At 52.6% G+C, this 57,671-nt stretch carries 45 protein-coding genes, 2 tRNA genes and 3 rRNA genes (2 of these 50 cut by a window edge); 13 read left to right on the top strand and 37 right to left on the bottom strand.

All coding sequences use genetic code 11. The features are described from left to right. The 13 genes from phnM to N7268_RS07170 form a co-directional block, all read right to left on the bottom strand. On the bottom strand, positions 1-294 hold the 5' portion of the coding sequence (phnM, locus tag N7268_RS07110; protein WP_260862273.1) for an alpha-D-ribose 1-methylphosphonate 5-triphosphate diphosphatase. 843 nt of this gene lie to the left of the window's left edge; only the first 294 of its 1,137 coding nucleotides appear in the window; its start codon is at positions 292-294; the stop codon falls past the left edge of the window. Next, entirely contained in the window at positions 291-971 is a 681-nt protein-coding gene (gene phnL / locus N7268_RS07115; RefSeq protein ID WP_260862274.1) for a phosphonate C-P lyase system protein PhnL, read from the bottom strand. The genes phnM and phnL overlap by 4 nt, the downstream gene beginning before the upstream one ends. A gap of 9 nt (positions 972-980) precedes the next feature. Then, on the bottom strand, positions 981-1,739 hold the full coding sequence (gene phnK, locus N7268_RS07120) for a phosphonate C-P lyase system protein PhnK (RefSeq protein ID WP_260862276.1): 759 nt from the start codon (positions 1,737-1,739) through the stop codon (positions 981-983). After that, the gene (gene phnJ, locus N7268_RS07125; protein ID WP_260863531.1) at positions 1,736-2,527 is read right to left on the bottom strand and encodes an alpha-D-ribose 1-methylphosphonate 5-phosphate C-P-lyase PhnJ; all 792 of its coding nucleotides are present in this window, start codon (positions 2,525-2,527) and stop codon (positions 1,736-1,738) included. The genes phnK and phnJ overlap by 4 nt, the downstream gene beginning before the upstream one ends. A gap of 46 nt (positions 2,528-2,573) precedes the next feature. After that, positions 2,574-3,641: a carbon-phosphorus lyase complex subunit PhnI gene (locus N7268_RS07130; protein WP_260862277.1), complete on the bottom strand. Its 1,068-nt coding sequence runs from the start codon at positions 3,639-3,641 to the stop codon at positions 2,574-2,576. Further along, positions 3,641-4,225 (bottom strand): phosphonate C-P lyase system protein PhnH, encoded by a 585-nt coding sequence (phnH, locus tag N7268_RS07135; protein ID WP_198907232.1) that lies wholly within the window; start codon positions 4,223-4,225, stop codon positions 3,641-3,643. Before phnH ends, N7268_RS07130 begins: the two co-directional genes overlap by 1 nt. Next, positions 4,222-4,674: a phosphonate C-P lyase system protein PhnG gene (phnG, locus tag N7268_RS07140; RefSeq protein WP_198907233.1), complete on the bottom strand. Its 453-nt coding sequence runs from the start codon at positions 4,672-4,674 to the stop codon at positions 4,222-4,224. The genes phnH and phnG overlap by 4 nt, the downstream gene beginning before the upstream one ends. Continuing rightward, positions 4,664-5,404, bottom strand: a complete 741-nt coding sequence (gene phnF, locus N7268_RS07145; protein WP_260862278.1) for a phosphonate metabolism transcriptional regulator PhnF — start codon at positions 5,402-5,404, stop codon at positions 4,664-4,666. Before phnF ends, phnG begins: the two co-directional genes overlap by 11 nt. A 20-nt stretch (positions 5,405-5,424) precedes the next feature. Continuing rightward, positions 5,425-6,204, bottom strand: a complete 780-nt coding sequence (gene phnE, locus N7268_RS07150) for a phosphonate ABC transporter, permease protein PhnE (protein ID WP_038636402.1) — start codon at positions 6,202-6,204, stop codon at positions 5,425-5,427. A gap of 67 nt (positions 6,205-6,271) precedes the next feature. Further along, positions 6,272-7,288 (bottom strand): phosphonate ABC transporter substrate-binding protein, encoded by a 1,017-nt coding sequence (phnD, locus tag N7268_RS07155; protein ID WP_260862279.1) that lies wholly within the window; start codon positions 7,286-7,288, stop codon positions 6,272-6,274. A gap of 80 nt (positions 7,289-7,368) precedes the next feature. Continuing rightward, positions 7,369-8,157, bottom strand: coding sequence for a phosphonate ABC transporter ATP-binding protein (gene phnC / locus N7268_RS07160; protein WP_260862280.1), 789 nt, complete (start codon positions 8,155-8,157; stop codon positions 7,369-7,371). A gap of 132 nt (positions 8,158-8,289) precedes the next feature. Further along, complete coding sequence (gene yjdN, locus N7268_RS07165; protein WP_260862281.1) at positions 8,290-8,736, bottom strand: VOC family metalloprotein YjdN; 447 nt, start codon at positions 8,734-8,736, stop codon at positions 8,290-8,292. Positions 8,737-8,828: 92 nt separating this feature from the next. Then, positions 8,829-9,164: a zinc ribbon domain-containing protein YjdM gene (locus tag N7268_RS07170; protein ID WP_198907238.1), complete on the bottom strand. Its 336-nt coding sequence runs from the start codon at positions 9,162-9,164 to the stop codon at positions 8,829-8,831. A 656-nt stretch (positions 9,165-9,820) separates the two neighbouring features. Between N7268_RS07170 and crfC the strand changes: the two genes are divergently transcribed. Both crfC and N7268_RS07180 read left to right on the top strand, forming a co-directional pair. Further along, entirely contained in the window at positions 9,821-12,175 is a 2,355-nt protein-coding gene (gene crfC / locus N7268_RS07175; protein WP_260862283.1) for a clamp-binding protein CrfC, read from the top strand. Next, a complete protein-coding gene (locus N7268_RS07180; RefSeq protein ID WP_260862284.1) occupies positions 12,172-13,077 on the top strand; it encodes a YjcZ-like family protein in 906 nt (301 codons plus the stop codon). The genes crfC and N7268_RS07180 overlap by 4 nt, the downstream gene beginning before the upstream one ends. Positions 13,078-13,093: 16 nt before the next feature. Here the strand turns inward: N7268_RS07180 and kdgT are convergent, their stop codons facing one another. Then, positions 13,094-14,092, bottom strand: a complete 999-nt coding sequence (kdgT, locus tag N7268_RS07185) for a 2-keto-3-deoxygluconate transporter (protein ID WP_260862285.1) — start codon at positions 14,090-14,092, stop codon at positions 13,094-13,096. A gap of 698 nt (positions 14,093-14,790) precedes the next feature. Between kdgT and proP the strand changes: the two genes are divergently transcribed. After that, positions 14,791-16,293, top strand: a complete 1,503-nt coding sequence (gene proP / locus N7268_RS07190; protein WP_198907242.1) for a glycine betaine/L-proline transporter ProP — start codon at positions 14,791-14,793, stop codon at positions 16,291-16,293. An 84-nt stretch (positions 16,294-16,377) separates the two neighbouring features. Continuing rightward, positions 16,378-16,467 carry an LpxT activity modulator PmrR gene (pmrR, locus tag N7268_RS07195; protein ID WP_198907243.1) on the top strand — a complete coding sequence of 30 codons (90 nt, stop codon included), beginning with the start codon at positions 16,378-16,380 and terminating at the stop codon, positions 16,465-16,467. Here the strand turns inward: pmrR and pmrB are convergent. The 11 genes from pmrB to N7268_RS07250 all read right to left on the bottom strand — a co-directional run bounded on the left by pmrB (position 16,461) and on the right by N7268_RS07250 (position 32,164). Further along, entirely contained in the window at positions 16,461-17,543 is a 1,083-nt protein-coding gene (pmrB, locus tag N7268_RS07200) for a two-component system sensor histidine kinase PmrB (protein ID WP_260862286.1), read from the bottom strand. The genes pmrR and pmrB overlap by 7 nt on opposite strands. Beyond that, the gene (pmrA, locus tag N7268_RS07205; RefSeq protein WP_260862287.1) at positions 17,544-18,212 is read right to left on the bottom strand and encodes a two-component system response regulator PmrA; all 669 of its coding nucleotides are present in this window, start codon (positions 18,210-18,212) and stop codon (positions 17,544-17,546) included. A gap of 4 nt (positions 18,213-18,216) precedes the next feature. Continuing rightward, positions 18,217-19,854 carry a phosphoethanolamine transferase EptA gene (gene eptA / locus N7268_RS07210; protein WP_260862288.1) on the bottom strand — a complete coding sequence of 546 codons (1,638 nt, stop codon included), beginning with the start codon at positions 19,852-19,854 and terminating at the stop codon, positions 18,217-18,219. 147 nt (positions 19,855-20,001) lie between these two features. After that, positions 20,002-21,339: an arginine/agmatine antiporter gene (adiC, locus tag N7268_RS07215; protein ID WP_198907247.1), complete on the bottom strand. Its 1,338-nt coding sequence runs from the start codon at positions 21,337-21,339 to the stop codon at positions 20,002-20,004. Between the two features lie 127 nt (positions 21,340-21,466). After that, on the bottom strand, positions 21,467-22,228 hold the full coding sequence (locus N7268_RS07220; protein ID WP_260862289.1) for an AraC family transcriptional regulator: 762 nt from the start codon (positions 22,226-22,228) through the stop codon (positions 21,467-21,469). Positions 22,229-22,593: 365 nt separating this feature from the next. Further along, on the bottom strand, positions 22,594-24,861 hold the full coding sequence (gene adiA / locus N7268_RS07225) for an arginine decarboxylase (protein WP_260862290.1): 2,268 nt from the start codon (positions 24,859-24,861) through the stop codon (positions 22,594-22,596). Positions 24,862-25,202: 341 nt separating this feature from the next. Next, positions 25,203-25,835 carry a DUF2238 domain-containing protein gene (locus N7268_RS07230; RefSeq protein ID WP_260862291.1) on the bottom strand — a complete coding sequence of 211 codons (633 nt, stop codon included), beginning with the start codon at positions 25,833-25,835 and terminating at the stop codon, positions 25,203-25,205. A 148-nt stretch (positions 25,836-25,983) separates the two neighbouring features. Further along, positions 25,984-27,630, bottom strand: a complete 1,647-nt coding sequence (gene fumA, locus N7268_RS07235) for a class I fumarate hydratase FumA (protein WP_260862292.1) — start codon at positions 27,628-27,630, stop codon at positions 25,984-25,986. A 95-nt stretch (positions 27,631-27,725) separates the two neighbouring features. Beyond that, the gene (dcuB, locus tag N7268_RS07240; protein WP_198907252.1) at positions 27,726-29,066 is read right to left on the bottom strand and encodes an anaerobic C4-dicarboxylate transporter; all 1,341 of its coding nucleotides are present in this window, start codon (positions 29,064-29,066) and stop codon (positions 27,726-27,728) included. Between the two features lie 750 nt (positions 29,067-29,816). Beyond that, positions 29,817-30,536, bottom strand: a complete 720-nt coding sequence (gene dcuR / locus N7268_RS07245) for a two-component system response regulator DcuR (protein WP_260862293.1) — start codon at positions 30,534-30,536, stop codon at positions 29,817-29,819. After that, entirely contained in the window at positions 30,533-32,164 is a 1,632-nt protein-coding gene (locus tag N7268_RS07250) for a sensor histidine kinase (protein ID WP_260862294.1), read from the bottom strand. Before N7268_RS07250 ends, dcuR begins: the two co-directional genes overlap by 4 nt. A 597-nt stretch (positions 32,165-32,761) precedes the next feature. On the opposite strand from N7268_RS07250, the gene N7268_RS07255 reads away from it, so the two are divergent. The 5 genes from N7268_RS07255 (at position 32,762) to N7268_RS07275 (ending at position 39,731) form a co-directional block, all read left to right on the top strand. Next, positions 32,762-34,303: ribosomal RNA gene (locus tag N7268_RS07255) — 16S ribosomal RNA — on the top strand. A gap of 85 nt (positions 34,304-34,388) precedes the next feature. Then, a tRNA-Glu gene (locus N7268_RS07260) sits at positions 34,389-34,464 on the top strand. A gap of 222 nt (positions 34,465-34,686) precedes the next feature. Next, positions 34,687-37,592: ribosomal RNA gene (locus tag N7268_RS07265) — 23S ribosomal RNA — on the top strand. 95 nt (positions 37,593-37,687) lie between these two features. Next, a 5S ribosomal RNA gene (gene rrf / locus N7268_RS07270) occupies positions 37,688-37,803 on the top strand. Together the 16S, 23S and 5S rRNA genes with 1 tRNA gene alongside form the textbook arrangement of a ribosomal RNA operon. Positions 37,804-38,024: 221 nt before the next feature. Beyond that, positions 38,025-39,731: a SulP family inorganic anion transporter gene (locus N7268_RS07275; protein WP_260862296.1), complete on the top strand. Its 1,707-nt coding sequence runs from the start codon at positions 38,025-38,027 to the stop codon at positions 39,729-39,731. Positions 39,732-39,818: 87 nt separating this feature from the next. Here N7268_RS07275 and N7268_RS07280 read toward each other — a convergent pair whose 3' ends face one another. The 5 genes from N7268_RS07280 to N7268_RS07300 all read right to left on the bottom strand — a co-directional run bounded on the left by N7268_RS07280 (position 39,819) and on the right by N7268_RS07300 (position 45,559). Beyond that, entirely contained in the window at positions 39,819-40,955 is a 1,137-nt protein-coding gene (locus N7268_RS07280; protein WP_260862297.1) for a Gfo/Idh/MocA family protein, read from the bottom strand. Beyond that, positions 40,952-42,016: a sugar phosphate isomerase/epimerase family protein gene (locus tag N7268_RS07285; RefSeq protein ID WP_260862298.1), complete on the bottom strand. Its 1,065-nt coding sequence runs from the start codon at positions 42,014-42,016 to the stop codon at positions 40,952-40,954. The genes N7268_RS07280 and N7268_RS07285 overlap by 4 nt, the downstream gene beginning before the upstream one ends. 71 nt (positions 42,017-42,087) lie before the next feature. Beyond that, positions 42,088-43,041 carry a substrate-binding domain-containing protein gene (locus tag N7268_RS07290; protein ID WP_260862299.1) on the bottom strand — a complete coding sequence of 318 codons (954 nt, stop codon included), beginning with the start codon at positions 43,039-43,041 and terminating at the stop codon, positions 42,088-42,090. Between the two features lie 66 nt (positions 43,042-43,107). Further along, entirely contained in the window at positions 43,108-44,091 is a 984-nt protein-coding gene (locus N7268_RS07295) for an ABC transporter permease (RefSeq protein WP_260862300.1), read from the bottom strand. After that, positions 44,072-45,559 carry a sugar ABC transporter ATP-binding protein gene (locus tag N7268_RS07300; protein WP_260862303.1) on the bottom strand — a complete coding sequence of 496 codons (1,488 nt, stop codon included), beginning with the start codon at positions 45,557-45,559 and terminating at the stop codon, positions 44,072-44,074. The genes N7268_RS07295 and N7268_RS07300 overlap by 20 nt, the downstream gene beginning before the upstream one ends. Before the next feature lie 333 nt (positions 45,560-45,892). On the opposite strand from N7268_RS07300, the gene N7268_RS07305 reads away from it, so the two are divergent. Then, positions 45,893-47,479, top strand: a complete 1,587-nt coding sequence (locus N7268_RS07305; RefSeq protein WP_260862305.1) for a lytic transglycosylase F — start codon at positions 45,893-45,895, stop codon at positions 47,477-47,479. A gap of 95 nt (positions 47,480-47,574) precedes the next feature. On the opposite strand, the gene N7268_RS07310 is transcribed toward N7268_RS07305, so the two are convergent. The 6 genes from N7268_RS07310 to aspA all read right to left on the bottom strand — a co-directional run bounded on the left by N7268_RS07310 (position 47,575) and on the right by aspA (position 53,389). Next, positions 47,575-47,650: transfer RNA gene (locus N7268_RS07310), tRNA-Phe, on the bottom strand. A 116-nt stretch (positions 47,651-47,766) separates the two neighbouring features. After that, on the bottom strand, positions 47,767-48,342 hold the full coding sequence (locus N7268_RS07315; RefSeq protein WP_260862306.1) for a transcriptional regulator: 576 nt from the start codon (positions 48,340-48,342) through the stop codon (positions 47,767-47,769). A gap of 36 nt (positions 48,343-48,378) precedes the next feature. Then, a complete protein-coding gene (locus tag N7268_RS07320) occupies positions 48,379-50,082 on the bottom strand; it encodes a protein-disulfide reductase DsbD (RefSeq protein ID WP_260862307.1) in 1,704 nt (567 codons plus the stop codon). Further along, a complete protein-coding gene (gene cutA / locus N7268_RS07325) occupies positions 50,058-50,405 on the bottom strand; it encodes a divalent cation tolerance protein CutA (RefSeq protein ID WP_198906787.1) in 348 nt (115 codons plus the stop codon). Before cutA ends, N7268_RS07320 begins: the two co-directional genes overlap by 25 nt. Before the next feature lie 130 nt (positions 50,406-50,535). Continuing rightward, positions 50,536-51,837, bottom strand: coding sequence for an anaerobic C4-dicarboxylate transporter DcuA (dcuA, locus tag N7268_RS07330; RefSeq protein WP_260862308.1), 1,302 nt, complete (start codon positions 51,835-51,837; stop codon positions 50,536-50,538). Positions 51,838-51,952: 115 nt separating this feature from the next. Next, positions 51,953-53,389, bottom strand: coding sequence for an aspartate ammonia-lyase (aspA, locus tag N7268_RS07335; protein WP_260862310.1), 1,437 nt, complete (start codon positions 53,387-53,389; stop codon positions 51,953-51,955). Positions 53,390-53,725: 336 nt separating this feature from the next. Between aspA and N7268_RS07340 the strand changes: the two genes are divergently transcribed. After that, positions 53,726-54,205 (top strand): FxsA family protein, encoded by a 480-nt coding sequence (locus tag N7268_RS07340; RefSeq protein ID WP_005120978.1) that lies wholly within the window; start codon positions 53,726-53,728, stop codon positions 54,203-54,205. A gap of 63 nt (positions 54,206-54,268) precedes the next feature. On the opposite strand, the gene yjeH is transcribed toward N7268_RS07340, so the two are convergent. Then, a complete protein-coding gene (gene yjeH / locus N7268_RS07345) occupies positions 54,269-55,534 on the bottom strand; it encodes an L-methionine/branched-chain amino acid transporter (RefSeq protein ID WP_260862311.1) in 1,266 nt (421 codons plus the stop codon). A 275-nt stretch (positions 55,535-55,809) separates the two neighbouring features. Between yjeH and N7268_RS07350 the strand changes: the two genes are divergently transcribed. Together N7268_RS07350 and groL are read left to right on the top strand one after the other, a co-directional pair. Next, positions 55,810-56,103, top strand: a complete 294-nt coding sequence (locus N7268_RS07350) for a co-chaperone GroES (RefSeq protein ID WP_198906783.1) — start codon at positions 55,810-55,812, stop codon at positions 56,101-56,103. Between the two features lie 43 nt (positions 56,104-56,146). Continuing rightward, positions 56,147-57,671, top strand: partial view of a chaperonin GroEL gene (groL, locus tag N7268_RS07355; RefSeq protein ID WP_260862312.1) — the 5' portion only. 122 nt of this gene lie beyond the right edge of the window; only the first 1,525 of its 1,647 coding nucleotides appear in the window; the start codon lies at positions 56,147-56,149; its stop codon lies off the right edge, out of view.

A 57,671-nucleotide genomic window follows, 5' to 3' on the forward strand; every position in this document is an offset into this window, starting at 1 on the left:
AATGGCGACGGCATCCAGCACGGTGGTAATGCCGCTCGCCACCATTAAGGCATCGTGGCTGCTCATCGCCGAATGGGCGGGCCAGTCTACCTTTGGACGTGGGGTAAAGAATTTATCGAGATTATCGGTATGCAGTTCGATTAATCCCGGCAGCAGCCAGCCGCCTTCACCGTCCAGCGCCTCGGGAAGACGGCTCTGGGTTTCAGCAAAAGCGCGGATAATGCCGTCCTGAATTTCCAGCGATCCCTGCACCACGTCATCTTTCAGCACCAGTTTTACGTTGTTGATAATCATGCTGTTGTTCCCATCAGATGCAAACGATCCGCCACGCGGTCGCGTACGGATTGATCGTGAAAAATACCGACAATGGCCGCACCGCGGGCTTTTGCCTCTTCAATCAGCGCCACCACGGCCGCGCTGTTTTTGGCGTCCAGCGATGCGGTAGGCTCATCAAGCAGCAGAATCGGGTAATCGACGATAAACCCGCGGGCGATGTTGACGCGCTGCTGTTCACCACCGGAAAAGGTTGACGGCGCAAGGTGCCACAGACGCTCAGGGACGTTCAGACGCGTGAGCAGGTTTGCGGCTTTGGCGGCGCACTCCTCGCGGGAGACGCCCAGATCCAGCAGCGGCTGCATCACCACGTCCAGCGTGGAAATCCGTGGGATCACGCGCAGGAACTGGCTGACCCAGCCGATAGTGGCGCGACGCACGTCCAGCACTTTGCGCGCCGGAGCTTGCACCAGATCCACCCATTCATCGTTGTGGCGAATGTGGATGTGCCCTTCATCCGGCAGGTAGTTAGCGTACAACGAACGCAGCAGCGTGGATTTTCCGCTACCGGAGTGGCCATGCAACACCACACATTCCCCGTTTTTGACGTCCAGCGTGGCGTTTTGCAACACCGGCAGGCGCACACCGTTTTGCTGGTGTAACACAAAGGTTTTACTGACATTTTCTACGCGGATCATGATGGCCTCTTAGTTTTGCAATACCGATGACACCAGCAGTTGGGTATACGGGTGATGGGGATCGTCGAGCACTCGGTCGGTTAATCCACTTTCCACCACCTGACCCTGTTTCATGACCAGCAAACGGTCTGCCAACAGACGGGCAACGCCCAAATCATGGGTGACAATCACCACCGCCAGATCCAGTTCCACCACCAGGCCACGCAGCAGGTCCAACAGCCTGGCCTGCACCGAGACATCCAGCCCGCCGGTCGGCTCATCCATAAACACCAGTTTGGGATGGGTGACGAGGTTACGGGCGATCTGCAAACGCTGCTGCATGCCGCCGGAGAAGGTGGTCGGCAGGTCGTCGATACGCGAGGCCGGGATCTCAACTTCCTCCAGCCAACGCTGCGCGGTGGCGCGAATGTCACCATAGTGGCGCGCGCCGGTGGCCATCAGACGTTCGCCGATATTGCCCCCCGCCGACACCTGGCGACGCAGGCCGTCCATGGGATGCTGGTGCACCACACCCCATTCGGTGCGCAGCAGGCGGCGGCGGTCGGCCTCGCTCATGCCATACAGCGAATGGTTTTGATACAGAATCTCGCCGGACTGCGGTGTCAGGCGTGAGGAGATCGATTTCAGCAGGGTAGTTTTACCGGAACCGGACTCCCCGACGATACCCAGTACTTCGCCAGGCCACAGGTCAAAAGAGACATCGCTGAAGCCTTTGCCCGGCGCGTAGAGATGGGTCAGGTTGTTGACGGAAAGCAGCGGTTGCGTCATTTGCTCAGGGCCTCGCTCTGTTGGCGGCAGTAATCAGTGTCGGAGCAGACAAACATGCGTTTGCCCGTGTCATCGAGCACCACTTCGTCGAGATAACTGTGGGTTGAACCGCAGATGGCGCAGGGTTCATCCCAGCGCTGTACGGTGAACGGGTGATCGTCAAAATCGAGGCTTTCGACCCGGGTATAAGGTGGAACGGCGTAGATCCGTTTTTCACGGCCCGCGCCAAACAGTTGCAGGGCCGGCATCCTGTCCATCTTTGGGTTGTCGAATTTGGGGATGGGCGACGGGTCCATTACGTAGCGCCCGTTGACCTTCACCGGATAGGCGTAGGTGGTGGCGATATGGCCGAAGCGGGCGATATCTTCATACAGTTTCACCTGCATGATGCCGTACTCCTCCAGCGCGTGCATGGTGCGGGTTTCCGTTTCGCGCGGCTCGATAAAGCGCAGCGGTTCCGGGATTGGCACCTGGAAGATAATGATCTGATCTTCCGTCAGCGGTGTTTCCGGGATGCGGTGGCGGGTCTGGATCAGCGTGGCGTCTTCCGTCCGCTCTGTGGTATTTACCCCCGTCACGCGTTTGAAGAAGTTGCGGATCGACACGGCGTTGGTGGTGTCATCCGCCCCCTGGTCGATCACTTTCAGCACATCCGGCTCGCCAATCACGCTGGCAGTCAGCTGGATCCCGCCGGTACCCCAGCCGTAGGGCATCGGCATTTCGCGCCCGCCGAACGGCACCTGGTAACCGGGAATCGCCACCGCTTTTAAAATGGCGCGGCGGATCATGCGTTTGGTCTGCTCATCCAGGTATGCAAAGTTGTAGCCGGAGAGGTTAGTGGTCACGGGAAGCCTCCTGTTGCAGGCGTTTAAGCAGTTCCAGCTCGGCCTGGAAATCGACGTAATGGGGGAGTTTGAGGTGCGAAACAAAACCCGCCGCCTCGACGTTATCCGCATGCGCCAGCACGAACTCTTCGTCCTGCGCCGGTCCCGTAACCGTTTCATCGTAGTCAGGTGCCTGTAGGGCGCGGTCCACCAGTGCCATCGCCATGGCTTTACGTTCGCTCATACCGAACACCAGGCCGTAGCCGCGGGTAAAATGCGGCGCTTCGTTTTCCGGTGCGACAAAACCGTTCACCATTTCGCACTCCGTCATCAGCAGTTCGCCGACGTTCACCGCAAATCCCAGCTCTTCCGGTACGGTTTCCAGCGCCACATAGCCGCTGCGGATCTCTGCGGCAAACGGGTGATTACGCCCGTAGCCGCGCTGGGTTGAGTAGGCGAGTGCCAGCAGATAGCCTTCATCGCCGCGCATCAGTTGTTGCAGGCGCGAGGCGCGTGAACAGGGATAAACCGGCGGCGTGCGGGTGATATCGTCGGGCGCTGCGCCGTTATCCTCTTCACGCTTCGCCAGTCCCTGTTTTGCCAGCAGAGAGAAGACGTGTGGGGAAGATTCTTGCGAGTCATCCGCGGTAGACAACGAGGGCGATTCGCCATTTGCCAGCAGGGTAAAGTCGAGCAGACGATGGGTGTAGTCGTAGGTTGGACCTAACAACTGCCCGCCGGGGATATCCTTGTAGACGGCGGAGATGCGGCGTTCCAGGCGCATATCTGCGCTGTTTACGGGTTCGCTGACGGCCAGTTTTGCCAGCGTGGTGCGGTAGGCGCGCAGCAGAAAGATCGCTTCGACGTTATCGCCGCTGGCCTGTTTTAACGCCAGTGCCGCCAGTTCGCGGTCGGCAATGCCGCCTTCGGTCATGACCCTGTCGACGGCCAGATTCAACTGCTGTTCAATTTGCGCCACGCTCAGTTCGGCAATGGCGTCATCGCCCCGGCGTCGGTTTTCTTGCAGTGCGTGGGCGCTGGCTATCGCCTTCTCACCCCCTTTAACGGCGACGTACATCAGCACACCTCCACATGGGTGGTTCGCGGAATCGCCAGCAGTCGTTCGCCGCAGGTCAGGATCAGATCCACGCCTAGCGGGAACGGATGCGGGCGTTCGGTCAGTTCATGAATAAGGCATTCCGGCAGTTGCGGCGCGATCATCCGCTCTTCGGCGATACCGGCGCCAGTCAGGCGTAGCATGCGACCACCGCTTAAACCGGCGACCTGCACAATCAGCGTGGCGCTGGTCTCAGGTGCGACCGCAGAGCCGCAGGAGAGCGCGTTAAGCTGCGCGTTGCTGATCCGTTCGTCGGCAACCGCAAAAGCGGCTTGCTGCGGTTGATCCACCAGCGCCGCGTTGGTGTGAAAACGCAGGTTCTGGCGGGCAATATCGTTATCCATGCCAGGCGCCAGCCAGACCGGCGTATCGCCATCGACCAGCGTCAGTAGCACGCTGGTGGTGGCGAGATTCAGTGGCTGCCAGCCGTGTTTCAGTTGATGCAGGGCGACGATGACGCCCGGTTCGCTCATGGCCTTCAGCAGACGACGAAAGCTCTGTTGCGCATCCTGGACAGGTAAGTTAAAGGCGGTTTGTAAAGTCATGCGTTGTCTCCGCGTACCAGCGTGAAGAAATCGACCCGGCTGGCGTTCACTTCGGTGCGGCGAGCGCGAATCAGCGCATCGCGTTCCGCTTCCAGCGGGGTAATCAGGGTTTCCATCAAGTTTTGGAAATGTGTGTGTTCCTGCAGTAGCGCATCAATCACGGCGCACTGCTCGGCATGGTGTTTATTGCGTCCCAACAGATAGCTGTAGCCCAGCGTGCCGCTCTTGAGGCGCACCACGGCGCGAGTGAGCGTGGTGTCACCAGCAAAGAAGCGGTTACCGGTGCCGCCCATGCGTGCCTGAATCTGCATCAGCCCGATTTCAGGTGCGCGGATCAATTCATATTCCGGCGTCAGCTTCAGTGCCTGCAGACGGGCGTTCAGGGCATCGGCGTTGCTGTAAGCCAGCGCACGCATCCAGCGCTGGCGGGTGGCGGTATCAAAGTGCATTTGGTCGGTGCTCCATGGTGAATTCGATCATGTCGGCGCGGGTCAGACTGACGGAGTATTCCGCCGCGTGTTCTTCGCCTTCACGGTGGTTCAGGGTGCGCACGCACAGCAGCGGCGCCATATTGGGGATTTCCAGCACCTTGCTCTCTTTGGCCTGGGCGCGGCGGGCGCTGATACGCGTCTGTGTGCGCTGTAATATCAGACCCGACTGTTCGCGCAGGTAGTCGTGCAATGAGCCGCTCTTAAAGCCCTGCAGCAGTGGCCAGAGGGTGAGGTCGGAGAAGTAGTGGTCGATCTGGCACAGGGCGATACCGTTCACCCGACGCAGGGTGCGCAGGTGAATGACGTTGTCGCCCTCTTTGACGCTCAGCGCGTCGGCAATGTGACTGGACGCCGGGCGCAGCACCGCCAGCAGTTTTTCGCTGGTGGGATGGCTGCCCTGATCCAGCAGATTCTGACTAAAGCGCGCCTGGGCATTGAGCGGGTAATCGAACGGGCGCATCAGCACCAGCACGCCGACGCCCTGGCGACGCTGCACCCAACCGCGCTCAACCAACTGGTCGATGGCGCGGCGCAGCGTGTGGCGGTTTACCTCGTAGCGCGCGGCAAGCTGATGCTCGGCGGGCAGGTAGTCGCCGCAGCGATAATGTTGACGAAGCTCCTGCTCAAGTCTCGCGGCAATTTCCTGATAACGCGTGGGATAACTGGTCGGATGTGTAGACAAGTGCATAGCAATCAATGCCTCGCTGATCAGATAAAGTGCTTACGCAAACGCTGGGAGAGGAAATCCAGCAGGCTGACGGTGACGATGATTAACACCATCAGGGCGCAGGTTTGCTGGAACTGGAATCCGCGAATCGCCTCCCACAAGGTCACGCCAATGCCGCCTGCGCCGACCATACCAACCACCGTGGCCGAGCGGACATTGGACTCAAAGCGATACAGCGAGTAGGAGATGAGGAGTGGCATGACCTGCGGCAGAACGCCGTAGAGAATTTCTTCAATCTTGTTAGCGCCGGTCGCGCGAATCCCTTCAACCGGACCCGGCTCAATGGCTTCTACCGCTTCGGAAAGCAGCTTGGAGAGCACGCCGGTAGTATGGATAAACAGCGCCATCACGCCGGCAAACGGACCCAGACCGACGGCGACAACAAACAGCATGGCGAAGACCATTTCGTTGATGGCCCGACAGGCATCCATCGCCCGGCGCATCGGCTGGTAAATCCACCAGGGGACCAGGTTATCGGCGCACATCAGGCCGAAAGGAATCGACAAAACAACGGCGAGCGCTGTGCCCCAGACGGCAATTTGCAGAGTGACGGCCATTTCACCCAGATAGTCCTGCCACTGGCTGAAGTCCGGCGGGAAGAAATCGGCGGCGAAAGTCGCCATATTGCCGGAATCCTGGATCAGCGTGAGTGGCGCCATTTCGGCACCTTTCCACGAGACAACCAGCACGGCGAGAAGGATGGCCCAGCTCAGCAGCGAGAACCAGCTGCGCTTGGGCGGGGCGACGGTGATGGTTTGCATATTTGGCTCCGTTGGAACGTGTGTTTGCGTGGTAGGCCTGTTATCAGGCCTACCACTCTCAGACGCGTTACTGCACCGCTTTATTCACGCTGGTCATGGCGCCCAGCGCGGCGGTCAGGCGGTCGAGGTCATCCAGCTGCGCTTTAAGCGCGGAGGTTTTGCTGGTTTTCTCTTCTTCGTTCAGTCCCTTGTTGTCCTTCACGCCCTGCATCTCTTTAAACAGCGCCAGCTGGCGAATCGGCACCAGTTGCAGGTCGCTGGAGGCACGGAACGGCGCCCAACCCAGACGTTCCAGCGTCGCCTTCTCTTCCGGCGTTTTGCCGTAGTTCATAAAGAAGTCGTAAACCTTGTCCTTGGTGGTTTCAGAGAGATTTTTACGCCAGACGATGGGATCGCCCGGGATCAGCGGCGACTTCCAAATCACCTTCAGTGCTTTTAGCTTGTCCGGTGCGGAAGTTTTCAGCTTGTCGAGGTTTTCGGTGTTGTTGGTGGCAACATCCACCTGCTTGTTGGCGACGGCCAGCGCGTTGGTTTCATGTCCGGCGTTAACGGTGCGTTTGAAGTCAGTGGCGGCAATATTGTTTTTCGCGAAAACGTAATAGCCGGGGACCAGGTAGCCAGACGTGGAGTTCGGATCGCCGTTGCCGAAGGTGAGATCCTTACGTTTCGCGATCAGATCGTTCAGGTTGTTGATCGGGCTGTCTTTGTTAACGATCAACACGCTCCAGTAACCCGGCGATCCGTCGGCTGCAACGGTCTGGGCAAAGACTTGGCCGTTGGCGCGATCGACCGCTTCCATGGCGGAGAGGTTGCCGTACCAGGCGATATCGACTTTGTTAAAGCGCATACCCTGGATGATCCCGGCGTAGTCCGGGGCGAAGAAGGCGTTCACTTTCACGCCCAGCGACTTTTCCATGTCCTTCAGGAACGGTTCCCATTGCGGCTTCAGGTTTTGCTGTGATTCCGTCGAAATAATGCCAAAGTTCAGCGCTTTTTCTTGCTCTTCGGCATGCGCCGGGGTGAGCAGTGTGCTGAGACTGAACATGCTGGTGAAGGCCAGCGCGGCAACGGTCTTATAGCTCATGTTGTTTCCTTAATTAGTCATTGTTCCAGGCTATTTCACTTGCCAGCCTGTCTGCGCCAATAACGCCTGGCTTTTTAGAACTATGCAGCCTGCGCGTTCTGTTCGACGCGGTTCATGCTGCGGTAGAGATGGTCAAATCTATCGTTATCAAAATGCTGGCTGCTGCCATCAAAGAAGACGTTGCCCTGACGCAGCGCGACGATCCGTTCGCAGTAGCGCAGGGCGTAATCCACCTGATGCAGCGTGACGACCACGGTGATGCCGTCGGTCTGGTTAATGTCGCGCAGGGTATCCATCACGATGCGTGCGGATTCCGGGTCCAGTGAGGCAATCGGCTCATCGGCGAGGATCACTTTTGCCTGCTGCATCAGCGCGCGGGCGATGGCAACGCGCTGCTGCTGCCCGCCGGAGAGCGTGGAAACACGCTGATACGCAAAGTGCGCCATACCCACGCGGGTAAGCGCCTGCAAGGCCCGCTGTTTCTGCTCCTGACTGAACCAGCTAAAGCAGGTACGCCAGAATGGGGTGCTGCCGAGCGCGCCAATCAGCACGTTCTCGAGTACCGTCAGGCGGTTGACCAGATTGAACTGCTGGAAGATGTAGCCGGTGTGGGCACGACTTTTGCGGATATCGCGTGCCAGTCGGCCTTCACGCTGTACGGTGCGGCCTAATAGCTCGACGTGACTTCCCGGGGCTTTATCTCCGGTAATCAAGCCGCTTAAATGACGTAAAAGGGTGGATTTGCCGGAGCCAGATGGCCCAAGCAGAGCCACCATCTCACCGGCGCAGATGTTCAAATCAACCGCATTGAGCGCCTGATGCTGATGGAAGGATTTGGAGAGTTTCTCGACGCGAATAATCGTTTGCATGATGCGGGCTCCCTAAAAAAGTGGCCCCATCGTGGCGGATTAATGTGACGTTTTCGTTAAGAAATGGTTACTTGGCGATGAAGAGTTGAGCGACATTTGATGACAGTGCGGGAGGACGCGCCTCCCGTCAGGTTACTCACCAGGCTGTTGCTGTTTTACGACGTTGATCATCCAGGGGACGCCGTACTGATCGGTCACTTTACCGAAACCGTGCGCCCAGAAGGTTTCCTGCCAGTCCATTTCGATTTGGCCTCCTGCGGCGAGGTTATCAAACCAGCGCTTTCCTTCTTCAACGTTTTGCGTGTCGAGAACCAGCGTGAAGCCGGAGTAGTGGGCTTTTCCTGTGGCGACGCTGTCGCTCATCATGATGTCGCTGCCTGCGATGCGCAGATTCGCGTGGGCGATGGCAGTATCGGGGAATTTCATTCCGGAAGGGCAACCCTCTTCGCTGTCCTGGGCGGACTGGGGCATTTCACCGAAGTTAATTTTGTAGAGAAGCTCAGCGCCTAATGTTTTTTGGTAGTAGGCGATGGCGTCAGCGCAGTTGCCTGCAAAGGAGATATAAGGACTTAACGGCATAATTTTTACCTCAGGTAAAAGAAGCCAATTAAGTGTAGATGCCGTCTGCAAAAATAAACCAGGCGGGAAGCATGAGCTTCCCGCCTGACACATTAGTTCTTTTTCACAAACTCGGATTTCAGCTTCATTGGGCCAAATCCATCGATTTTGCAATCAATGTTGTGGTCACCTTCAACCAGACGGATGTTTTTCACTTTGGTGCCGATCTTCAGCATTGAAGAGCTGCCTTTCACTTTCAGATCTTTGATGACGGTAACGCTGTCGCCGTCAGCCAGCAGGTTGCCGTTGGCGTCTTTCACGATGAGTTCATCGCTGTCCTGAGCCGGTTCTGCGTCGTTCCATTCGTGGGCGCATTCCGGGCAGATGAACATGCCGTTATCTTCGTAAGTGTATTCGGAGTTGCATTGTGGGCAGTGTGGTAATGACATGTGGATTTCCTCAAAAGTCAGCAGGGGCAAAAGCGCCCAAAAATGGCAGATTGCCGAAAAAGGCCGCAATTATACATAAAATCCCTGCTTTTGTCGGGACTACTGTCTGATTAAGAAAAATGGCCGTCCCATGCTGCGGGTTGCTTTCCTGCGCCAGAAAACCGCGCTGAATATTTTTTAAGGGAAATTGCTACGTTTTCTTATTTAAGATAAGGTGCGGTGAACCACCTGATATTCATAGGGTATACGCGTCATACTGCACATTGCCTGTGCAGTGGCTCTGGCCGCGCAAACGCTATTCAAAGCACGACGCGCGTTACCCGTCTGGCCAAAATAATAAAGAGTATCCCTGGCTCTGAGTATGGCTTAATTAGGGTAAGTGGCAGTCTTATTACCCCTTAATTTTGGTAGGTAATAATAACCGGGATTAAGCTGGCATTTTTTAAAACTGAACTACTCTGTTTATCTTTCTTAATTATTACAGTAAGGGAGAGGTATCAGGCTAGCAGTTATACAACAAACATTATTCTAATAAATCAGCGGGTTGTTTTGATTTTTTAATTATTTCTATACGTAATTATAAAAGCCGAAAATTCATAAATAAAACGATTTGGCTAAATAAAAGTAATGTTATTTGCGTTAAGGAAAAATTTTCCATGTACACACAGACAATCTATGAATTAAGTCAGGAAGCGGAACGCTTGCTGATGCTTTCACTCGAACATCTCCGGCAAGTGCAAAAATTGCCGACGACATCGTTGGACGATGTCGCGCCAACGCAAGGGGAGCACAGCGGACAAGTGCAACCCCTGCATTTCAGCGCCCGTGGCATGGATATCCAGCAGGCGACCCTCAACAATGAGCTGCGAAAGATCACGCGGCTGGAGATGGTGCTGGCCATCGTGGGGACCATGAAAGCGGGAAAATCGACGACGATTAACGCCATTGTGGGAACGGAGGTGTTGCCTAACCGTAATCGCCCGATGACGGCGCTGCCGACGCTTATCCGCCATACACCGGGTCAGAAAGAGCCGGTGCTGCACTTTTCTCACGTCGCCCCGATTGATGCCTTAATGAATATATTGCAGCAGCGTGTGCGGGAGAGCGATCGCCAACATCTTACGCAGGTGCTGGAAATTGATAAGGATATGAATGTCCTGCTGCAGCATATTGAAAATGGCGTGGCATTTGAGCGGTATTATCTGGGGGCGCAGCCGATTTTCCATTGCCTGAAAAGCCTGAACGATCTGGTTCGCCTGTCAAAAGCACTGGACGTGGATTTTCCTTTTGCCGCTTACACGGCGATTGAACATATTCCGGTGATTGAGGTTGAGTTTGTTCACTTAGCCGGGCAGGCAAGTTATCCGGGGCAATTGACCTTGCTGGATACCCCCGGGCCGAATGAGGCGGGGCAGCCACACTTACAAAATATGCTGAATGAACAGCTGGCGCGGGCTTCTGCGGTACTGGCGGTGATGGATTACACCCAGCTGAAATCAATTTCGGATGAGGAAGTACGCCAGACGATTATGGCGGTAGGCAAGTCTGTACCGCTGTATGCCCTGGTGAATAAATTCGATCAAAAAGACCGCAACAGCGATGATGAAGAGCAGGTGCGGGCATTAATTTCCGGCACGCTGATGAAAGGCGGCATTACGCCTGAACGTATTTACCCGGTTTCCTCAATGTGGGGCTATCTGGCGAACAGGGCGCGCCATGAGCTGACCACTCACGGGCGGTTGCCGGACCATCAGGAACAGCGTTGGGTACAGGATTTTGCCGAAGCGGCGCTCGGCAGACGTTGGCGTACCACCGATCTTGATGATACGGAGCATATACGGCATGCCGCCGATTTGCTCTGGGAAGATTCGCTGTTTGAACAACCGATCCAGAATGTTATTCACGCCGCTTACGCGAATGCGTCGCTCTATGCGCTACGCTCTGCGTCGCATAAGTTATTGAACTATGCACAAAGCGCGCACGAATACCTGGAGTTTCGTTATCAAGGCTTAACGGTCGCGTATGAAACGCTACGGCTGAACATCGCGCATATTGAAGACGATATGCAGCAGCTTCAGATGAGCCAGGAACGGGTAAAAGATGAGGTGAACCACGAAGTGGAGCTGGCGCTGGCTTCGGCGACGGCGTATCTCAATCAGCAGCGGGCTGAGATTCTCAACGGTATCCATGCGTTCTTTGTCAAAGAAAATGTATTGATGATGTCACAGCACGGTATGGGGGCGTCCGTTGCGGCGGCGGAAATGGCCGGTGAAATGCTGGTGCTGCATGACGAAGGACAAGCAAAAATTGTTTTAGACAAAATTCGCTCATCCTGTGAAGGCGTTCTGCTGACGGCACAGGAGAGTATCAGTCGTGATTTAGCACTGCGTTTTGAGCAACTTGAATCGACGCTGTCCCGGGCATTAAATGACGCCATCCGACCCATTGAGTTACGGGTGAAGGAAGAACTGAGTCATGCAGGATTTCGAGCGCGAATTCGTTTCCCGGCGTTTCATGCGACGATGTTTAACTTCAATACCCGTCAGCTCTTTAATGAGGCCATTGAACAGGATATTCCGTCGGATGACGCCACCCCCCATGCGGGAGGTGTGCGGGATACGTTTTCGCGTTGGCTGAACCAGCCAAACTGGGGATGGAACGATTACGTAGAAACGAAAACGCGTTACCTCATCGACATGAGGGCGCTGCACAAGAGCCTTGTGCATTATGTCACCCAGTTTTGCCAACAAATCCGTAAAGCTTTAGTGGCTCAGGTCGATATTTCCGTTACGGCAGGCATGGCAACGTTTTTTGCCGATTTTTCCTTGTGCCTGACGCAATTGCAGGCGAGCCTGCGTGAGAGTCTGACGATACGCCAGCAGCATGAATCGGCGGTGAATGCATTGAGTGAACAATTGCAGCATCGCATTGCGACGGTGGCCTGGATTTATGAAGATTCCCGCTTGCTTCGTGACGATATCCATACCCTTTTTGCAGCTGAGCACACATGACAAACGCGTTACTGGAAGGCCCCGGGAGGACGCTGGAGTGTGTCTACCCGAAGTTTATGGTCGATCTGGTTCAGGGAGATGAAACCAAACGTTCCGGTGGATTTCTGCAACAGCAGCAGCGGTTGCGCGCGCGGCTGACGCAAGAAGTTTTATCCCAGACCCAGCTTCGTGCGTGGGTCGTGGCGGGTGTGTCCAGCGAACACCTTGTGATGCGCCTTAAGCTGGTGGAAAAACTGGCGGGCATGATTGACCCGGGGCATCTGGCGCTGGTGCGTATTGCCGGGGGGCTGAGGTTCCTGCAACAAACAGAGAACCTGCGTGGGCAATCCACGCCTGGCGTGGTGCAGCAGATTGATTCGCTCTCCGGTTGGTTTACACAACGCGGCGCTTACAAAGAGAAGGCGCTGACGCAGCGGGGGTTGACCGTCCAGGCGGGCGAGCACAGCGAACAAATTTTTACCCGCTGGCGCGCGGGCGCGTATGACGGCTGGTCGTTGCCGGGACGCTGCTTTGTGGCGCTGGAAGAGTTACGTTGGGGAGCCTTTGGCGATGCCTGTCGGTTGGGCAATGCCGACGTGGCGACGATGCTCAAGGACAATCTGCGCAAAATGGCCACGCAGGCGCTGGCCTACAGCGTGAATGCGGCGCCCACCACGCGTCACTACTACCATCATTGGCTTAATTCACCGGCTGTCGGCGGGTCGGGCGAGCATAACGATATGTTGAGCTGGCTGGGGGACTGGTGCGATGCCCAGCGTCACCCGGTGAGCTGGTCAGTCACACAGCGCTGGCAAAATGTGGCGTTGGGGATGCCGAGGCTATGTTCGGCAAAGCGCCTGGTGGATGCGATGGTGGAGGAGATTTTTGCACCGTCCCCGCGCCTGGGGGAGCGGGGACGGTGAACGGGCTGAGGCAGACTTAGTGGTGCAGAGAGTCTGCAGGTGTTGCTGCAGTCTCATTGACGACCAGATTCTTGTTAAAACGTTTGGCATACAGCGCGGTGATAATCGGCACCAGAATCGCCGTGACAATGACGCTGGCGGCAACCAGTGCGGTTGCGGAAGCAGCAACCGGTTCAAATGCCGGGTTAATCTGGGCGATAATCACCGGGTTTGCGACTGCAGCACCCGCCGCAGAAGAGGCGGCAACACCCGCAGTACCATTCCCGCCGCCAATGACGCGGTCAGCAATAATCAGTGGGATACCGGTAATCACGATAACCGCCACACCCAGCAGGATACCCAGCAGACCGGTGTCAACAATGACGCTCAGGTTGATCGTGTTACCCAGCGCAAAACCGAAGAACGGAATCAGCACCGGCGTTGCTTTGCTGAAGAAGGAACGCAGGTCGTGATCCAGGTTACCCAGCGTAAAGCCAATCAGGAACGGTAATACGGCGCCAATGAAATGGTGCGGTTCAAAGGAGGCAAGGCCTGCAGAGCCCAGGATGACCATGGTCATCAGCGGACCGGATTCCAGAGACATCAGCACGAATGCGCCAGACTCTTCTTTGGTGCCGTACTGGTTCATCAGGCTGGCGTACAGGCCACCGTTGGTCATGTCCATTGCGGAGACAATCGCCAGCACGGAAAGTCCCGCAAAGAAGCCAGTTTGAATACCGGTATCAGGAATAAATGATGCGGCAATCATTGCCACGACCCAGGCCACCGCAATTTTGGTTATTACCAGCGTACCGGACTTGCGTAATACCGTACCGGTTGCCCGTAAATCAATAGATGCGCCGATACAGAAAAACCAGACCGCCAGAATGGGAACGGTGCCGCTGATCATGCCCTTGGTAAACGAACCGAAATAAGCGCCGGTATTGGGTGCTAACGTATTTAACACGGCACCTAATAACAACGGGATCAGCATCATTCCGCCAGGGATGCGTTCAATCGTGGCTTTAATTTTCATAAACGTCCTCATATCTGTCGCAGGTAATTAACGCGAAAGAACTAAATAGTATTTAATTTCAAATGGTTACTTGCTGCTTCCAACAGGGATAATCAGCTATGTCTTTGTTTTTTAACATCTAACGCGGCATACATTGAGCATTCACTGCTCCCAGGGATATTGCGTCTGGAATTAGTGTGCATTCATGAGAACGATGATTCAATCAAAATAAAACGGCGTTTTAGTTATCTTCATCACATATTCCAGGTAAAACTTCCCAATCGCTCCAATTATTAAAAAACCTGTGAATTTTTTGTGAAGGGATTAGAGGTTTTTTCGCTGGCGGAGGAATAATAAACACAGTGATTGTTTGTGCTGACAAGTGATTTTTTCCAAGCATTAATCGTCAATAAATAACAATGACAGCATGTAAAAAAGTTGACTAAGAATGACCTTATTTACGCAGGTTGACGAAATGAAAAACTATGTGTGAAGTTGATCACAAATTTAAACACTGTTAGGGTAAAGAGGTCATTAACCGCCCAATCAGGCGTCAACAGGTTCGGTTGTACTGCACGTTTCCGGTCAGTGTAAGTAAACCTGCTACGCTTGTTACAGGGATTGCGCCAGTGCATTCCCCGCCAGAAAGATGACCCAGGCGCATGTTGTGCCAGGTGAGTCAAACTGTGCGTGACAGGGCAAAGTCTAAGAGGACTGGTATGCTAAAAAGGAAAAAAATAAAGCCAATTACGCTTCGCGACGTCACCATCATCGATGACGGTAAACTGCGAAAAGCCATTACCGCAGCGTCGCTCGGTAATGCGATGGAGTGGTTTGATTTTGGTGTTTATGGGTTTGTTGCTTACGCATTAGGTAAGGTGTTCTTCCCGGGGGCTGACCCCAGTGTGCAGATGGTTGCTGCACTTGCTACCTTCTCCGTTCCCTTTCTGATTCGACCGCTTGGCGGATTGTTCTTCGGTATGCTCGGCGATAAATATGGTCGCCAGAAGATCCTTGCTATCACGATTGTGATTATGTCGATAAGTACCTTCTGTATTGGGCTTATCCCCTCGTATGCTACCATTGGTATCTGGGCGCCGATTTTGCTGTTGCTGTGTAAGATGGCACAGGGCTTCTCGGTTGGCGGGGAGTATACCGGCGCATCGATTTTCGTCGCGGAATACTCGCCGGACCGTAAACGTGGATTTATGGGGAGCTGGCTGGATTTCGGCTCTATCGCGGGCTTTGTGCTCGGTGCGGGCGTGGTGGTGCTGATCTCGACCGTGGTCGGTGAAGAGAACTTCCTGGAATGGGGCTGGCGTATTCCGTTCTTCCTTGCGTTGCCGTTAGGATTGATTGGTCTGTATCTGCGTCATGCGCTGGAAGAGACCCCGGCGTTCCAGCAGCATGTCGATAAGCTGGAACAGGGCGACCGTCAGGGGTTGCAGGAAGGGCCGAAAGTCTCGTTTAAGGAAATTGCCACGAAGCACTGGCGTAGCCTTCTGGCGTGTATTGGTCTGGTGATTTCAACCAACGTCACCTATTACATGCTGCTTACCTATATGCCGAGCTACCTGTCGCATAACCTGCACTACTCGGAAGATCATGGCGTGCTGATTATTATCGCCATCATGATTGGTATGCTGTTCGTGCAGCCGATAATGGGACTGTTGAGTGACCGCTTCGGGCGTCGTCCATTTGTTATCATGGGCAGTATTGCGCTGTTTGCGCTGGCGATCCCGGCATTCATTCTGATTAACAGCAATATCATCGGCCTGATTTTCGCCGGTTTGCTGATGCTGGCGGTGATTCTCAACTGCTTTACCGGGGTGATGGCATCAACCTTACCGGCAATGTTCCCGACGCATATTCGCTATAGTGCGCTGGCTGCCGCGTTTAATATCTCGGTATTGATTGCTGGCCTGACGCCGACGCTGGCCGCCTGGCTGGTGGAAAGCTCGCAGAATCTGATGATGCCCGCGTATTATCTGATGGTGGTTGCGGTGGTCGGTTTGATTACCGGTGTGACCATGAAAGAGACGGCGAATCAGCCGTTGAAAGGGGCAACACCTGCGGCTTCGGATATTCAGGAAGCGAAAGAGATTCTCGGCGAGCACTACGATAACATCGAGCAGAAGATTGACGATATCGATCAGGAAATTGCTGAGTTGCAGGCTAAGCGTTCACGCCTGGTGCAGCAGCATCCGCGCATTGATGAGTAATCTTATCCCACCTGCGGGCTTGTCTTAAGGTTGACTTAATCTCGCTTTGGCAAACTCTCCTCCAGATTATCGGAGGAGAGTGCCATGAAAACCCGTATTTATGAAAGTTTGACTACCGTATTCAGTCTGCTGATCGTGAGCAGTTTTTTGTACGTGTGGGTCAGCTCTTACTGATCTTTTTCCAGCACCACCCAGGCGCGAGTGCCGGTAGCATCAGTGCGATTTTGCAAAAAGAATTGCCCGTGATGGAGCTGGGTTATACGGCTCACAATGCTTAGCCCCAGCCCGATTCCACCGAAACGGCTGTCCATGCGTACAAACGCTTTGCTTAACTCCCCGCATTTACTTTCGTCAATCCCTGGCCCTTCATCTTCGACGGCCATGATTGCATCGTTTTCAGTGTCCAGAACGATCCTAATCGCTGTGCCTTCCGGGCTGTAACGGTGTGCGTTTTCCACCAGATTTCGCAGCAGCATACGTAAGAGTGTGACATCGCCACGCACCACGACATCCGCCGTGCTCTCGGGCAGGAGGAGTGTTTGTTGCCGTGAGTCCAGCATGGTACTGAGTTCATCCCACGAGGGCAGTATGACGTCTTCCAGCAGTTTGACATGCTGATAATTACCAGCGGAAAACGACTGACCCACGCGGGCGAGTTGCAGCAGTTGGGACACGCTGTCCATCATTTGGTCGAGGCGGGCAATGAGCGGTGAAACGTCCAGGTTATGGGCTTTTGACAGGAGTTCCAGGTGCAGTCGGACGCCCGATAACGGTGTGCGCAACTCGTGCGCCACATCGGCGGTAAACAGACGTTCATTTTCGATGGTCGTGGTGAGTCGTGTGACCAGTTCATTAAGCGATGAGACCACCGCCTGTATCTCAACGGTGGAGCTGCGAACTTCGATGGGGGTCAGGTTATCGGCCGCTCGGGCTTCTAACTCTTTTTGCAGGTCGGCAAGCGGGCGGGTGATACGCCGCACCGCCTGATAGCAAATCAGCAGCGTCAGGCTGACCATGAAAATACCGGGCACGATCAGGCTGGCGATGGCCTCGCGGATCTCGTGCATGATATGGCGGTCGTTGTTACGGTTATCGCGTAACGCCTGCTCAAACAACTGGATTTGCTCGGTGCTTTCATGCCACAGCCAGAAGGAGCTAATAAGCTGAAAAACCACCAAAATAATGCCAATCGTGAGTATTAAACGATGACGAAGGGGGAGAGGTTTTTTGAAATACTGTAGCAGCTTCACTTAGCTTTCCTCGGTCGTCACCAGCATGTAACCAAATCCCCTGACCGTGCGGATACGCGATTTACCGACTTTGTCGCGCAGGTTGTGAATGTGCACTTCCAGCGTATTGGTTGACGGCTCGTTATCCCAGCTGTAGATGTCGTTATACAGAATCTCCCGGTGGACCGGGCTTCCGGCTTTGAGCATCAACCGCGACAGTAACGCATACTCTTTTGGCGTTAAGATGATCTCTTGCCCGTCCATCCACACCTGACGGCGACCAATATTCAGCGTCAGATTACTGACGATAAGCTCACTCTCACCCTGGTTGTTATGACGACGCAACAGCGCCCGAATACGGGCGTGGAGTTCTTCCAGTGCGAACGGTTTGACCAGATAGTCATCGGCACCGACATCCAGCCCGGTGATACGGTCTTTGATCGTATCGCGGGCGGTGAGGATCAGTACCGGAAGGGTATATTTTTTCTGTCTGATCCGGGTCAGAAAGTGCAGACCATCTTCATCAGGTAACCCCAGATCCAGAACCACCAGGCTGTAATGGCCGCTCTCCAGACACTGCTCTGCTGCACGGGCTGTCGACACGCCATCGCAGGCGTAACCTTCCGTTTGCGCGGCGAGAATCAGCCCCTGTAATAACAGCGTATCGTCTTCAACAATCAGAATTTTCATTCGGTTAGCCTCCCCGGCAGGGCTGCAGAATATCATCTGCGGCCTGATATTTCTGTGTTTGCACGCCCGTTAATCCCAGCAGGGTTGAGAAGAGATTATCCTGCGAGAAGTCTTCTGAGCGTGCCCGTTTTTGCAAACATGTCTGAGAGACCTGATAGCGTTGCTGATAATCCTCTGAGAGCCACAGCAGCATCGGGACATGCTTTTGCGTGTCTGGCGCAATCGAATAGGGCAGACCGTGCAAATAGACGCCATTTTCCCCTAAGGATTCACCGTGATCGGAGAGATAGACCAGGCTGGTGGTGAAATTATCCTGATGCTCTTTCAGTATATTGATTGCTTTATCAACAATATAGTCAACGTAGAGGATCGTGTTGTCGTAGGTATTCACCAGCTGCTGTTGTGAGCAGGTCTGGATTTCGTTGGTGTCGCAGGTCGGCGTAAATTTCTTAAACTGCGCAGGATAGCGGTTGTAATAGGTTGGGCCGTGGCTGCCGATGGTATGCAGCACAATCACGCCGTCGCCTTGCAGATTATTGATGTACTCCTCCAGCCCGTGAAACAGCACGTCATCGTAGCATTCGCCGTCGATGCACTGCCCTGGCAGGTTCAGCGCGGTCATATTTTGATGCGGTACGCGGTCGCAGGCACCTTTACAGCCGCCGTCGTTATCGTTCCACAGCACGTTAATTCCCGCCCGTTGGATGATGTCGAGCACGCCTTCCTGATGGTGCGCCAGTTCTTCATCGTAGTGCGCACGCGGCATGTCAGAGAACATACAGGGCACAGAAACCGCTGTCGCCGTACCGCAGGAAGTGGTGTGAGGGAAATAGACCACATCATCTTTTTCCAGCAGCGGGTTGGTCTGACGCGAATAACCGGATAATGAGAAATTATCGCCGCGCGACGTTTCACCGAGAACCACAATGGTGAGGTTTTTGCGTTTTTCTTGCAGCATCAAGGGATTGCGATGGGCATCTTCGCCAATACGCACCAGCGGCAGGTTAGCCAGTCTCTGATGTGAGTACCAGGATGAGGTGGCCACAATGCTGTTGGACGGGCTCAGGGATTTGACCAGCTCTTTATTGTTGCGAAACAGCGACGCGTAATCTTTGTAGAAAAAGGCGGCGACCAGCACGATCAACAGTGCTGATATGACGATATTCAAAGCCCGGTACAGTACGCTACGCGGCCATGGCGTAGCCGGTTTAATTTTGATCCAGCAGGCAATCACCGCGGCCAGAATGCCGCTCACGCCAAGCGTCACGATCATCTGCGGCGTCAGCAGCGCGAAGGTTTCTGCCGGCGTGGTGTCCATCATATTGGCGATCATCGAGCGGTCGATGATGATGCCGTAGGTCATGATAAAATACTGAGCGGATGCCCCCACCAGAATGAAAATACAGGCTAGCAGGCGGTTAAGCCACAGGAAAGAGGCCAGTGTTAGCACGATGTTCATGACGCTGAAGGCAACGACCGGCATGGATAAAAATACCAGCACGTTACGCAGAGAATCTCGCGGCAGGTCTTGTAGTACCTGTTTGTAAAACGCAATGTTCAGGAAAGTCGCAAGATAAAATGAGATCAGCAGAAGCCAGCTGATTTGCCCGAGAGTCGGTCTTTTAAACAGAAGCTTTAACATTAAGGGGGTTCCATCGACTAAGTGGGGCAGATCCTCTCAAAGTAAAATTAAGCCAACCTTAAGTTCTTAATGTTTGTCGTTGCGGGGAGTTGCGCGATGCGTAGGCCCGATAAGCGTGCGTTATCGGGCTACTGTGCGTGTCGAAAATTAGTTACGGTTGACCGGGGCATCCAATGGATACGGGTTTTTATGGATCCGGTTGTAATTGAGGGCATACATCGCGGTGATGATCATCAGCATCACGAATGACCACATGACCTCTTTGGCGCCAGAACCGACCACTGCCCAGATGCAGTAGACAAAAGCGACGAAGGTCACCATTAAATACAGCGGGCGCGCTTTACCAAAGTGTCCGTGACCCAACAGCAGCAGGGCGGCACAGGTATACAGGTAAGGCACCAGCGTGAAGATGACCGATACTGAAGAGACCAGACCGAACTCTTTTGCCGCGTTTGGCGACATGCTGCTGAACTGGAAGATAGTCATCAGAATACCGACGATTATCAACCCGGCAACCGGGGTACCGGCTTTGTTGACGCGGGCGAAAATCGGCGGGAACAGACCATCATCCGCTGCCGCTTTGGCGGTTTGCCCGGCAAGCAGCGTCCAGCCGCCCAGCGAACCAAGGCAACCTGCAGCCGCGCAGAAGGAGACAATCGCCCCGGCGGTGTTACCCAGCGCCATACGCGCGGCATCGCCGAACGGGGAAGCAGAAACGCGCAGCGCCGCGTTAGGGATCATGCCCATAATCGCCGTTGTGGAGAGCACGTAGCAGACTGCGGCAATCAGTACCCCGCCAATGGTGGCGATAGGCACATTACGTTTAGGGTTTTTCACCACGCCGGCGGCCACGGAGGCACTTTCTACCCCGATGAATGACCAGAGGGTGACATTTAAGGTGCTTTGAATGGCGCCAAAGGTGTTCATACCGCTGACATTCCAGGCCGCCATGTAGGTTTCACCCCGGAACCAGAACCAGCCGAAGACGGCAATCCCGACAATCGGTACCAGCGCCAGTACGGTCGCGACGGCCTGTACGCGGGTGATCATCTTCGGTCCGACGATATTCAGTAACACGAAGATCCACAGTACGACGACGCAGGTAAGGGTTAACACCAGCGGATCTTTTAAGATAGGGAAGAAGTAGCTCAGGTAACCCACGCCAATGACGACCATGGCGATGTTACCGATCCAGCAGGCTAGCCAGTACAGCACGTTAGTTTGGTAGCCTAAAAATGGACCGAAACAGCGGCGGGCATAAGCATAAGAACCACCGGGACTGGAGTCTAAGGACGACATTTTGGCATACACCATCGACAGTGCCAGGGCACCGATAATAGTGACCAACCATCCGTAGATTGCAATCCCGCCAGTTGACGCAAGGTTTGCGGGTAGCAGGAATACACCGGAACCCATAATATTCCCCGACACCATAAGGGTGACGGGGATTAAGCCCACTTTATGAGCATCAGCATCCGTCGACATATTTTTTAACTCCTGATAAGGATAAATGACGTCGTATCATACCTCTTCAGAAAGCTATTTTATGATGGCGGAGTAGGGGTATCGCTAATGCTGATATTATTATGGCTTATCGCTAAATGATGAAAAATCAGGCGGCCGATCGTTCCCGGTACTGACTGACATAATGCAGCGGTGTCATGCCGTAAAACTCTTTGAATACAGAGATAAAGTAGGACGTGCTGTTATATCCACACAGTTGCGATACCTGTGAAATGTTTTTTCCGTCCATCATTAATTGATTTACGGCATAACGCATTCGACAGGTGGTGATTATTTGACTGTAACTGGTATTTTCACTTTTGAGCTTTTTCTTTAACAGACTGGGACTCAGACATAAGCAACTGGCGACCATGCTTAAATTCCAGTCTTTATGAATGTCGCTCTCAATGATGTGGTAAACGCTATCGCTGATACGGTTGCGTAACATATGCATAAGCAGAGAGATGAATTTTTTGCTGCTGAGAAAACGTGATAATACGGTGAACAGCAGTGAACGCATGCGCTCATATTCACTTTCATCCGTTGTTTTCATCACGCTGTGCTGAGCGGCAACCCGAAAGACATCCGGCGTCAAGCAGGCGGCGGTCATCACCGGGCTGGTGCTACGTTGCCAGAGAGGGATCTGTGAAAGATCTTTATTTAAAAATCGTAAATAGTCTTTAATGATGTCGCGACTGATATGTACGACCAGTGCGTTATTAAGTGAAGAGAAGTCGATAATATTATTATCACAGGCCACCAGTGCCATGTGGTTAGCTTTTAAACTGATGGCTTCTTTACCGTTAATCCTTAACCAAACATCTTTCTCCGTTAATACAACAACACAAGCTTCTTTGCTGCAAACCCTCATACCCGAACTCCTGGAATATGAACATAAAATACCGTCGCTCGCCGAAGGGTGAGTAATACCGGTTAATAACAATTGTATGACAAATCAAGACCTGCGATAAAATAGCGTGATTTGAGATAATTACAATATCTGGCGAGATAATTCTCATGTAAATTATTTTTTACACGAGTGGAAACCTGCTTTTTATGTATAAAAAAAGCGCGGGGTGGTCCCGCGCAAAAAGGTATGACAATGTTATTGTTTTGCAGCAATACTCAGGAATTACTCAATCATCACATGCCAACCTTTTAAAAAAATAAAGCAGTCCAGGCCTTATGAATTTCAAATTGTCCAATAAGGGAAATCTGAAAAACGACGGGCTTAACTTATGCTTTCACACACATGACGTGATACACACCGTCAATAATCTCCGTTCCTTCGGTTTCATGTTCAAAGCCAGGGAAATGATGGTCCCAGGATTGCAACGAACGCAGGTAACTAATCTGTGGGCTATTGGCATCGCCAAAGTTTTCCCCGGACAGCAGCATCGGGATTCCTGGTGGGTAAGGAATAACGGAGTTTGCTGCTATACGGCCCGGCAGATTTTCAATGGCCACCATCTCAACGTTATCGCTCACAATCGCGTTATAGGCTTCACGCGGGGTGATTTCAGCGACAGGCAGGCCAGAATAGGCCGCGTTGAGTCGGGCGCCTGGGTTATTTTCTTTCAGCCAGGCGAACATGGTGTCGCCCAGATCGTGAATGCCCATGTTTGAGTAAGTGTCAGGATATTCCTCTACCAGTTCAGGCATGACCTGCGACAGCGGAGTATTGGCATCATAGTGGTGTTTGAAAGAGCACAGTGTATTGATCAGGGTGCCCCATTTACCACGAGTAATCCCCATTGAGAACAGGAACATAATCTGGAAATCGGTGGTGCGGGTCGGCACGATACCGTGACGGCCAAGCCAGGCGGTGACCAGAGCCGCCGGTACACCGGTCTCTTCCAGTTCGCCATCATCACCCATCCCCGGCGCCAGAATACTGACTTTAATCGGGTCCAGCATGCTCCAGTTATCCGGCAGGTCTTTAAAGCCGTGCCAGGATTCTCCCGGACGCATCACCCAGCAGTTCTGGTCGGTGGTCAGGAGTTGGGTTGGCGCATCCGCAAAGTCATAGGTTTTACCGGTCTGCGGATCGGTGACCACGTCTTTGTTCCAGGGTTTAAAGAACCAGTCGCCCTCGGTGGTGAATTCTTTGTACAACCGTGCCATGGCCTGGCGGAAATCGACCGCTTCGTCGATCACTTCCTGGGTGAGCGACAGACCGCTGTTACCGTCCATCATAGAGACCGCCACGTCGTTGGATGCGCAGATGGCATACAGCGGAGAGGTGGTGGCGTGCATCATATATGCCTGGTTAAAGCGGGAGAAATTCACGGCCCCACGCCCTTCACGGACATGAATATACGAGGCCTGCGACAGCGCATTCAGCAGTTTGTGAGTTGAGTGGGTGGCAAAAACGGTAGGACCGTTATGGTCGCCAGGCTCTCCACGCATTGCATAGTGATCGGTATAAATCGGGTTGAAGCGAGCATAACCGTACCAGGCCTCGTCGAAGTGGATGCGGTCGCTGGTTTGCGCTAACAGGTCCTGCGCCTCTTTCGCGTTATAGCAGACCCCATCGTAGGTGCAGTTGGTGACGACGCTGTATGACGGTTTCTGTCCGACTTTGCCTTTCGTCAGCGGGCTTTCGCTGATTTTTTTCTGCAGTGTTTCAGGCTGCATTTCCTGCGGGTAGATAGGCCCGATAATGCCGTAACGGTTACGGCTTGGCACCATATATACCGGTTTTGCCCCGGTGAGGATCAGCCCCTGCTCGATGGATTTATGGCAGTTACGATCCAACACCACGACATCGTTGTCGGTCATACAGGCTTGCATGATGGTGCGGTTGGAACCGGACGTACCGACCACAACCGACCAGGAGCGGTCTGCGCCAAAGACGCGGGCAGCATATTTTTCACTCTCACCAAATGCGCCAGTATGATCCAGCAAAGAGCCGAGGGACGCACGTTCGATCCCCATATCGCTACGGAACAGATTTTCACCGTAGTAGTCATGGTAGAAACGACCGGCGGGGGTTTTGGTGAACCCGACACCGCCCTGGTGGCCTGGTGCGGCCCAGGAATATTCATGAATATCGCCGTACTTCATCAGCGCACTGAATAGCGGTGGCAGGAGTTGCTGGCGATAGCGGGTCATTGCCGCGATGGCGCGCCCGGCGATAAAGTCAGCGGTGTCTTCCAGAATCCAGGCGAATTCATCGACAAGCTCCAACAGATCGCGGTCCAGCGATGCAGTGGCTTTTTCCCGATCGCCGAGCAGGAAAACGGGAACGTTTTGCTGGCGCTCGTGGAGCTTGCCGATCAATTGCCTGACGTTCAGGTGTTCATCCTGCTGCTCCATTTGATAGCTGAACATCAGGCAATCAATGGCTTCATTTGCCGCCAGGATGGCATAACCATCGTCAAATGATGTGGACTTAATGACGGTAACATTTTGCCGACTTAAGGCATCAGCCAGACGTTCGACAGCATTGCCGACCCAGGTGTCCTGATGCAGAAACTCACTTTCAACAATTAATACTTTCATCGTCTTTTACCCGGTAGTGGAATAATTGCAATTGGGTGAATTGCAGACACACCGTATGAATGTGGCACGGGCAAGTATTATCCTGACAAAATGGGCTGTAAAGCGTGCAAAAAACGAACTGTTTTATGTTTTATTCTTTTATAAACAATAAATTAGATTGAATTGGCGGCGGTTTTTCACCGCCGTTTATCGACAGGGGAATTATTTTTTTGGCTGATACTGTTATGGCGGTTCAGGACATGCTCGCTTGTTATCGTTGCTGAGGTGATTAATGTCCTGGTGGATGAGCTGATAAACCCTGTCAGGCCGGATGCGTCAGGGACATCCGGCAGCGGGTTGGATTAATTCGCAGCGATTAACCCATAGCGGCGCAACTGTTTACAGTGGATACCTGCCAGTAATATCACCGTGGTTAATGCGCCGAGCAGGGCACAAAACATATCTGACTGGGTATCCCATGGGTCACCCTGCGTTCCCAGGAAGTCATCTGCTCCCTGACCCATTGCCAGCGCGGCCCACCATTCAATCAGTTCATAGGTGGCACTGATTGCCAGCGCAACGCAGCAGACTAAAAAGGCCAGCATTTTACGCCCACGGACAATATTGCCCCGCACTAAAATCTCTCTTGCCGTCAGGGCAGGAACCAGCCCCTGGAAGAAGTGCCCCAGTTTGTCATAGGGGTTGCGGCTCAGATCCAGCCACGCCTGAACGTCGAAACCGATGGGCACTTTGGCGTAGGTGTACATACCGCCGACCATCAGAATGATGGCATGAAAGAAAATCAGCGTGTAGAGCAGCGGCGTTAGCGGGTAGCGCTTTGCCGTCGCAAGTAACAGCGGGACGACAATAATGACCGGCGTCACTTCCATCAGCCAGGTGATTTTCTCTGTGGCACAGAAGCCGGTGTAGATAAGGATCAGTGTCAGCAGCAGTGCGCCAACGTTACGTTGCGATGTGTTCAGTGTACGAATCATTATGATTTTTCAACGAATGGAAAAGACTACTATTTACCGGGAGCGATAAAAATTCAATGCCAGTCATTGAGGGGATAAAGTTGGCCCGGGGGGATCGCCGGGCTGACTCCCAATAATTTGGTGTCAGTCCGGTGCCGGGCCGAATGGGTTACTTCGCGCAGTTAGCGCACTGCTTGCTGACGATTTGCTGGAAGAAATCGTTGCCTTTGTCATCGACCAGGATGAAGGCCGGGAAATCTTCGACTTCGATTTTCCAGATGGCTTCCATACCCAGCTCCGGGTATTCCACACATTCCAGATGTTTGATGCTCTGTTGCGCCAGTACAGCAGCCGGACCACCGATGCTGCCCAGGTAGAAGCCGCCGTGTTTATGACAGGCCTCGGTCACCTGCTGGCTGCGGTTACCTTTCGCCAGCATGATCATGCTGCCGCCGTGGGACTGCAGCAGGTCAACATAAGAGTCCATACGACCCGCAGTGGTGGGGCCTAAAGAGCCTGATGGATAACCTGCAGGCGTTTTTGCCGGGCCCGCGTAGTAGATCGGGTGATCTTTCACGTACTGCGGCAGGCCTTCGCCGGACTCAATACGCTCTTTCAGCTTCGCGTGGGCAATGTCGCGACCCACAATGATGGTGCCGCTGAGCGACAGGCGGGTTGAAACCGGGTACTGCGAAAGCTGAGCGAGGATCTCTTTCATCGGGCGGTTAAGGTCAACCTTAACGACGTCGCCTTCACCTGCCTGACGCAGGGATTCTGGAATATACTGGCCTGGGTTGTGCTCCAGTTTTTCAATCCAGATGCCTTCGCGGTTAATCTTGGCTTTGATATTACGGTCAGCAGAACAAGAAACGCCCATACCGACCGGGCAGGAGGCACCGTGGCGAGGCAGGCGGATCACGCGAATATCATGCGCGAAATATTTCCCGCCAAACTGCGCGCCGAGGCCAAGTTTCTGGGCTTCTTCCAGCAGTTCTTGTTCCAGCTGAATGTCGCGGAATGCCTGACCATGGGCATTGCCTTCGGTTGGCAGCGCGTCATAGTAGTGCGTGCTGGCCAGTTTCACCGTTTTGAGGGTGCTTTCCGCAGATGTACCGCCAATGACAAAAGCGATGTGGTACGGCGGGCAGGCAGCAGTACCGAGCGTACGCATCTTGTCGACCAGGTAGTTTTTCAGCTTACCGGGAGTCAGCAGCGCTTTGGTTTCCTGATACAGATAGGTTTTGTTGGCAGAACCGCCGCCTTTGGCCACGCACAGGAATTTGTATTCGTCACCGTCCACGCTGTACAGATCAATTTGCGCAGGCAGGTTAGTGCCGGTGTTCACTTCTTTGTACATATCCAGCGCCGCGTTTTGCGAGTAGCGCAGGTTATCTTCAATATAGGTATTAAATACGCCTTTGGAGAGTGCCGCTTCGTCGCCGCCACCGGTCCAGACGCGTTGGCCTTTTTTACCCATGATAATTGCCGTGCCGGTATCCTGGCAGGTTGGCAACACGCCTTTGGCGGCGATTTCAGAGTTTCTCAGGAATTGCAGCGCAACGTACTTATCGTTTTCGCTGGCTTCTGGATCATGGAGAATGGAGGCGACTTGCTGTTGATGTTCTGGGCGGAGCATGAAGGAAGCATCGTGGAAGGCTTGCTGAGCCAGTAGCGTAAGGGCTTCGGGAGCGACTTTCAGGATTGATTCGCCTTCAAACTCGGCAACGCTGACGTGATCGGATGTCAGCAGATAGTACTCTGTTTTGTCTTCCCCCAGCGGGAAAGGCGCCTGGTAAGTGAATTCAACTTTTGACATTTGCTTCCAGCCTTTTCATTTTTATCAGGAATTTAAAAATTCTCTGTCTCTTAACGGTGGCGTGCCGTACAAACTGAACGGCACGCGAAGTGTGATTACAGGAAACCGTACATTGCGGCGAACACCCAGCCAAACACACAAGATACGCTTACGCCGATCAAACCAGGCAGAATGAAGCTGTGGTTAATGACGAAGCGGCCAATGTGAGTGGTGCCTGAGCGGTCAAACTGGATAGCGGCCAGATCGCTCGGGTAGGTCGGCAGAATGTAGTAACCGTAGCAAGCCGGAGCAGAAGCAACGATGTACGCTGGATCGACCCCGATAGCCAGCGCGACCGGAACGATAGCCGCCAGCGCTGCAGCCTGGGAGTTTACAAACTTGGAGACCAGCAGCAGGACGATTGCATAGGCCCACGGATGTTCTTTCACCATTTCGCCCAGTACGCCCTGAATTTCAGACATGTGCGCGCCGAACATGGTTTCCGCCATCCAGGCAATACCGTACACCGCTACAATCGCGATCATACCCGAACGGAAGACTTCATTTTTTGAGATAGATGCGGGATTGGTTTTAGTCAGGATGATAATCAGCGCGCCGGTTAACAGCATGAACATCTGAATAACCAGGACCATTGACAGCGGTTTGCCGCCAAAAGAAGGACGCAGTTCAGATACCGCACCAAGCACAGCAACGACAGCGATAGCGGCCAGGAAGATCCACATTGCCAGCCAGTTACTTTTCGGCAACTTCTTGTCTAACAGGGTCGCGGTGTCGCCATAGACATAGTGGTGGTTTTCCGGTACGGAGATAAACTTCTGGAACTCTTCGTCTTTATCCAGATCTTTACCACGGAACCAGCTGAAGATACCGATCGCCAGGATACCCAGCAGGGTAGACGGGATGGTGATGCCGAGCAGGTCGAGGAACTCGAGGTGTTTGCCTTCAAACGTGACGTTACCCAGCATTGCTACCAGGGATACAACAGCGACGGAAACCGGGCTGGCGATAATCCCCATTTGCGCACCAATGGAACTCGCCGCCATCGGACGTTCCGGGCGAATGTTGTTCTTAATGGCAACGTCATAAATGATAGGCAGAATGGTGTATACCACATGTCCTGTACCACAAAGAATGGTCAGAACACAGGTCACAAACGGTGCCACGATGGAAACGTATTTTGGGTTACGGCGCAGCAGCTTTTCAGCAATTTGCAGCATAACGTCAAGACCACCGGAGGCTTGCAGGGTTGCCGATGCGGCCACCACAGCAATGATGACCAGCATAACGTCTACAGGTGGTTTACCTGGCTGGAGATGGAAAACGAATACCAGAATGACCAGACCGATACCGCCTAACAGACCCAGCGCGATACCGCCCTTTCTGGCACCATAAAACAAACATATTAATATTATAAGAAGTTGTATACTAAATAACATTTTATCTACCCTCGCGAAAAACCCAGTCAATTTTTTGATAAATGGATCTATGCCACATTCTTTTCTGCCGGAATAAGCATCAAAAAATGGTCAATATTCGGTATATCCGTATTTGCGATTAATGTTCAAATGTCTGGCTAGAATGATTATTAAAATTATTAGAAATATTTAGCTTTTTAATGTGGTGTTGTTCAGAGGAATGAATCCTCAGGCGATGGGAAGCAGAGTTTTTCGAGAGGAGCAGTGGCTGACGTTGTAATTTATATTCGTTTCTCCGGTTATCCGGAAACTTATCGTCAGGGTGATGTTTTCTGCTATTACGTGAAGCACTGGCAATTGAGGTGAGTATCTTATTTGTGTGATCGCGGTCACGCCAATTCATGATGCTATGAGGTCGGCGGGCGGATACGTTTATTTGCTCACAAAAATGTTCAGTGTCCATAGTACGTAGCATGGTCTCCATTGCTACCAGTCTAGATTTTTATATCTGGTTAAATTCAGACTAATCCTTTAGGAGTAAAAATACACACTCTGTGAGTTAGATAATACTTAATTAACTTTTGTTAGCGATTTTGAAATTAAAAACAGCGTGATGTTTGTCACTAACAGAATAAAGCATTAACATGTCATATACAAATATATTTGATCTAACGCAAATTCGCTATTTTTGGTGCGGGGGAAATCAGAAAGGGATTTTTCATTATTTTAATAATTGTTACTTTTATATAACGAATAATCCCTTAAAGGCGCTTACTGGCAATATTGTTTAAGCAGTGAGTAATGCTCAGCCTGAACGCGGTAACGATAAACCGGCCGGCCAGTCACGCCATAGTGGATGCTGGTAAATAAGATATGACAATTCACTAACCAGATGAGGTATTTCCGGCAAGAGACGCGGGAGATATTGACCTCATTGGCCAGTTCATCCGTGGAGAACTCTTGATCCTGATGCTCATCAATCCACTGGCACAGCGTCCGTAGCGTCTGTGGTGTTAATCCCTTCGGTAAGCGCCGCGTTTCCTGCTCACTGGACGAGCTGCCGTGAATGAGTTGGTCAAGCTCAGACTGTTCATAGTACTGGTGCTTTTCCATCTCCGTTTTTTTGTGCAGCCAGTTAGTGAGTGCTTCTTCAAAGCGGGAAGCCTGGAAAGGTTTGATCAGGTAATCAACCACACCGTAATGAAGTGAATCTTTGATGGTGGTTGCGTCGGCAGCGGAGGAGATGACAATGACATCACACTTACAGCCTTCGCTATGCAGTACGGGCAGGAGATCCAGACCGTTTTCTTTTTGCATATAAATATCAAGCAAAATCAGATCAATATGATGCTCACCATGAAAGATAATCTCTTTGGCTTTTTCCAGTGTAGAGGCTGTTCCGCAGCAATGAAAACCTGAGAGTTGCGCCACATAACGGCGGTTTAATTCCGCTACCATTGCATCGTCATCGACAATTAAGACATTGATCATCTGCTGGCCCTCTCACCATTCCACGGTAACTGTACAAAAAATTGGGTGAAGATCCCAGGTTCAGACTCGACGGAAATATTGCCGCCAACGTTTTCAACCTGCTGTTTAACAAGCGCTAAACCTACTCCCCGTTCTGTTCCTTTTGACGAAACGCCCTTTTCAAAGATGCGATCAATGTGCTCGGGGGCGATCCCCGGGCCATCATCATTCACTTCGCAATGCAACCAGCCGTGTCGATAATGTAAGGATACGCTGATCTCACCACCCGGTTCTTGACCTAACGCCTCCAGAGCGTTTTCAATTAAATTACCTAAAACGGTAATCAGCACAGTCACTTGATCCTCATTGCTGTTTTCCGGCAATTGGCTTTCATTGCTAATGATCAGGGTATGACCTAAATCTGATGTGCGATTAATCTTACTGAGTAAAAAACCCGCAATCACCGGGGATTTTATTTTGCCTAACAATGAACCAATCTCTTCCTGATAATTGTTCGCTGTCTTAATGATGTAATTTTCCAACTGCTTATAACTTTTCAGATGCAATAATCCCAGAATCACGTGTAACTTATTCATAAATTCGTGGGATCGTTCACGAAGTGCATCGGCATAGTTGACCATACCATCCAGACGTTGCATGAGTTTACGGACTTCAGTTTTATCTCTGAATGTGGAAATGGCGCCGATGATCTTCCCATTGCTGAGTACAGGAACGGTGTTGATTAAGAGTAGCCGATCTTTCACGGTGATCTCTTCATCCCGGCGCGGTGTGCCGTCGCGTAACACATCTGAAAGATCGACCACCTGTGACCAGGCATGGCTGAGCGTGGAAAGCTGCGCATCATCTTGCAATTTATGGTAATCAAGCAGTTCCTGCGCTGCCTGGTTTATCAGTGTGACTTCACCGCACTCGTCAACGGCAATAACACCTTCCTTTATAGAGTGCAGCATCGCCTGGCGCTGTTCAAACAGGTTCGATATTTCATAAGGCTCGAGGCCAAACAAAATGCGCTTGAGAACTTTCACGAACACCCAGGTGCCCAATAGCCCAACCAGAACCCCAAATAAGACGGACCAGATGATGCTACCGCGGCTGTCATTAATCTGCTCAGTGACCCGGCTTAGCTCAAGACCAATCGCCACGACGCCAATCTGCCGGTGATGTTCATCATAAATAGGCGTAAAGACGCGCAGGGCTTTCGCCAGAAAGCCACGATTAATCGCGACATTCTCTTTCCCTTCCAGGGCCAGCAAAATATCGTCGCCTTTAAACGGCTGGCCGATGCGTTTTGCTTCGGGATGCGAATAACGAATGCTTTGCATATTCGTGACAACGATAAACAGAAAATCGTTGCTCTTATTGACTGCCTGGGCGATTGCCTGAATGCCGCTCTCTTCAGGCTTTTTCATCAGACCCTGACGGATCTCCGGAGAGTCTGCCAGCGTACGCGCTACCGCAAGCGCTTTGCCCGCTAACGCATCACGCGTCATATTGCTGATTTGCGAGAAGTAAATCAGATGAACGACAAGCAGTACGGAAAACAGTACGGCACTGACCATGAGTATTACGGTTGTGCCGAGCTTCATCGGACGTTTGCGTATAGCAGTGCGTTGCAGAGAGTGTCTCATCACGGTCCTGGAATCACGATTTGTATGGGCATTATCGCCTGAGGCGATATGTAATTCAAAGGCAGTAGGGGGATTATGGGGATGCAGCGAGCAGTGCTACTTATATATAGCATGCGTAAATCTGCATGTTATGGCATGGCTTTATGGAGTGTTTAGCCTGCCTTTTGCAGGATCCAGCCGGAAACATCAGAACGTTTGTGGATAACTCTGTGTGTAAATGGGTATAAGGCGGGGTTTTGCTGTGGAATGCAGCAGTCAGTCATTTTTCTGTCATTTAAGGGTTGCGGGCGCCGGAGAACTCCCTATAATGCGCCTCCATCGACACGGCGGATGTGAATCACTTCACACAAACAGCCGGTTCGGTTGAAGAGAAAAATCCTGAAATTCAGGGTTGACTCTGAAAGAGGAAAGCGTAATATACGCCACCTCGCGACAGAGCGCCAAAGCGCGTCGCAACTGCTCTTTAACAATTTATCAGACAATCTGTGTGGGCACTCAATGATACGGATTCTTAACGTCGCAAGACGAAAAATGAATACCAAGTCTCTGAGTGAACACGTAATTCATTACGAAGTTTAATTCACGAGCATCAAACTTAAATTGAAGAGTTTGATCATGGCTCAGATTGAACGCTGGCGGCAGGCCTAACACATGCAAGTCGAACGGTAGCACAGAGGAGCTTGCTCCTTGGGTGACGAGTGGCGGACGGGTGAGTAATGTCTGGGAAACTGCCCGATGGAGGGGGATAACTACTGGAAACGGTAGCTAATACCGCATAACGTCGCAAGACCAAAGAGGGGGACCTTCGGGCCTCTTGCCATCGGATGTGCCCAGATGGGATTAGCTAGTAGGTGGGGTAACGGCTCACCTAGGCGACGATCCCTAGCTGGTCTGAGAGGATGACCAGCCACACTGGAACTGAGACACGGTCCAGACTCCTACGGGAGGCAGCAGTGGGGAATATTGCACAATGGGCGCAAGCCTGATGCAGCCATGCCGCGTGTATGAAGAAGGCCTTCGGGTTGTAAAGTACTTTCAGCGAGGAGGAAGGTGTTGTGGTTAATAACCGCAGCAATTGACGTTACTCGCAGAAGAAGCACCGGCTAACTCCGTGCCAGCAGCCGCGGTAATACGGAGGGTGCAAGCGTTAATCGGAATTACTGGGCGTAAAGCGCACGCAGGCGGTCTGTCAAGTCGGATGTGAAATCCCCGGGCTCAACCTGGGAACTGCATTCGAAACTGGCAGGCTAGAGTCTTGTAGAGGGGGGTAGAATTCCAGGTGTAGCGGTGAAATGCGTAGAGATCTGGAGGAATACCGGTGGCGAAGGCGGCCCCCTGGACAGAGACTGACGCTCAGGTGCGAAAGCGTGGGGAGCAAACAGGATTAGATACCCTGGTAGTCCACGCTGTAAACGATGTCTATTTGGAGGTTGTGCCCTTGAGGCGTGGCTTCCGGAGCTAACGCGTTAAATAGACCGCCTGGGGAGTACGGCCGCAAGGTTAAAACTCAAATGAATTGACGGGGGCCCGCACAAGCGGTGGAGCATGTGGTTTAATTCGATGCAACGCGAAGAACCTTACCTACTCTTGACATCCAGAGAACTTAGCAGAGATGCTTTGGTGCCTTCGGGAACTCTGAGACAGGTGCTGCATGGCTGTCGTCAGCTCGTGTTGTGAAATGTTGGGTTAAGTCCCGCAACGAGCGCAACCCTTATCCTTTGTTGCCAGCGATTCGGTCGGGAACTCAAAGGAGACTGCCAGTGATAAACTGGAGGAAGGTGGGGATGACGTCAAGTCATCATGGCCCTTACGAGTAGGGCTACACACGTGCTACAATGGCATATACAAAGAGAAGCGACCTCGCGAGAGCAAGCGGACCTCATAAAGTATGTCGTAGTCCGGATTGGAGTCTGCAACTCGACTCCATGAAGTCGGAATCGCTAGTAATCGTGGATCAGAATGCCACGGTGAATACGTTCCCGGGCCTTGTACACACCGCCCGTCACACCATGGGAGTGGGTTGCAAAAGAAGTAGGTAGCTTAACCTTCGGGAGGGCGCTTACCACTTTGTGATTCATGACTGGGGTGAAGTCGTAACAAGGTAACCGTAGGGGAACCTGCGGTTGGATCACCTCCTTACCTTAAAGAACCGTTCCTTGTAGTGTCCACACAGATTGTCTGATGAAAAGTAAATAGCAAGGCGTCTTGCGATTGAGACTTCAGTGTCCCCTTCGTCTAGAGGCCCAGGACACCGCCCTTTCACGGCGGTAACAGGGGTTCGAATCCCCTAGGGGACGCCACTTGCTGGTTTGTGTGAGTGAAAGTCGCCGGCCGTTATATCTCAAAACAGACTTGCGAGTCTTGTTTGAGATATTTGCTCTTTAAAAATCTGGATCAAGCTGAAAATTGAAACGACACACTGTTTCATTTCTCCGTAAACAAGAAATGAAAAGCGGTGTGTTCGAGTCTCTCAAATTTTCGCAGCACGATGATGAATCGAATGAAACATCTTCGGGTTGTGAGGTTAAGCGACTAAGCGTACACGGTGGATGCCCTGGCAGTCAGAGGCGATGAAGGACGTGCTAATCTGCGATAAGCGTCGGTAAGGTGATATGAACCGTTATAACCGGCGATTTCCGAATGGGGAAACCCAGTGTGATTCGTCACACTATCATTACGTGAATACATAGCGTAATGAAGCGAACCGGGGGAACTGAAACATCTAAGTACCCCGAGGAAAAGAAATCAACCGAGATTCCCCCAGTAGCGGCGAGCGAACGGGGAGCAGCCCAGAGTCTGAATCAGCATGTGTGTTAGTGGAAGCGTCTGGAAAGTCGCACGATACAGGGTGAAAGTCCCGTACACAAAAGTGCATGTGTTGTGAACTCGAAGAGTAGGGCGGGACACGTGGTATCCTGTCTGAATATGGGGGGACCATCCTCCAAGGCTAAATACTCCTGACTGACCGATAGTGAACCAGTACCGTGAGGGAAAGGCGAAAAGAACCCCGGCGAGGGGAGTGAAAAAGAACCTGAAACCGTGTACGTACAAGCAGTGGGAGCCTCTTTATGGGGTGACTGCGTACCTTTTGTATAATGGGTCAGCGACTTATATTCTGTAGCAAGGTTAACCGAATAGGGGAGCCGAAGGGAAACCGAGTCTTAACTGGGCGTTAAGTTGCAGGGTATAGACCCGAAACCCGGTGATCTAGCCATGGGCAGGTTGAAGGTTGGGTAACACTAACTGGAGGACCGAACCGACTAATGTTGAAAAATTAGCGGATGACTTGTGGCTGGGGGTGAAAGGCCAATCAAACCGGGAGATAGCTGGTTCTCCCCGAAAGCTATTTAGGTAGCGCCTCGTGAACTCATCTTCGGGGGTAGAGCACTGTTTCGGCTAGGGGGTCATCCCGACTTACCAACCCGATGCAAACTGCGAATACCGAAGAATGTTATCACGGGAGACACACGGCGGGTGCTAACGTCCGTCGTGAAGAGGGAAACAACCCAGACCGCCAGCTAAGGTCCCAAAGTCATGGTTAAGTGGGAAACGATGTGGGAAGGCACAGACAGCCAGGATGTTGGCTTAGAAGCAGCCATCATTTAAAGAAAGCGTAATAGCTCACTGGTCGAGTCGGCCTGCGCGGAAGATGTAACGGGGCTAAACCATGCACCGAAGCTGCGGCAGCGACACTATGTGTTGTTGGGTAGGGGAGCGTTCTGTAAGCCGTTGAAGGTGGCCTGTGAGGGTTGCTGGAGGTATCAGAAGTGCGAATGCTGACATAAGTAACGATAATGCGGGTGAAAAACCCGCACGCCGGAAGACCAAGGGTTCCTGTCCAACGTTAATCGGGGCAGGGTGAGTCGACCCCTAAGGCGAGGCCGAAAGGCGTAGTCGATGGGAAACAGGTTAATATTCCTGTACTTGGTGTTACTGCGAAGGGGGGACGGAGAAGGCTATGTCGGCCGGGCGACGGTTGTCCCGGTTTAAGCGTGTAGGTGTGTGTTCCAGGTAAATCCGGTTCACTTTAACACTGAGGCGTGATGACGAGGCACTACGGTGCTGAAGTGACAAATGCCCTGCTTCCAGGAAAAGCCTCTAAGCATCAGGTAACACGAAATCGTACCCCAAACCGACACAGGTGGTCAGGTAGAGAATACCAAGGCGCTTGAGAGAACTCGGGTGAAGGAACTAGGCAAAATGGTGCCGTAACTTCGGGAGAAGGCACGCTGATAGGTAGGTGAAGCGACTTGCTCGTGGAGCTGAAATCAGTCGAAGATACCAGCTGGCTGCAACTGTTTATTAAAAACACAGCACTGTGCAAACACGAAAGTGGACGTATACGGTGTGACGCCTGCCCGGTGCCGGAAGGTTAATTGATGGGGTTATCCGTAAGGAGAAGCTCTTGATCGAAGCCCCGGTAAACGGCGGCCGTAACTATAACGGTCCTAAGGTAGCGAAATTCCTTGTCGGGTAAGTTCCGACCTGCACGAATGGCGTAATGATGGCCAGGCTGTCTCCACCCGAGACTCAGTGAAATTGAACTCGCTGTGAAGATGCAGTGTACCCGCGGCAAGACGGAAAGACCCCGTGAACCTTTACTATAGCTTGACACTGAACACTGGTCCTTGATGTGTAGGATAGGTGGGAGGCTTTGAAGTGTGGACGCCAGTCTGCATGGAGCCGACCTTGAAATACCACCCTTTAATGGCTGGTGTTCTAACGTGGACCCGTGATCCGGGTTGCGGACAGTGTCTGGTGGGTAGTTTGACTGGGGCGGTCTCCTCCTAAAGAGTAACGGAGGAGCACGAAGGTTAGCTAATCCTGGTCGGACATCAGGAGGTTAGTGCAAAGGCATAAGCTAGCTTGACTGCGAGAGTGACGGCTCGAGCAGGTGCGAAAGCAGGTCTTAGTGATCCGGTGGTTCTGAATGGAAGGGCCATCGCTCAACGGATAAAAGGTACTCCGGGGATAACAGGCTGATACCGCCCAAGAGTTCATATCGACGGCGGTGTTTGGCACCTCGATGTCGGCTCATCACATCCTGGGGCTGAAGTAGGTCCCAAGGGTATGGCTGTTCGCCATTTAAAGTGGTACGCGAGCTGGGTTTAGAACGTCGTGAGACAGTTCGGTCCCTATCTGCCGTGGGCGCTGGAGAATTGAGGGGGGCTGCTCCTAGTACGAGAGGACCGGAGTGGACGCATCACTGGTGTTCGGGTTGTCATGCCAATGGCACTGCCCGGTAGCTAAATGCGGAAGAGATAAGTGCTGAAAGCATCTAAGCACGAAACTTGCCCCGAGATGAGTTCTCCCTGAGACTTTAAGTCTCCTGAAGGAACGTTGAAGACGACGACGTTGATAGGTCGGGTGTGTAAGTGTAGCGATACATTGAGCTAACCGATACTAATGAACCGTGAGGCTTAACCTTACAACGCCGAAGCTGTTTTGGCGAAAGAGAAGACGATTTTCAGCCTGATACAGATTGAATTAACCGGCGAAAAGCGGGTTAATAAACAGAATTTGCCTGGCGGCTGTAGCGCGGTGGTCCCACCTGACCCCATGCCGAACTCAGAAGTGAAACGCCGTAGCGCCGATGGTAGTGTGGGGTCTCCCCATGCGAGAGTAGGGAACTGCCAGGCATCAAATCAAGCAAGAGGCCATCCGTAAGGATGGCCTTTTTGCGTTTGTGCGCATCTGAAAACCGCCGGAAAACGGCGTAAACACCTTTTACGGGCTGCAATGGCTGAGTCCCTATCTCCCGGACACTCTGAATTTCCAGTTGTACCACGAAAATATCAGAACCTATCGCGACGCTACCGTGTATCTTTATCTCTAAGCGAGGATATATCCGGAGAATAACGTGTTCGGAAAAGTTTTATTAAACTACATGCCAGGGCTAAAAAATTTATTAGCGTACGAAAAAAGCTGGCTAAAACAGGATGTTAAGGCCGGGTTGTCCGTTGCTGCTGTCGCCCTCCCGGTTGCGATTGCTTATGCTGAGTTGGCTGGAGTAGGGGCTATCGTAGGGTTGTATTCCTGCGTGTTACCGATGATCGCTTATGCATTGTTTGGCTCTTCTCGTCAGCTCATTGTTGGTCCTGATGCAACCACCTGCGCGGTTATCGCGGCTGTTGTAGTACCTCTGGCGGCAGGAAATCCCGAACTTCACTGGCAACTGACGATCGTCATGACATTGATGATGGGAGGATGGTGTCTGCTGGCCAGTAAATTTCGCCTGGGAGCACTTGCCGACCTACTATCCCATCCCATTCTCACCGGTTTGCTTAATGGCGTAGCCGTGACAATTATTGTTGGGCAATTAGGCAAGGTTTTGGGGATCCCGCTTAATGAAGCGCAAGTCATAGAGAAAATTATTGCCCTGCCAGGCCGAATTTCAGAGAGCCATTTATTAACCGTAGGGATCTCACTCTTAACGTTAGCTATTTTGATGGTTATCAGAACGTTTCGCAGGCATTGGCCTGCACCGTTGATTGCCATTGTCATCACAACGGCATTGGTATGGGGCACACCTCTGCAACAGTATGGTGTGGCGACTATTGGCGGTGATGGCTTCCAGTCTGGTTTACCGGTTGTACACTGGGGGGCGTTCCAGCCCGCTTTGATGCGTGATTTAGTGATCCCGGCGCTGAACCTTGCGCTGGTCAGTTTCGTTAGCCTGATGCTGACTGCGCGTAGTTTCGCAGCGAAGAATGGGTACGATATTAATGCAGATGCTGAGTTCAGAGCATTGGGTATCGCGAATCTGATGTCGGGTTTATCTCAGGGGTTTGCGATCAGTGGTGCCGATTCCCGAACTGCGGTTAATGATTCCAGTGGAGGAAAAAGCCAACTGGTTTCCATTGTCGCGGCCTTAATCATTGGCATCATCGTGGTGTTTTTCACACAGCCATTACAATATATTCCGGTTTCCGCATTAGGTGTCGTTTTAATGTATGCCTCATGGTCATTGATTGATCTGCGTGGGCTCTGGAGCCTGAGGCGAAGAAATAAACAGGCATTTCGCCTGGCCAGCTTCACTTTTGTTTGTATTTTAATTATCGGCGTTATTCAAGGAATCGGTCTTGCGGTATTGCTGGGACTGTTGCAGTTCCTGCGTACTGTTTTTCGTCCTTCTGAGCATTTGCTAGGGACGGATGAACATGGAATGATCCACTCATTAGGCAATTCGACGGATGTAAAAATGATCCCCGGCGTGCTGATGTATCGGTTTAACTCACCGCTGACCTATTTTAATGTGGCTTATTTTAAACGCCGTGTTCTGAATTTAGTCGATGGCGCAGCGCTTGAACCGAAATGGGTGGTTATTGATGCCGTTGCGTGCTTTACCTATTCAGATATCAGTGTGTTAGCCACAATTAATGAGCTAAAGCGAGATCTCAGAGGTCGGCAGATTAAGTTAATCCTTGCGGGCAGGAAAACGGAATTAACACGCTGGTTCAAGGAAAGTCGGCCAACGATGAAAGATGATGACATTATTCTGGTGCCGGACCTTTATCTGGCGCTTCGGTTCATTCAAAGCAAAGAAAGTATGAGCGAGGATGAATAAGAGCGGGGTAGTCTGATGTGGATTAGGGTGGGGTATGGCTACGGTTGGAACCTCCCGTTCAGGAGGTTCCATTTCTGGGAGGTATCTTCATAACGGTACCCAGGCACCCTCTGCATGGTGGCTGTCTAACACCGCATCAATAAAACGCATGCCGTTCACCCCCTCTTCTACAGTGGGAAGATCATCTGTCTCAGGTGGGGGCGAAACGCCAGCCTGCATGGCATGAATGCGCAGTGCCGCATCGGTATACAGTTGAGCAAAGGCTTCCAGATACCCTTCAGGATGACCCGCTGGCACACGGGTAGCATGTGTTGCCGCCGGGCTTGCGGTGCGTCCCCGGGTCAGCCGCTGCGCCTGACCCGCAAGAGGGGTAAACCAAAGCTGGTTCGGTTCCTCCTGACTAAAGACCAGGCTGGCGCGGGAGCCATAGAGGCGCAGTACCAGTCTGTTTTCCTCGCCACTGGCGACCTGACTTGCGATCAATGAACCACGGGCGCTATTGGCGTAACGCATCCAGACCTGAACATGATCATCCACCCGCCTGCCTGGTACAAAAGTGTGAAGCTCGGCGCTGATCGTCTCTGGTAATTGACCACTGATAAAGGCGGCGAGTTGCCAGGCATGGGTGCCGATGTCACCCAGACAACCTGCACGGCCAGTCCGCTCGGGATCGGTGCGCCAGGCCGCCTGCCGATTACCGCTGGCTTCCAGAGGTTCAGACAGCCAGTCCTGAAGATATTCCACCTGCACATAACGCAGTTCGCCAAGCTCACCCGCAGCCACCAGGGCGCGGGCATGGCGCACCATCGGATATCCGCTGTAGGTGTGCGTTACCGCAAACAACCGCTGCCGTTGTGTTGCCAGTGCGGCCAGTGTCTGACCTTCCTCGAGCGTCATCGCCAGCGGTTTATCGCAGATCACATGGATACCGGCCTCAAGAAAAGCAGTGGCTACTGGGGCATGCAGATGATTAGGGGTCACGATAGCGACGACTTCTATGCCGTCCGGGCGAGCAGACTCCTGCTGCGCCATCTCACGATAATCGCTGTAACTGCGTGGTAGCCTCAATTCAGTCGCACTTGCCGCAGCCCGCTCGGGATCGCTGGAGAGGGCCGCTGCGACCAGTTCATAGTGATCATCCATACGGGCAGCCAGTCGGTGTACGGCGCCGATAAAGGCCCCTTGTCCTCCCCCCACCATTCCAAGACGCAGACGACGAGTCATATTTTCGCTCCCAGCCCCAGCAAGGTGGCTATCTGAGCCTGATCGAGATGGCTATCGGCAAAGTCATCGAAGGCATGCTCTGCCACCCGAATGATGTGCTGGCGAATAAACTGCGCCCCTTCAGCAGCGCCGCTCTCCGGGTGCTTCAGAGCACATTCCCACTCCATGACGGCCCAGCCTGAATAATCATATTGGGTCAACTTCGAGAAAATAGCCGTAAAGTCTACCTGCCCGTCACCGAGAGAGCGGAAACGCCCTGCACGTTCAGGCCACGCCTGATATCCCCCATATACCCCCTGACGTCCGGTGGGGCGAAACTCGGCATCCTTTACATGAAAAGCTTTGATACGCTGATGGTATATGTCGATAAATTCCAGATAATCAAGTTGTTGTAGTAAGAAATGGCTGGGGTCATAGAGAATATTAGCTCGTGGATGCGCATCCAGTGCCGCCAGAAAACGTTCGAATGTCACTCCATCATGCAGATCTTCACCGGGGTGCAGCTCGTAACACACATCAACCCCTTGCTCATCAAACACATCCAGGACCGGCCGCCAACGGCGCGCCAGTTCGGCAAAAGCTTCGTCGATAAGCCCTACTGGTCGCTGGGGCCAGGGATAAAGATAAGGCCAGGCGAAGGCGCCGCTAAAAGTAGCATGCGCCGTTAATCCCAGCCGCTGAGAAGCCTTCGCCGCCGCTTTCAGTTGATTGACCGCCCACTCAGTACGTGCGGCCGGCTTCCCTCGCACTTCGGGGGCAGCGAAGGAATCAAACAGAGAATCGTAGGCCGGATGTACCGCCACCAGTTGCCCCTGCAGGTGAGTCGAAAGTTCGGTGATGACGAGCCCGTGTTCTGCCAGCTGTCCGGTAACCTCGTCACAATAGGTTTGACTGTCTGCTGCCTGGCTCAAATCGAACAGATGGGGATGATTCGTGGGGAGTTGCACACCGCTGAACCCCAGACCCGCAGCCCAGCCAGCCAGCCCCTGTAATGTATCGAAGGGAGGGTGGTCGCCGATAAATTGTGCAAGAAAGATCGCCGGTCCTTTGATGGTTTTCATGCGTCGCTCCTTCATCTTGCGGTGAGAGTGGGTGTAGCGGGGCGTTCAATACACCCCGCCTGGACACAAACTTAGAACGGTGATTCAGGGAAGTAGAAATCTTTGGCATTCTCTTTGGTGATCAACACCGACGGAATAATGGTTTTGGCAGGCAGTTCTTTGCCCTGCAGCCGTGCTTCTGCGGTCAGTTTGATCGCATCGTAGATAAACTTGGGTGAATAGGAGACATTGGCCTGGATGCGCGGATCGCTTCCATCCATTAACGTTTTGATTGCCCCTTTGGCGCCTGCGCCACCAAAGACAATTTTGATGTCATCACGTTTGGCTTGATTAATGGCCTTGAGCACGCCTACTGCCATATCATCATCGGCAGCCCAGACGGCATCAATATGCTTATAGCGAGTGAGGTAATCCTGCATCACTCTGAAGGCGTCATCCCGGTTCCAGTTGCCGTATTTGGCATCGAGAATTTTCATGTCAGGGTGTTGCTTGATCACGCCAGAGAAAGCGTCAAAACGCTCGTTATCCAGCGTGGTGGGAATGCCGCGCAGGACGACCAGATCGCCTTTTCCGCCCAGGGTCTTCGCCAGATATTCGGCCGGCAGTTTACCAAAAGCAGTGTTGTCGCCGGCGACGTAAGCATCCTGCGCCTTGGTGTCGGTTAGCCCTCTGTCAACGACCGTGACATACACGTCTTTATCTTTAACCTGCGCGACCGGCTTGGTCAGTGTTGCGGACTCAAACGGGAAAATCACCAGGGTATTCATTTTGTTAACCGTTAACAGATCCTGCAGTTGGTTCGCCTGTTCGGGGGCGTTAGCGGCTGTTTTGACGATGATCTTGAGGTCGGGATGCTCCTTCTCCAAATCCTTTTTGGCTTTGTTCGCCCACCAGACGATACCGGAGGTGAAGCTATGGGTTGCCGTGGGAATAGAGACGCCCATTGTGACATTCTCTGCTGCCCAGCTGGTGTTGAGCGAACAGGCAAGGATACTGGCACCAATAATGCGAAGCACGTTATTCATCGAGTAATCTCCAGTTGATCGAACGGTTTGCCCGCGTGCCCGCGGATTTCCTCTGTTTCCATTACCTCAGCGCCCGCGTTGCAGGAAAGCGACGATGATAATCACTACCCCCTGAACGGCGGCGTTAAGATAAACACTGATGATGCTGGTGAGATTAAGAATGTTACTGATCACGGAAAGCAGGATGGCGCCGATCACCGTACCGACGATGCGGCCTTCCCCACCCTTGAGAGTCGTACCGCCGACCACGACAGCAGCGATCGCTTCCAGTTCCCACAACAATCCCGTGCTCGGTGTGGCAGAACCCAGCCGTGGAACATACAGCAAGGTCGCGATACCCACACAGAAACCGAGCAGCGCATAGGTCAGAATCTTGATGCGATCGACGCGGATCGCGGCATAACGTGCAACCTGCTCGTTCGATCCAATGGCCTGCGCATAGCGACCGAAAGCCGTACGGTTGAGTAGCAGCCCACCCGCCAGCGCCACGATGGCAAACACCCAAACTGGAATAGGCACGCCGAGCAAACTGCCATAATAGACGGGGCTGTAGATGTCCGCCTGCGTGTCCGCGAGCGTGAGTGCGCCCCCGTCAGCCAGCCAGGTGAGACAGGCCCGAAAGATACCCAGGGTACCCAGGGTGACGACAAAGGCTTCAATCTGTCCTTTGGTAATCAACAAACCATGTAAAGTACCAAACAGTGCGCCCAGCAGCAGAGCAAATAGTGCACCCACTACCACGCCGGCCAGGGGATAATCGGAAAAGTGATTCATAAACAGGATCACACAGCCTGCGATCAACGCGGCCATGGAACCCACCGAAAGATCGATACCGCCGGACATAATGACAAAGGTCATACCCACCGCGATGATGCCGATAAAAGCAGTGCGGGTTAGCACGTTCATCAGGTTGTCGAGGGTGGCAAAATCCGGGTTAAGCAGGGTGCCGGTGACGCACAAAAGAATCAATCCTATCAGTGGACCAATCCCGGAAAGGTGTGACCAGGTGCGACGGAAGGCAACGAAAAGATTAGCGGGTGCCGGTTGCATAGGTGATCAACTCCTCTTCGTTCAGATTCTCAGCGCTAAGCTCCGCCTGCAACCGTCCCGCACGTAACACCAGTACGCGATGGCACAAGCCGATCAGTTCGATCAACTCGCTGGAGATGACGATCACTGCACGGCCTTCTGCGGCAAGTCGTTGGATTAAAAAATAGATGTCTCTTTTCGCCCCGACATCAACGCCACGGGTGGGTTCATCAAGCACGATGACGCGAGGATCGGGGTGCAGGTATTTGGCTAGCACCAGCTTTTGCTGATTTCCCCCGGAAAGCATGCGTGCCCTGGCGCTAAGATCGCCCGCTTTGAGCCCAAAGAGCGTGACCGTCTGCTCCAGCGCTTCCCGTTCAGCACGAGGATTAAGTAAAGGTGTGGTATAGCGCTCCAGAGCCATCAATGTCAGGTTTTCGCTCAGCCCCAGATTGATGTGCAGGCCTTTGCCTTTGCGATCTTCCGGTAAATAGGTGAGGCCATGATGCATGACATCGCGCGGGGTGTCGGAGCGAACGGTTTTCCCTCCCAGTGTCAGCGTACCGGCACTGCGCGGTCGCAGCCCGATGATGGCTTCAAATGCCTCCGTACGTCCGGCGCCCACCAGACCCGCAAAACCGAGGATCTCACCAGCGTGCACGTTAAAACTGAGTTCGTCGATCCAGTCGGGTACAGACAACCCCTCGACGGCCATGGCAATGGGAGCCTCTTTGGCAGGTATCAGTTTTGGGGGAAACATGTCGGACATATCACGTCCCACCATCAGATTCGCCATCTGCTGGCGTGAGAGATCGGCGGTGGCGGCACGGGTAACGAAGCGGCCATCGCGCATCACGATAACCTCATCGGTGATGCGTTTGACCTCATCAAGTTTATGGGAGATATAGATGATGGTGACCCCATCGTCCTTAAGTTTGCCTATCAGCGCGAATAATCGCTCTGTTTCCGCGGGGGTCAGCGTGGCGGTAGGCTCATCCATAATTAACAATCGTGCCTGGCGAGATAAGGCTTTGGCAATCTCGACCAACTGCTTTTCAGCGACGATCAACCGCCGTACCAGCGTATTCGGTGAAATCCTGAGACCGACTTCGCTAAGACAGTGCGCGCTTGCCTTTTCCATCGCGCGCTCATCCAACAACCAGCCCCGTTTGTATTCATGGCCGAGGAAAATATTCTGGGCAATCGTGAGATGTTCGGCGAGATTGAATTCTTGATGGATTAAGACCACACCGGCTTGCTCTGCCTCACGAGAAGAGCGGAAGTGATGGGGAGCGCCGTTAATACGGACTTCCCCTTCGCTGGCCTGTTCGTAACCGGCGAGAATTTTCATCAGGGTCGATTTACCGGCACCGTTTTCCCCCAACAGGCCGTAGATCTTTCCCGGAGCCAGAGTAAAACTCACCCCATGCAATACGCGCACGGGGCCAAATGCTTTGCAGATACCGACAAACTCGATGGCGAGGCTCACAAGGATGTTCCTTGTGTATTCAGGTGCATGCCATGATAACGGGTACCGTCTATGGTACCTGGCGCCAGGTATGCCCCTTCCCACGCTGCGTCGCTTATCCCCATCAACCTCACCCGGTTTTATTGATTCTTTCCTGAATTTGAGTGCAGTGCACAAGATATAAAAATGCAAGTCAGGACAATGATTTCTGCTGAGCGACGCAAGGTTTGGATTTTTAAACGCGTTTTGGCTGGCGTAACGCGCTTTTTTACCACCGTTCAAATACACCAAATTTGCACCAGAGGGTTCCGGCATTGGCTAAAATGAAAGGATGCGCCATGCGGAGTTCTCGCAATGAATGCCTCCTCTTTTCACCCTTTTTTTGTCGCCCTTATTGCCACCCTGGTGTTCGTGTTCCCTGTGCATGCGGTTTCGGATGAGCAAAACCAGCCTCAGCATGAAGAACGAGAGGTGCTCGAAGTCAACATGGACGAGCTGCTGCAACCCTGGGTGGGGGATCTGCCAGGGATGCTTGATCGCCGGGTGATCAGGGTACTGACGACCTACAGCAAGACGTTCTTCTTTATCAACAAGGGAACTCAGCGCGGTGTTACCCATGACATGTTTATGGCGTTTGAACACGAACTCAACGCCAGGCTGCTGAAGGAAGACAAGCTAAAACAACGTCATCTCAAAGTACGCATTCTCTTTGTACCTGTGGCGCGTGACCAACTGTTTGCGGCACTCAATGAAGGACGGGGAGATATCGCCGCCGCAAACCTGACCATTACGCCGGATCGTCAGAAACGTGTGGATTTCACGCTTCCCCTCTATCCCAATGTCAAAGAACTGCTGCTTTCAGGCCCCAACTCTCCAGAGGTAGAGACCCTGGCACAACTCTCGGGCAAGACAGTGTTTGTGCGTCCCTCATCCAGCTATTACGAGAGCCTTAAGGCGCTTAACTCCCGCTTCACAAAAGCATCACTTCCTCCGGTTGTTCTCGAGGAATCCCCGGAATCACTTGAGGATGAAGACCTGATTGAGATGCTCAACGCCGGTCTCATCCCGCTGATTGTCGTCGATCGCCATAAAGCTGAGTTTTGGAAGCAAGTGTTTCCAAAAATTCAGATACACGAAAATATTGTGTTGCGCGACGATGCCAATATCGCGTGGGCAGTACGCAAAAATAGCCCTGAACTTCTCGCGTTGTTGAATGCGTTCGTTAAGGAAAATAGCCAGGGCAGCAAGTTGGGTAACACGATTTTGTTTCGCTACCTGAAGAGCGCAGAGTATGTAAAAAGTGCAGCGGCAGAGAAGGAGCGTCGCAAACTGCTGAGTATGGTGGCGCTATTCAGAAAGTACGGTGAACGCTATGACGTGGACTGGTTGCTGATGGCCGCTCAGGGGTATCAGGAGTCGCGGCTCGACCAGTCAGCTCGCAGCCATGTAGGCGCTATTGGGGTGATGCAGGTGATGCCGCGTACGGGCAAGGAATTGAAAGTAGGTGACATCCGTAAGCTGGATCCCAACATCCATGCGGGGGTGAAATATATGCGCTGGATGATAGACAATTTCTATGGTGATGAACCGATGACCCGCCTTGATAAGGCGCTCTTCGCGTTTGCTTCTTACAACGCGGGGGCGGCCCGTATTGCCCGGTTACGCGCTGAAACGAAGATGCGAGGCTTTGACCCTGATGTCTGGTTTGGCAACGTGGAGTATCTGGCCGCTGAGCAGATCGGTGCGGAAACCGTTACGTATGTGAGTAACATTTATAAGTATTACATCGCTTATCGACTCATCATGGACGAAGTCGCGCGTAAAGAGAAAGACACCAGGGCATCACGCAGTGACGCCGCGATAGAACAGATCAACAAAGCGACTGAGGGGACGAATGAAATGACAGAGAAGGCCGGGAAGGAAGTCCCTGATAAATTGTGATGAAGTGGGGAGGTTGGTCGGAGAGTCAGTACGGTCAAATATTTTCGAAAGCACAAAAGCAAAAACCCGCCTTGTGGGCGGGTTCTTTAGAATAGTGGTGCCCGGACTCGGAATCGAACCAAGGACACGGGGATTTTCAATCCCCTGCTCTACCGACTGAGCTATCCGGGCAACGGGGCGCATTAAACCGTAATCCCCTCGCTTCGTCAACGGCTTTCCTTGAAAAACACCACAAAAGCCTGCTGACTGCGCGCTTTTCACTCAGTGCGCGGCAAATATACCCAAAATCAGGTCAGTGCGCCGCCCTGGCGACATTGGGCAAAACGCAGGATATCTTCGGCGAGGCGGTGAGCCGTTTCCACATCGGCCTGACTACGGTTGACCAGCATTCGGCTGAGGCAACCTTCCAGCACCAGTTCCATCTGCCTGGCGACCATCGCCGGGTCGTCAACTTCCAGTGTCGTCAGGAGTTCATGAGTGAAATCATGTGCTGCCTTTTTTTGTTTATCCGCTAACTGATGGATAGGGTGCGCGGGATCGGGGTAGAACGTACAGGCTGCAATAAACAGACAGCCGGGATAGCGATGATTGCTCACGCATTCGGACAATGCGTTATAGCGAGCCAGCAGTTTCTGCTCGGCGCTCAGTGTTTCATCCAACAGCAGCTGGCGCCGCCAGCTGTCCACCCGCTGGCTGAGGTAACGCAATGCATCGTACAAAATAGCCTCTTTATCGGGCCAGAATCGCTGTAGCTCATCAAGGGGATAATCAATGCGTTCAGCCACCATTTCCATCGTGGTATTGGCTATCCCTTGAACCTCCAGTAATTTCAGGGCTTCTCCCAGGACATCTTCACGTTGCACGGTATTCTCCTTCATCTTTGCTTTTGCAAGTGTCGCTCACGGTTGGCGATCGCGCAAATGTGCGCTAAAGGCCGCGGCATCCATAAAGCCCGTCACCCGTGCTTGCGGGTGCTCTTTACCCTGGGCATCGAAGAACAGGATGGTCGGCAATCCTAAAACCTGTAAATGCTTCAGAAGCGCGACATCTTGTGCATTGTTTGCCGTAACATCCGCCTGCAGAAGCACCGTGTTGCTGAGTGCTTGCTGCACTTGTGGATTGCTGAAGGTGTACTTCTCAAATTCCTTGCAGGCCACGCACCAGTCGGCATACAGATCCAACATTACGGGTCTGCCTTTAGCTTGCGCCAGCGCCTGATTGAGTTCATCCACCGATGCTACCTTCGCGAAATTGAGGTGCGCCTGCGTTTGCGCATGTGGAGAACCGAATGCCCAGTCCTGTAGTGGACGCACGCTCACCAGAGCTGCGGCTAACAGGGCAATCTGAATGATGCGCATCCAGGAACGCTTTGCCTGCAGACTCGTGATAAACGCCCAGCCAAAGAATGCGACGCCTAACAGCGACCACAGGCGAACTCCCCACTCGTCACCGATTATGCGCTCAAGCAAAAATACGGGGAGCGCAAGGATGACAAAACCAAACGCGGTTTTAACGTGTTCCATCCAGGGGCCGCTTTTAGGCAGCAGGCGATTCCCAAAGAGGGTAATCAATATCAGGGGTAATCCCATTCCCAGCGCATACAGATATAAAGTACCGCCGCCGAGCCACAGATTTCCGCTCTGGGCGATATACAACAAAATCGCGCTCAGTGGTGCGGTTGTGCAGGGAGAACAGATCAGACCGGCAATTGCGCCCATCGCAAATACGCTCCCGGGAGAGCCGCCTTGCTGACGGTTACTCATCAGGGTAAGGCGCGTTTGCAGTGATGACGGCAGTTGTAGCGTGAACAGGCCAAACATTGATAAGGCCAGTAACGTAAAGACGCCAGCAAGGCCTGCCAGTACATAAGGATGCTGTAGCGCGGCCTGAAACTGGAGACCGGCAGCCGCAACGACAAGACCCAGTGCCGTGTAGGTGAGCGCCATGCCCTGGACGTAGATAAACGTCAGTAGCAGCGCCCGCCCGGTCGATAAGCGTTGCTTTCCGCCCAGCACGATGCCGGAAATCAGCGGATACATCGGCAGTACGCAAGGCGTAAAGGCGATGCCAATACCGATAAGGAAAGCCCACAGCGCAGAGAATGGCAGCTCGGCGGGTGGTTGTTCTTGTTGTGGTACCGGTGCTACTGGCGTGGTAGGCAGTGATTCCTGACTCGCGACGACGGCACTTAGCGGTACGGTTTTCGTTTCCGGTGGATAGCAAAATCCGGCGTCGGCGCATCCCTGATAAGTGATGGTCAGCGTTGCGCCAGATGCAGCCTCATTTACCGTAATCGGGACGTTTAGCTCCTTACGGTAAATCTCACTCTTGCCGTAAAACTCATCTTCATGCCAGACACCTGGCGGTAGCTTTACTTCGGCAATACTGGCCTGAGAGGGCGTAACGCTTATCTGTTTACGATACAGATAGTAGCCCTCTTTTACCTGCCAGGAGAGGTTCAGGTCGTGCTGGTTTTGTTGAAAATCAAAAACAAACGCCCGATCCGCAGGGACAAACTGCGAGCGGCCAGGCGCGTCAAATAATCCGGCAAAGGTGGATGTGCTGCACAGTAGCAGGATCAGCGTAAGGATGCGTTGAGCCATGAGCGGTAATCAAAGTCTCCGTGAGTGACGGGTAAAACCAGAAGTTCAGGGGTTTGATACGGGTGATGAGACTTCAGGCAATCGAGAAGGGCTTGCTGGTGCGTGACAGCGGTTTTTAAAATCATCTGGACTTCATATTCCTGCTCCAGCTTGCCTTCCCAATAGTAGAGAGAGGTTGCGCCGGGCAGCAGTGTTACGCAGGCAGCCAGTTTTTCCGCCAGCACTTTAGCGGCCAGATCCTGGGCGGTTGCTTCGTCCGGGGCGGTACAGATCACCACAACGGTCTCGGGGATGGAGATATCCTGACTCTTTACATCAAGCATAAACACCTCGAAAGAACAGAGTAACCAGCAAGAGAGTGGTCACTATACAACGGACGCGGGAAGGATGTTAGTTAAAGCGAGGAGTAGGAGAGGAACAGCAGGGCGCATAAACGCCCTGCTGGTAAAACTTTTACAGCATGAAGCCGCCCAGCAAGAAGCCGAAGCAGACAGCCAGAACCACACCCAGAGTACCCGGGATGAAGAACGGATGGTTGAAGACGAATTTACCGATGCGAGTTGTACCGGTGTCATCCATCTGAACCGCCGCAACCAGAGTTGGGTAGGTTGGCAGAATAAACAGGCCAGAAACGGCAGCGAAAGAAGCAACAGCCGTCAGCGGAGAAACGTTCAGTGCCAGAGCCATCGGCATCAGCGCTTTAGCAGTAGCTGCCTGAGAGTAAAGCAGTGCAGAAGCAAAGAAGAAGATGACAGCCAGCAGCCATGGGTGACCCTGAATGACGCTACCTGCAGTATCTTTGATCCAATCAATATTGTGAGAAACGAAAGTATCACCCAGCCATGCAACACCCAGGATACAGATACAGGCGCTCATACCTGCTTTGAAGGTGCTGGAGTTCAGGATGGAGTCAGTTTCAACGCGGCAGATGATCGTGGTCAGCGTCGCGATGCTCAGCATGATGATCAGGATGGCGTTGGTGGTGTTCATCAGCGGTTTAGCGACCAGGCCGAGGCTTGGGCTGTTAATGATGGCGTAAGCCACCACGCAAACTACGCCCAGCAGGAACAGCCAAACGGAGGTTTTCGCGCCAGCTTTGATTTCAACCTGTTTTTCGCCACGCAGTTCAACCAAACCTTCTTCCAGACGTTTACGGTAAACCGGATCGTCAGACAGTTTAGAGTTGAACAGTGCAGTCACCAGGAAGGACATGACCAGTACTGCCAGCAGGGTGGACGGAATGACCACGGACAGCAGGTGAATATAGCTGATGCCATGACCTTCCATGACGGAAGACATGTAAACAACAGCTGCAGAGATTGGCGATGCAGTAATCGCAATCTGTGCTGAAACCACCGCAGTAGACAGAGGACGGCAAGGTTTGATGCCTTGTTCCTTCGCCACTTCAGCGATAACCGGCAGCGTAGCCAGAGAGATGTTACCTGTACCTGCAAAGATGGTCAGGAAATAGGTCACGATAGGAGCGAGGATCGTGATGTATTTCGGGTTTTTACGCAGCAGTTTTTCAGTTTGGTGAACCAGATAGTCCAGACCACCTGCAATCTGCATAGCGGAAATGGCAGCGATAACCGCCATGATAATGGAAATAACATCGAACGGAATATTACCCGGTTTTACACCGATAGCGGCGAGAACCAGAACACCCAGCCCACCTGCAAATCCAATGCCGATACCCCCAAGTCTGGCACCCAAAAAGATTGCCAGCAAAACGATGATAAGTTCTACAACTATCATATTAGCCTTCCTTGTTCTTTAACAAGTTGATATTAAATTGTTGTTTTAAAGTAACTTCGAGCAAGAAAAAAGGCACGTCATCATGACGTGCCTTCTCTGGTACTACCCTACACGATTACTGTTCGCTTTCATCAGTATAACGTTTTGCTTTATAAGCAGGGTGCATCAGGTTCTGTGCAGAGAAGATATCGTCCAGTTCAGACTCGGTCAACAGACCGCGCTCCAGGACAACTTCACGTACGCTCTTACCGGTTTCAGCACAAATCTTACCGACGATATCACCGTTGTGGTGACCAATGAACGGGTTCAGGTAAGTGACGATACCGATGGAGTTGAATACGAACGCTTCACACACTTCTTTGTTAGCAGTGATGCCGCTTACGCATTTTTCCAGCAGGTTGTAGCAAGCATTGCTCAGAATGTGGATAGATTCGAACATTGCCTGGCCGATTACCGGTTCCATTACGTTCAGCTGCAGCTGACCTGCTTCAGACGCCATGGTGACGGTGATGTCGTTACCGATGACTTTGAAGCACACCTGGTTTACGACTTCCGGGATAACCGGGTTAACTTTTGCTGGCATGATGGAAGAACCCGCCTGCAGTTCCGGCAGGTTGATCTCGTTCAGACCGGCACGTGGGCCAGAGGAGAGCAAACGCAGGTCGTTACAGATTTTGGACATTTTCACAGCCAGACGTTTCAGTGCACCGTGCACCATAACGTATGCGCCGCAGTCAGAGGTCGCTTCAATCAGGTCTTCAGCCGGTACACAGGCAAAACCGGTAACTTCAGCCAGTTTTTGCACTGCCAGCGGAGAGTATTCTTTTGGTGTGTTCAGACCGGTACCGATAGCTGTTGCGCCGAGGTTAACTTCCAGCAGCAGTTCAGCGGTACGGCCAATGTTTTTCACTTCTTCTTTCAACAGTACGCTGAAAGCACGGAATTCCTGACCGAGGGTCATCGGTACAGCATCCTGCAGCTGGGTACGACCCATTTTCAGGATGTCCTGGAATTCAACCGCTTTCTGCTCGAAGCCTTCGCGCAGCTGGTTCAGAGCATCAATCAGTTTAATGATAGATGCGTACACAGCGATACGGAAACCAGTCGGGTAAGCGTCGTTGGTGGACTGACATTTGTTGACGTGGTCGTTCGGGTTCAGGTACTGATATTCACCTTTCTGGTGACCCATCAGTTCCAGACCGATATTGGCCAGCACTTCGTTGGTATTCATGTTGACGGAGGTACCTGCACCGCCCTGGTATACGTCTACCGGGAACTGATCCATGCATTTTCCGTTATTCAGGACTTCATCACACGCCGCGATGATGGCATTTGCCACACTCTTAGGAATGGTTTGCAGCTCTTTGTTGGCCAGGGCCGCTGCCTTTTTCACCATTACCATACCGCGAACAAATTCAGGAATATCACTGATTTTGTTGTTGCTAATGTAGAAGTTTTCAATCGCTCTCAGAGTGTGAACACCGTAGTAGGCGTCCGCTGGAACTTCCCTGGTACCCAACAAATCTTCTTCGATACGAATGTTGTTTAACATGTGAACCTTCTTTTTCAAGCTGCCAATGATTTTACTTAACACACAGGATATATGTGATTTCGATTGTTTTCCGACCGACGATTATCCCCTGCATCGGTCTGATACCCGAGATCATATGCTGGTTCAGGATTTCTACCGTAATCTGGATCACTTAAAACGTGGAATTTACCCCTTATTTATTATTCTGTGAAATAGATCACTACTTTAGGATTAATACCAAATATCAGTGTACAACCAGCTTGAAATTTTGCTAATTGCCTCAACATCAGAGTGATGCAGGTCACACATTTTTTGAACAGGCGTTGCGAAAACGGCTGTTTTCAACAGGAGAGCCCTTTGCGCTGGATACCATTACTTGCCATTTTTCTCTATGTATACATTGAGATATCTATCTTTATCCAGGTTGCCCATGTGCTTGGCGTCCTGATGACTCTGATTCTGGTGATCTTTACGTCGGTCATCGGGATGTCTCTGGTACGCAACCAGGGATTTAAGAATTTTTTGTTGATGCAACAGAAAATGGCGGCAGGTGAAAGCCCTGCGGCTGAGATGATTAAGAGCGTGTCGCTGATCATCGCCGGTTTGTTGCTGGTGCTGCCCGGCTTCTTCACTGATTTCCTTGGCCTTCTTCTTTTATTACCTCCGGTGCAGAAGCACCTGACGATGAAACTGCTGCCGCATCTGCGTTTTTCGCGTATGCCGGGCGGTGGTTTTAGTGCCGGAACCGGTGGCGGCGATACGTTTGACGGTGAGTTCCAGCGTAAAGACGATGATCGTAACCGCCTCGATCATAAGGATGACGATCGCCGCGACTAATGACTTTGTCGATTTTAAGGCCCGGTAAGCCATCGCGTTACTGGGCACTTTCGCCACATAGCGCTAACGCTTACCGGCCGACATAGGGTTTTCAGCCATTTTTCGTTTCGGTAAAAACATCCATAACCCTGCCAGCATCATCAACGCATACAGGCTCTTCCAGCCAACCATCGCCAGCAACAACAGACACAGTACGCCGCCGACAACGGCTAGCGCGCGATAACGCCCTTTCAGCAGACGACACCCGGCCAGCATGCACAGCAGATAGATCATAATAAAGATGCCGTTGGCATAGACGATGAGCGCATCAAGATTGATTTCTAAAGCATAGATACACAGCGTGCTCACCACGCAGCAGCCCAACACAGCGTTTAACGCGTTACGCGGGATATGGCGTGAGGAGAGTTGAGCCAGGTAATGCCCCGGGTTGTGTTGCGCTTGAGACCACACCAGCCGCGCAAAACTCTGTATATAGATGTTGAGACTGGCAAAACAGGCCAGATAACCGATCACACAGGCCACCCACAGCGCCTGAACGCCGAACAGTTTCACCACAATCTCGGGCAGTGAGGCCGCCGCGGCCATCGTTTCGCCGTAGGCCTCAAAATGCAATACGACGACCGTACATGCCCAGTAGACGGACCCTGCCAGCAACAGGCCGATCATCAGCGCGCGCGGGAAATCGCGCTTCGGGTTTTTGAATTCGGACGCCAGGTGCGCAAACGCTTCAAGGCCGACGAAACACCAGAACATCACCGACAGTGCTGCGAACAAACCCGGAAGTTCAATATCGTGCACGGCAGGGAAAGGGATTTCGCCAGGCTTCAGCTTGCCCGCCCACCAGATGGCGACAATCAAGGCAACAATCAGCCCGGCAATCACTGTTTGCAGGTTAGCGCTGGAGCTGGCGCCGCGGGAGCCAATGTACCAAACCAATACCAGCGTACCGAATTCTGCCAGCAACAGTTGCCAGCCATGCCAGCCAAACATGGCCTGACCAAATCCTGCGGCAATGTGTAATGCTGCGGGCAGCCCCACGGGAATGACGGATAAAAATAGCCATCCGGTGACGCGCTCAAGACGTGAGCCAAAGGCCATCCCGACAAAATGTGCCACGCCTCCCGCACTGGGGAAATGGCGACCAAGCACAGCAAAAACAATCGCGACGGGGAAGACTAAAACAATCAGTGCCGGCCATGCCCACAGGCTATTATTGCCCGCGACAAGCGCGGCCAGTGCGGGGACGGCGAAAACACCTGTCCCGAGTAATGATGTCGATAACAGGCCAACGCCCTGAGCCAGCCCCAGTTCTTGTTTCAGTCCACTCATGAGTCGTTATCCGGTTACACCCGATAGTCAGGCAACTGCGCAGATTTTCGATGTTATCACAATCGGATTTGCTTATGACGACGTGACTGAAATCGTTATGAAATGTGAGGCGCGTCGGTGTTTTGGCGGGATTTTCTCCTGAGAAAAAATTTTTTTCGCTTGCCCCCTTGAAGGCACAAATCCCCATCCCCATCTCTCTGGTCACTAGCCGGGAAACCGTTTACGGGCCGGCGTCACCCATAACTGATAAAGACTTTCTCAAAGGAGAGCTATCAATGAGTATTCGTCCGTTACATGATCGCGTGATCGTTAAACGTAAAGAAGTTGAATCCAAATCTGCTGGCGGCATCGTACTGACCGGTTCTGCAGCGGGTAAATCAACTCGTGGCGAAATCATCGCTGTCGGTAAGGGTCGCATCCTGGACAACGGTACCGTACAGCCGCTGGACGTGAAAGTCGGCGATATCGTTATTTTCAACGATGGCTACGGTGTTAAATCTGAGAAGATCGACAATGAAGACGTGTTGATCATGTCTGAAAGCGACATTCTGGCGATTGTTGAAGCGTAATCCGCGAACGACACTGAACATACGAATTTAAGGGAAAGAGAAAATGGCAGCTAAAGACGTAAAATTCGGTAACGACGCTCGTGTGAAAATGCTGCGCGGCGTGAACGTACTGGCAGATGCAGTGAAAGTTACCCTCGGTCCGAAAGGCCGTAACGTAGTTCTGGATAAATCTTTCGGTGCACCGACCATCACCAAAGATGGTGTTTCCGTAGCACGTGAAATCGAACTGGAAGACAAGTTCGAAAACATGGGCGCACAGATGGTGAAAGAAGTTGCCTCTAAAGCGAACGACGCTGCAGGCGACGGTACCACCACCGCGACCGTTCTGGCTCAGTCCATCATCACTGAAGGTCTGAAAGCCGTTGCTGCGGGCATGAACCCGATGGATCTGAAACGTGGTATCGACAAAGCTGTTGCTGCTGCGGTTGAAGAACTGAAAGCACTGTCTGTACCTTGCTCCGACTCTAAAGCGATTGCTCAGGTTGGTACCATCTCTGCTAACTCCGACGAAACCGTAGGTAAACTGATCGCAGAAGCGATGGATAAAGTCGGTAAAGAAGGCGTGATCACCGTTGAAGACGGTACCGGTCTGCAGGACGAACTGGACGTGGTTGAAGGTATGCAGTTCGACCGTGGCTACCTGTCTCCTTACTTCATCAACAAGCCGGAAACTGGCGCAGTAGAACTGGAAAGCCCGTTCATCCTGCTGGCTGATAAGAAAATCTCCAACATCCGTGAAATGCTGCCGGTTCTGGAAGCCGTTGCTAAAGCAGGCAAACCGCTGCTGATCATCGCTGAAGATGTTGAAGGCGAAGCGCTGGCGACCCTGGTGGTTAACACCATGCGTGGCATCGTTAAAGTGGCTGCGGTGAAAGCTCCGGGCTTCGGCGACCGTCGTAAAGCTATGCTGCAGGACATCGCGACACTGACTGGCGGTACCGTTATCTCTGAAGAGATCGGTATGGAGCTGGAAAAAGCGACCCTGGAAGACCTGGGTCAGGCTAAACGCGTTGTGATCAACAAAGACACCACCACCATCATCGATGGCGTGGGTGAAGAAGCGGCAATTCAGGGTCGTGTGACTCAGATTCGTCAGCAGATCGAAGAAGCAACTTCCGACTACGACCGTGAAAAACTGCAGGAGCGCGTAGCGAAACTGGCAGGCGGTGTTGCGGTTATCAAAGTGGGTGCTGCGACTGAAGTTGAAATGAAAGAGAAGAAAGCACGCGTTGAAGATGCCCTGCACGCGACCCGTGCTGCGGTAGAAGAAGGCGTGGTTGCTGGTGGTGGTGTAGCGCTGATTCGCGTTGCGTCTAAACTGAGCGATCTGCGTGGTCAGAACGAAGACCAGAACGTGGGTATCAAAGTTGCACTGCGCGCAATGGAAGCTCCGCTGCGTCAGATCGTCCTGAACTGCGGTGAAGAGCCATCTGTTGTGGCTAACACTGTGAAAGCAGGTGACGGTAACTACGGTTACAACGCTGCAACTGAAGAATACGGCAACATGATCGACATGGGTATCCTGGATCCGACCAAAGTAACCCGTTCTGCTCTGCAGTACGCGGCTT

The organism is Citrobacter sp. Marseille-Q6884, assembly GCF_945906775.1.
Classification (GTDB): domain Bacteria; phylum Pseudomonadota; class Gammaproteobacteria; order Enterobacterales; family Enterobacteriaceae; genus Citrobacter.

Bases quoted from the DNA above. Each gene is read 5' to 3' on its own strand.
- N7268_RS07180 (WP_260862284.1), top strand. From the start codon at position 12,172: ATGACAAACGCGTTACTGGAAGGCCCCGGGAGGACGCTGGAGTGTGTC.
- N7268_RS07290 (WP_260862299.1), bottom strand. From the start codon at position 43,041: ATGAATAACGTGCTTCGCATTATTGGTGCCAGTATCCTTGCCTGTTCG.
- phnF (WP_260862278.1), bottom strand. From the start codon at position 5,404: ATGCACTTGTCTACACATCCGACCAGTTATCCCACGCGTTATCAGGAA.
- aspA (WP_260862310.1), bottom strand. From the start codon at position 53,389: ATGTTAAACAACATTCGTATCGAAGAAGATTTGTTGGGTACCAGGGAA.
- adiA (WP_260862290.1), bottom strand. From the start codon at position 24,861: ATGAAAGTATTAATTGTTGAAAGTGAGTTTCTGCATCAGGACACCTGG.
- fumA (WP_260862292.1), bottom strand. From the start codon at position 27,630: ATGTCAAAAGTTGAATTCACTTACCAGGCGCCTTTCCCGCTGGGGGAA.
- N7268_RS07295 (WP_260862300.1), bottom strand. From the start codon at position 44,091: ATGCAACCGGCACCCGCTAATCTTTTCGTTGCCTTCCGTCGCACCTGG.
- N7268_RS07350 (WP_198906783.1), top strand. From the start codon at position 55,810: ATGAGTATTCGTCCGTTACATGATCGCGTGATCGTTAAACGTAAAGAA.
- pmrA (WP_260862287.1), bottom strand. From the start codon at position 18,212: ATGAAAATTCTGATTGTTGAAGACGATACGCTGTTATTACAGGGGCTG.
- N7268_RS07230 (WP_260862291.1), bottom strand. From the start codon at position 25,835: ATGATTCGTACACTGAACACATCGCAACGTAACGTTGGCGCACTGCTG.
- N7268_RS07220 (WP_260862289.1), bottom strand. From the start codon at position 22,228: ATGAGGGTTTGCAGCAAAGAAGCTTGTGTTGTTGTATTAACGGAGAAA.
- phnC (WP_260862280.1), bottom strand. From the start codon at position 8,157: ATGCAAACGATTATTCGCGTCGAGAAACTCTCCAAATCCTTCCATCAG.
- N7268_RS07305 (WP_260862305.1), top strand. From the start codon at position 45,893: ATGAATGCCTCCTCTTTTCACCCTTTTTTTGTCGCCCTTATTGCCACC.
- dcuR (WP_260862293.1), bottom strand. From the start codon at position 30,536: ATGATCAATGTCTTAATTGTCGATGACGATGCAATGGTAGCGGAATTA.
- crfC (WP_260862283.1), top strand. From the start codon at position 9,821: ATGTACACACAGACAATCTATGAATTAAGTCAGGAAGCGGAACGCTTG.
- phnH (WP_198907232.1), bottom strand. From the start codon at position 4,225: ATGACTTTACAAACCGCCTTTAACTTACCTGTCCAGGATGCGCAACAG.
- N7268_RS07285 (WP_260862298.1), bottom strand. From the start codon at position 42,016: ATGAAAACCATCAAAGGACCGGCGATCTTTCTTGCACAATTTATCGGC.
- adiC (WP_198907247.1), bottom strand. From the start codon at position 21,339: ATGTCGACGGATGCTGATGCTCATAAAGTGGGCTTAATCCCCGTCACC.
- cutA (WP_198906787.1), bottom strand. From the start codon at position 50,405: ATGCTTGATGTAAAGAGTCAGGATATCTCCATCCCCGAGACCGTTGTG.
- kdgT (WP_260862285.1), bottom strand. From the start codon at position 14,092: ATGAAAATTAAAGCCACGATTGAACGCATCCCTGGCGGAATGATGCTG.
- N7268_RS07320 (WP_260862307.1), bottom strand. From the start codon at position 50,082: ATGGCTCAACGCATCCTTACGCTGATCCTGCTACTGTGCAGCACATCC.
- yjdN (WP_260862281.1), bottom strand. From the start codon at position 8,736: ATGCCGTTAAGTCCTTATATCTCCTTTGCAGGCAACTGCGCTGACGCC.
- yjeH (WP_260862311.1), bottom strand. From the start codon at position 55,534: ATGAGTGGACTGAAACAAGAACTGGGGCTGGCTCAGGGCGTTGGCCTG.
- N7268_RS07280 (WP_260862297.1), bottom strand. From the start codon at position 40,955: ATGACTCGTCGTCTGCGTCTTGGAATGGTGGGGGGAGGACAAGGGGCC.
- phnK (WP_260862276.1), bottom strand. From the start codon at position 1,739: ATGACGCAACCGCTGCTTTCCGTCAACAACCTGACCCATCTCTACGCG.
- pmrR (WP_198907243.1), top strand. From the start codon at position 16,378: ATGAAAACCCGTATTTATGAAAGTTTGACTACCGTATTCAGTCTGCTG.
- proP (WP_198907242.1), top strand. From the start codon at position 14,791: ATGCTAAAAAGGAAAAAAATAAAGCCAATTACGCTTCGCGACGTCACC.
- dcuA (WP_260862308.1), bottom strand. From the start codon at position 51,837: ATGATAGTTGTAGAACTTATCATCGTTTTGCTGGCAATCTTTTTGGGT.
- phnD (WP_260862279.1), bottom strand. From the start codon at position 7,288: ATGAGCTATAAGACCGTTGCCGCGCTGGCCTTCACCAGCATGTTCAGT.
- N7268_RS07250 (WP_260862294.1), bottom strand. From the start codon at position 32,164: ATGAGACACTCTCTGCAACGCACTGCTATACGCAAACGTCCGATGAAG.
- N7268_RS07170 (WP_198907238.1), bottom strand. From the start codon at position 9,164: ATGTCATTACCACACTGCCCACAATGCAACTCCGAATACACTTACGAA.
- eptA (WP_260862288.1), bottom strand. From the start codon at position 19,854: ATGTTAAAGCTTCTGTTTAAAAGACCGACTCTCGGGCAAATCAGCTGG.
- phnG (WP_198907233.1), bottom strand. From the start codon at position 4,674: ATGCACTTTGATACCGCCACCCGCCAGCGCTGGATGCGTGCGCTGGCT.
- phnJ (WP_260863531.1), bottom strand. From the start codon at position 2,527: ATGATCCGCCGCGCCATTTTAAAAGCGGTGGCGATTCCCGGTTACCAG.
- N7268_RS07130 (WP_260862277.1), bottom strand. From the start codon at position 3,641: ATGTACGTCGCCGTTAAAGGGGGTGAGAAGGCGATAGCCAGCGCCCAC.
- dcuB (WP_198907252.1), bottom strand. From the start codon at position 29,066: ATGTTATTTAGTATACAACTTCTTATAATATTAATATGTTTGTTTTAT.
- phnE (WP_038636402.1), bottom strand. From the start codon at position 6,204: ATGCAAACCATCACCGTCGCCCCGCCCAAGCGCAGCTGGTTCTCGCTG.
- phnL (WP_260862274.1), bottom strand. From the start codon at position 971: ATGATCCGCGTAGAAAATGTCAGTAAAACCTTTGTGTTACACCAGCAA.